Source organism: Thioalkalivibrio sp. ALM2T (assembly GCF_000381505.1).
Classification (GTDB): domain Bacteria; phylum Pseudomonadota; class Gammaproteobacteria; order Ectothiorhodospirales; family Ectothiorhodospiraceae; genus Thioalkalivibrio; species Thioalkalivibrio versutus.
Genome location: NZ_KB906563.1, coordinates 1 through 55,812, shown reverse-complemented (window position 1 = coordinate 55,812; position 55,812 = coordinate 1). Strand labels below are relative to the sequence as shown.

Genomic DNA, 55,812 nt, shown 5'->3' with positions numbered 1-55,812 from the left:
CCCGCAAGCTGGATCAGCGCCGCGCGCGTTGCGGCCCCCGGTATGCAATATCATTGTGTGCTGTTTGTCACAGAGCCCCGGTTCCGCTAGATTCGGGGCGAAATGACCTCAGGGGGAAAAGGTGTCTAACGCGCTTGCCGAAGCGGACTCGGCCACCGAGTTTCAGGGGCTCAAGGTCATGGTGATCGATGATAGCAAGACCATTCGGCGTACCGCCGAATCCTTGCTGCAGAAGCACGGGGCCGAAGTCATCACTGCCGTGGACGGCTTCGAGGCGCTGTCCAAGGTCGCGCAGTCGCGCCCGGACATTATCTTCATCGACGTCATGATGCCGCGCCTGGATGGCTACCAGACCTGCGCACTGATCAAGAACAACAGGGAATTCCGTGCCACGCCGATCATCATGCTGTCGAGCAAGGACAGCGTGTTCGACAAGGCGAAGGGGCGCGTTGTGGGGTCGGAGGACTACCTCACCAAGCCGTTTACCCGGGATGACCTCCTGGGCGCCATGCGCCGATACGCCAGTCCTGCGGCGTGATGCACAGCGTCGCCACTGCACACTAACCAAGGAAAGACGAACCCCATGGCCCGCATTCTGATCGTTGACGATTCGCCGACCGAAATCCATGTCCTGCGCACGATGCTCGAGAAAAACGGGCACTCGGTGACCACCGCCGAAAGTGGCGAGGATGGGGTGGCCGCCGCCAAGTCGCAGGTGCCGGATCTGGTCCTGATGGATGTAGTGATGCCGGGCCTCAATGGCTTCCAGGCCACGCGTCAGCTTTCCCAGGCGGATGAAACCGCGCACGTCCCGGTGGTTGTGGTCAGCACCAAGGATCAGGCCACCGACCGGGTCTGGGCGATGCGTCAGGGGGCTCGCGACTACATCACCAAGCCAGTGGTCGAGAAGGACCTGCTGGCCACCATCGGGAAATATCTGTCGGCATGAAGACCGACCTGTCCTCGCCGTTTGCGCTGATTGCGAGCCTTGATCGTGAAGGGCGTCGCGTCAATCGCGAATTGCGGCGGGACATCGGGACCGGCTGGCGCGGCGTCCTGTTGCGGGTTGGCGATTTCCGCTTCCTGGTCGATATGGACTCGATTGCGGAGGTCGCCGACCCGATGGCGCTGACCCGCGTGCCGCTGGCGGATTCCGCCGTGCTCGGCGTGGGCAATCTGCGGGGTCTGGTGCTGCCGGTCTTCGACATGGGCAGGCTGCTCCTGGACCGGCCATTGCCGGACGACGCGACCGGGCAGCGCATCGTGGTGGCGCCTCAGGGCCAGGGCATGGCCGGGCTTCTAGTCAGCCAGGTCGAGGGGATGCGTCGTTGCATCCCCTCTCAGCGGCGCCTGGAGGTCTCGGTACCCGAGGCCGTCCGACCCTTTATTACTGGCGGATTCGATCTCGGGCACCGGTTGCACCCGGTGCTGGATCTGGACCTGCTACTCAATGACAACAATCGCTTTACCGGCACGGGCTTGGCCGGTGCATCCAATAGCGAACAGTCCGCAGCTCCCGTCTGATGACGGGGTTCGCGGTGCTGCGACAGGGAGTATGAACTGATGGGATCGAGTCGTCGCGCACGTAACTTCGTCCTCGGGGGCTTGCTGGTGCTGGCCCTGATCGCGACAGGCGGGGCCTTTACCTACCACGAGTACGAGCAGAGTCAGTACCGTGACCGGATCGCGCTGGCCAATGACTTGCGTCTGTTGTCGCAGCGTCTCGCCACCAGCTCGCTGGAGGCGGCAGCCGGCTCCGAGCAGGGATTCCGCGATCTGCAGTCCCTGCGCGATGACTTCGAGGCCCGCCTGGATCGAATCCGCCAGGGGGGTGACGGCCTGCAGCCACTTCCGGAACCCTTGCAAGAGGATATCGCCGCGGTGGATCGCGAATGGTCGGCGTACCGGGGCAACATCAACACCGTCATCCTCGGGCGTTCGGATATCCAGTTGATCACGGAATTTTCCGATGCGGTGGCCGCGTTTTCGCCGGAGCTCTCGCGCCTGTCCGACGATGTCGTGCGGCGCATGACCCGGATCGGCGAGCCGCCGGAGCAGGTCTATGTGGCCGCGCGCCAGACCATGCTGATTCAGCGTATTGCCAACAGCCTGGGTCGCGTGCTCCAGGGGGGCGCCGAGGCGGCCCCGGCGATCGAGCGCTTCGAGCGTGATGCAACGTTGTACGGCCGCGTGCTGGACGGCCTGATCGAGGGATTCGCCCCGCTGGGGGTCGAACCGGTCGATGACCCGCAAGCGCGTGCCTTGCTGATGGAGATCGCCACGCTGTTCGTCGCCTTTAGCGAGGCGGTGGAAGGCGTTCTGGATACCTCCACCCAGGTGTTCGAGGTCAATGCGGCGGCCTCCAATGTCGAGGCCAGCAGTGGTGCGATGCTGGAGACCACCGGTGACTTCGAAAACGCCATCACCGTTGAGGCCGAACGCGCGGGCGTGATCGCGCTCATCGGGTTCGGCTTCGGTGGCCTCGCGCTGCTGCTGCTGATCGCGATGGGTCTGTTCCTCTACCGCGATACCAAGCGCGAGCTGGCCGAGACCGAGGCGCAGAACGAACGCAACCAGCAGGCAATCCTGCGTCTGCTCGATGAAATGATGAACCTTGCGGATGGTGACCTCACGGTCAACGCGACGGTGACCGAGGACTTCACCGGGGCCATCGCGGACTCGATGAACTACGCGATCGAGAACCTGCGCACCCTGGTCGCGACGATCAACACGGTAGCGGCCGATATCAGCGAATCCTCGGCTTCCACGCGGTCCCAGGTGCTGGGGCTGGCCGAGAAGTCGGAAGAACAGGCCCGCGAGATCCAGCGCGCGGACGACGCGATCGAGGAGGTGTCGGGCTCGGTCGACAAGGTCGCCCGGGATGCCGAACAGTCGGCCTCCGTGGCACGTAACTCGGTGGAGATTGCAGCCCGCGGGGCGGGCACCGTGCGCCGTTCCATCGAGGGCATGGACAATATCCGCGAACAAATCCAGGAGACGGCGAAACGGATCAAGCGCCTGGGTGAATCGTCGCAGGAGATCGGCGACATCATCGGCCTGATTAACGACATCGCGGAACAGACCAACGTGCTCGCACTGAATGCCGCGATCCAGGCCTCCGCCGCGGGCGAGGCCGGGCGAGGCTTCGCGGTGGTGGCCGACGAGGTCCAGCGCCTTGCGGAGCGTTCCTCCAGTGCAACCCGTCAGGTGGAGGGACTGGTCAAGGCCATCCAGGCGGATACCAGCGAGGCCGTGAGTTCCATGGAGCAGAGTACCTCCAACGTGGTGCAGGGGGCCGAACTGGCCCAGGCCGCGGGCGAGGCGCTGTCCGAGATCGAGCAGGTCTCCAGTGATCTGGCGGATCTGATCGACGGGATCTCCTCGTCGGCGCGCAAGCAGTCCGAGATGGCGCAGGATGTGACCTCCATCATGGCCCAGATCCGCGAGATTACCTCCGAGACCACGCAGGGGACCCAGTCCACCGCGGCGGCGATCGGCGACCTGGCCCAGCTCTCGGCCCAGCTGCAGTCCTCGGTATCGGACTTCAAGCTGCCGGAGCCGGGCGGCACCACCGAACGCGTCGATGCTGCGATCGAGGGGGAGCCGGCTTCCGCCCCCGATCCGACCTCTTCCGACGAACAACGAGCCTGACGGCGGACGCGGCCGATGGCATCCAGCGCACTGAACTGGGTCCGCGACGAGCTCGACAAGCTGTTTGTCGAGGTCCAGGACGCGTTGCGACGGTACTCCGACGATCCGGGCTGTAGCGATTGTCTGGCCGAGGCGCGCAGTCGTGTCGAGCAGATCCGCAACACCCTGGTCATGGTCCAGGTCGACAGTGTGGTCCTGATCTGCGACGAGATGTTGCAGGTCCTGGGGCAGATCGAACGCGCTGACGAGCCGAATGTGGCCGCCACCGAGCCGTTGCTGCGGGCCGCCCTGCAGCTGCCCGACTACCTCGAGAACGAGGGCGATGGCGAATTGCCGTCGCCCATGATCCTTGTCCCTCTGCTGAATGAGTTGCGCACCAGTCGCGGCGCTTCGTTACTGCTGGATGTCGCGGCATTGATGCCGGACCCGCAGACAGTGGACGACGAGCGTGTAGGCTCGGGTGGCGATGTGCTCGACCCGGCATCTCGCGTCCCGCTGCTGCAACAGGCGCGTCGGCGCTTTCAGCGCGATCTGCTGGAATTGGTGCGCGGCGAAGATGCGACCGAACCGGCTGCCCGAATGCAGGCGACCGCCCGCGTGGTGGAGGAGGCCGTTCCGGCGGGCGAGGCCCGGCGCTTGTTCTGGGTCGCCGGTGCGATGCTCGAGGCGGTCGCCGAGGGCGGTGTCGAAGCCGATACCGACGTGCGCCGACTGGTCGGGCGGGTCGATCGCGAACTCGGACGCTATCTGAATGCCTTGTCGGCCCATGTGGAGGCCGGCAATGCCGGATCGGAACCGGAATACGAGGCATCGCCCGACCTGATCAAGACCCTGCTGTTCCACGTTGCCTGTGCGACCTCCGAGGGCGAACAGATCCTCGCCGTGCGCGAGGTATTCGGGCTCGACCGGTTGAGCCTCGTGGAAGGCGGTACCGGGGTGGGCCGTTCGGTCTACGACAACCTGCGCCAGGCCCTGGAAGACGACCTTGCCGAGGTCCGCGAGCGGCTGGATGTCCTGATGCGGTCACAGGTGCGGGGTGTCGACGACCTCGAGAGCCTGCGCGGGCAGGTCGAGCGTATTGGCTCGACACTCAGTCTTCTCGGGCTGGATGCCGGACAGGACCACACCGACGCCCTGATGGCATCGCTCACTCCCGAGCGCGCGGGCGCGGCGGATGAACAGGTCGACATGGTGCTGGCGGAGCACCTGCTGGCGCTGGAGTCCCTGCTGGAATCGGGTCTGCGCCGCAAGAGCGCCAGCCCCACGCCCCAGGCCGAATTCGATCGTGCGCTGGCGGCGGCCGTCTACAAGGAGGCCCTGGTGGATGTGCGCCGGGTCCGCGACATCTTCCTCGGATTCCTTGATGCCGGCGCGGACGCCTCTGGCGATGGACTCGACGAGGCCCGCGAGGGGCTGCGCCGGATCGAGGGCGCGATGTCGATGTCCGGCTTCGAGGCCCTGCACGCCCTGCTGGGCCCGCTGATCCGTCATCTCGATTCCCGCGCCGGCATGGCAGCGGCCGAACTCGACGAAGGCGAGATCGAGGCCCTTGCCGAGGTCCTTAGCAGTATCGAGGTCGCCCTGGAGTCTTCCGGACAGCCCTGGCGTGAACTGGACAGCGTCCACGAACGCGGGATTGCGGCCCTGCAACGCATTGGTGCGGTCTCCGGCGGCGGCGATGTCGCCGCCGTCCGTCTGGCTGCGGCCCCGGATGCGCCGGCGGCAGACACCGGGGCTGAAGTGGACCCCGCCGGCCTCGCCGAACCTCCGGTTTTCGATCTCGGCACATCCGGCGACGAACCTGGCGAAGAGCCATTGGACACGCTCGCCGCCGATGCCGATGCCGATGCCGCCGCCGCCGCCGATGCCGATGCCGATGCCGATGCCGATGCCGATGCCGATGCCGCGCCTGTCGTGCAGCCGGCGAGCCCGCTGCCCGCGGCCGGTCGCGATTCATTGCCTTTCGACGACACCGTGCTGGCGGAGCAGGTCCGCGGTCCCGACGTCGACCTGGAAATCCTGGAAATCTTCCTCGAGGAGGCGGACGAGGAGGTAGCCAGTCTGGGCGAACACTTCCCGCGCTGGCAGGCCAACCCGGCCGATCTCGACAGCCTCGCGGTCATTCGCCGTTCCTTCCACACGCTGAAAGGGTCGGGCCGGTTGGCCGGCGCCTTGCGCCTGGGCGAATTCGCCTGGGCCGTGGAGTCGTTCCTCAACCGCCAGCTGGATTCCGGCCAGGAGGCGGACCACGCCACGTTGCAGGTCATTGAGGACGGCATCGGCGTCCTGCCCGGGCTGGTGGCGGAGGTGCGTGACGATACCGGGCCGGTTACGCCGGTTCTGGACATTGCCCTGCGCCTGCGGGCGCTGGCCGCCGGCGAGCCGGAACCCGACGAGGCCGAGGCGGAAGACGACGAGCCGGCTGTGCGCGCTGCACCGCCGGGTGCGGACGCGGAGTTCGAGGCCCTGGCGCGTACCCTCGACGAACTGGACGCACCGGATTCGCTCGCAGGCGCCGAGACGACGGCCCCCGACCAAGACGAGGCGGCCGACGAGCTCCTGCAGGAGCCGGGCGCCTTTGTGCCCGATCTGCCGCCGGATGCCCTTGCAGCGGCGACCGACGAAACGGAATCTGCCGAGTCCGAGTACGGCGGAACCCTGGATTCGCCGTGGGAGACGGAAGAGCCGCCGGCGGCTGAGCGGTCTGCTGAACCGCTGGATCTCGACGCCCTGGAGCTTCCCGCCGATGCCTTCGAGGTGACCGAAGAGGCGCTGACCGAGGGCGACACGGTGGCCCCGGATGTTGGGGTCGAGGTCGGGGAGGATTCCGGTGCCGTCGAGGATGGTGCCCTCGAAGGCCCTGTCGACGGAGAGGCCGAGGCTGAAGAGCCGGAACTCCCGGCCGAGCCCGTGGCCGCTCGCATGGACACGGATCCCCAGCTGTGGCAAGTGTTTGCCGCCGAGGCGCAGGTCCATCTGCTCGCGCTGCGTGGCTGGCTGGACGAGTCCCAGTGGCGCCCGGATAGGGTCCCGAACCATGACCTGGAGCGGGCGCTGCATACCCTGAACGGCAGCGCCCGGACGGCCGATATCCGTGGCATTTATTCGGTGTGCGGACCGTTCGAACGGCTGATCCGGATCCATCGCGACATGGAATGGGCACTACCGTCGCAGGCCATCGAGTTGTTGCGGCAGCTGGAGACGTATGTCGCCGATGCAGTCGGCGACGAGGCGCCGGACCCGCTCAAGGTCCTGGATCCGCCGCCCTGGGCCCCGGAGGTCTATGCCCTGCTGGATACCGCGACCGCGGAACAGCTGCTGCGGACTGAAGATGATGCCAGCGAGGAAGAGTCGCCCGACTTCGACGACCTCGATGTCGCCGAGTCGGCCGCAGAGTCGGAACCGGAATCGGAGATCGACTGGGAGTTTGCCGAGGTCTTCATCGAGGAGGCGCGCGATATCCTCGAGTCTGCGTTCACGGCCCTGAATGGCTGGCGCGAGACTGGGGGGCGCCCCGGGCCCGATCAGAATGCCTTCCAGCGCGAAGTGCACACCCTGAAGGGCAGCGCCCGCATGGCCGGTTTCACCGTGGTCGGAGCCATTGCGCACGCCCTGGAAAGTGCATTGAGCGTGGAGACCGAGACCGGTCTGGAGCCGCGCGACGGCTTCTTCCAGCTTGCCGAACGGGCCTTGAGCGACGTACAGCGCCTGGTCGAGCGCGGGGTCGGGGCCTGGCAGATGGATGAATCGGCCAGCGAATCGCTGCCCGCGCTGCGCGCCTGGGCCGGGGGTGAAGCGGACGCCGAATCGACCGACGCGGAGCCCGAGGCGGATACGTTTGAGAGCGACGACTCCGAAGCCGAAGCCACCTCCGGGAAGGATCTGGAGGTCGAGGAGGCCCGAGCGGAGACGGACCGGCGCAGCCACGAGACGCCGGAGACCGAGGGTCGGCGGATCCAGGACCAGGTGCGCATGGATGCCGAGGTCCTCGACAGCCTGGTGAACAATGCCGGCGAGCTGGCGACCTTCCATCGCCGCTTCGAACAGACGGTTGGGCGGGTCGAGAGCCAGGTCGACGAACTGGAGCGCACCATCGCCCGTCTGCGCGACCAGCTGCGCAAGCTCGAGATCGAAACCGAGACCCAGATCCTGTTCCGGGTGGAGGAGGAGAGTGGCGAGGACGCCCTCGACTTCGATCCGCTGGAAATGGACCGCTATTCCGGCATCCAGCAGCTGTCCCGCGCGCTCGCCGAGAGTGTCAGTGACCTCGAGGCCTTGAAGCAGGAAGTCGGTGATGAGTTGCAGAATGCCGGGGGCATCCTTCTGCAACAGCGGCGCGTCGGGACCGATCTGCAGGACCAGTTGATGCGTCAGCGCATGGTGCGTTTCGCGCGCATGGCGCCGCGGCTACGGCGGGTGGTGCGCCAGGCGGGCGAGGATCTGGGCAAACAGGTCCGCGTCGAGTTCACCGGCCAGGGGGCCGAGCTGGACCGTGCCCTGCTAGAACGCCTGGTGTCGCCGTTGGAGCACCTGCTGCGCAATGCCATTGCGCACGGCATCGAAGGCGCTGCCGAACGGGAACAGGCACACAAGCCGGCGCAGGGCCAGATCGATGTCAGTCTGGAGCAGTCCGGCAGCGAGATCCGCTTGCAGGTCACGGATGACGGTCGGGGCATCGATGCCGAGGCGATCCGGGCGCGCGCGGCGGAGCGCGGGCTCATCGCGGCGGATGCCGAGGTCACGGATGCCCAGGCCCTGCAGCTCATCCTGCAGTCCGGTTTCTCCACCGCCGCCGAGGTCTCGCAGGTGGCGGGGCGCGGCGTTGGCCTGGACGTGGTGAACAGCGACGTGAAACAGCTGGGCGGCACGCTGGAGATCCAGTCGACGCCAGGCAAGGGCTCGCGTTTCACCATGCGCCTGCCATTTACCCTGGCGATCTCGCAGGCCTTGCTGGTGCAGGTGGGCGAAGAAACCTTTGCGGTCCCGATGGCCTCGGTGGAGGGCGTGGTTCGCGCGCGTTCCGAAGAGATCGATCGCCGGGACGACGAGGCAATCTACAACTACATCGGTCAGGACTACGCAGTGCGCGGGCTCGGTGACTTGATGGGTGTGGAGAGTCAGGCGGGCGTCGAACACTTGCCGGACCATCCGTTCCCGTTGTTGCTCGTGCGCGCCGATGATCAGCGTATCGCGTTGCGCATTGACGGCCTGCTGGGTAGTCAGGAGGTTGTGGTGAAGTCGGTGGGCCCGGTCCTCAGTCGTATCCCGGGTGTGGCCGGTGCCACCCTCCAGGGCGATGGTTCGGTCATGCTGATTCTTGATCTGAGCATGTTGGTGCGGTTTGCCTCCGCGACGGCGTCCCTGGCGGAGGCGCCGCAGGCTGTTGTCGAGACGGCGAGCGCGAAACGGATCATGGTGGTGGATGACTCGATTACCATTCGCAAGGTCACCGCGCGCCTGCTGACGCGCCACGGCTACGACGTGGTCACGGCTCGCGATGGTCTCGATGCGGTGGGCCTGCTGGACGAGCGGCGCCCGCAGCTGATCCTGCTGGACGTGGAGATGCCGCGCATGGACGGCTTCGAGTTCGCCGCCCACGTGCGCGATCATCCGGACTTCGGGCGGGTGCCCATCATCATGATCACCTCGCGCAGCGGGACCAAGCACCGCGAGCGAGCCAACCGTCTCGGGGTCAACGGTTATCTCGGGAAACCGTATCTGGAGAATGACCTGCTGAACGCGATCCGCGAGCAACTCGAAGGGATACCGGCATGAGCGAGGAAGCACAGGGTCAGGCCGTCGAGGCGGTGATCGTTCAGCTGGATAGCGGCTCCATCCTGCTCCCGCGCAGCGCCTTTCTCGAGGTGACCACCCGCGCCGGGGCCGTCCAGCAGGAATCCGAGCATTCGGATGTCCCTTGGCTGCAGCCCAACCTGATCTGGCAGGACGTGCAGGTGCCGGTGATCAACGTGAACCAGTTGCTAGACCCGGGCCGCGACAGCGGCGAGGATCGCCGGCGGTTCACCCGCCTTCTGGTGATGCAGGCGGTGATGCAGCCGGATCACCTGCCGTTTTATGCCCTGGAGGTGCGCGGTACGCCACATCCGGTGCAGATCACTGCGCAGAATATCTACGCGCTGGAGGACGTCGACGCCACTCCGTGGTCCTGGCGGGTGAAGGCCTCGGGCGTGACGACTCACTTGCTTCGGCTGGATACCCTCGAGCAACGTCTGCTCGAGCTTGCGGAGACGCAGCCAGCCTGATCAGTGCGGCGGCGACCCCAGACGACACCACCGGAGCGGTTCCCGCCTGATGTGACTAGCCTCGAAGGTCCCCGAGGCGCGCCTGCACCAGGGTGATCAGGGCGATCGCCGCCGTCTCGGTGCGCAGGGTCCGCGGGCCCATGCCCACGCCCAGAAATCCGCCGGCCCGGGCCTGCTCGCGCTCCGCGGGTGTTAGCCCCCCTTCCGGTCCGATATACAGCGCCACTGCGCCGGGCGGGTGCCCGTGGGCGACCAGGCGCTCATCCAGCCCGGGCGCGCCTTCGTCGGCGAGCAGCCCAAGGCTGTCCGGGCATTCCGCGAGTGCGGCCGCGGGTGGGGCCGGTTGATGTAGCGCTGGCAGTTCATTGCGGCCGCATTGTTCCGCGGCGGCTTGCAGGATGCCCTGCCAGTGCCGCTGGCGCTTCTCCAGTCCCTTGTGGGCGGCGGCCGAACGCGAGCGCTCGCACAGCACCGGGCGGATGGACTGTGCGCCGAGCTCCACGGCCTTCTGAATGGCCAGGTCCATATGGTCGCCACGGGCCACGCCCTGCAACAGGTGGATCGGAAACACGGGATGGGTCGGGGCGGCGGCACGGTCGCCCAGATGGAAGGTGCCGTGGCGTCGGTCGGTGAGTTCGAGGGTCGCGTCGAATTCGTTGCCGAGGCCGTCGAAGACGCGGCAGGGGGCACCGCTTTTCAGACGCAGGACGGTGGTGGCGTAATGCAGCCGGTCCTGTGGGGCGGGGAGCGACTGCCCCGCGGCCAGTGCCTCGGATTCGAGCAGCAGCCGGGGGCAGCGCATGGCGGTCTACTTCCGGTTGTCGAGGTCCAGGGCCTTCCAGATCTGTTCGGTCGGTCCGGCCTGGTTCATCGAGTAGAAGTGGATCCCCGGCGCACCCTGTGCGAGCAGGTCGTCGGTCAGACGCGTGGCGACTTCGATGCCGAATTTGCGGATCGATTCCTTGTCGTCGCCATAGGCCTCCATCCGCTTGCGGATGTAGCGCGGGATCTCGGCGCCGCACATCTCGGAGAAGCGCACGATCTGGGTGTAGTTGGTGATCGGCATGATCCCGGCAATGATCGGGATGGTGATGCCCATCTTTTCCACCCGTTCCATGAAGGCTACGTAGGCATCCGTATTGTAGAAATACTGGGTGATCGCGGCGTCGGCGCCAGCGTCCACCTTGGTCTTGAAGTTCTCCAGGTCCTTCTCGGCGTTCGGGGCCTGCGGATGGAACTCCGGATAGGCCGCGACCTCGATCTTGAACTGGTCGCCGAACTCGGCGCGGACGAACTCCACCAGCTCGGAGGCATAACGGAAATCACCGCCGGAATGCTTGGTGCCGGACGGCAGGTCGCCGCGCAGCGCCACGATCCGCTTGACCCCGGAATCGCGGTAGGTCGACAGCAGGTCACGCAGCTCGTCCTTGGTCGACGAAATGCAGGAGACATGCGGGGCGGCGGGGATGCCGTCGTTGTCGATGATGTCCCGGACCGTCTCCAGGGTGCGATCGCGGGTGGACCCCCCGGCGCCAAAGGTGACGGAATAGAACTCGGGATTGAGTGAGCCCAGGCGCTTGCGAGCCTTGGCCAGGCGTTCGGCTCCGGCCTCGTCCTTGGGCGGGAAGAATTCAACGCTATAGACGCGTTCTTGTGCAGACATGTTTGTCCTCCAGACAAAAAGAAGGCGGGCCGCACGAACATGCGGCCCGCCTCGGCGTTCACATTAACAACGAATTGAAATGTGAGGCTGGCCGATCAGTAGCGGTAGTGTTCCGGCTTGAACGGGCCATCCGCCGACATACCAAGGTACGAGGCCTGCTCGTCGGTCAGACGGGTCAGGTTGGCACCCAGCTTGAACAGGTGCAGCTGCGCGACCTTCTCGTCCAGGTGCTTCGGCAGCACGAAGACGTTCTTGTCGTACTCGTCACCCTTGGTCCACAGCTCAATCTGAGCCAGGGTCTGGTTGGTGAAGGAGTTGGACATCACGAAGCTCGGATGACCGGTACCGCAGCCGAGGTTCACCAGGCGGCCTTCGGCCAGCATGATGATCCGGTTGCCGTTCGGCAGGATGATGTGGTCAACCTGCGGCTTGATGTTCTCCCACTCGTACTTGCGCATCGCGGCCACGGCGATCTCGGAGTCGAAGTGACCGATGTTGCAGACGATGGCCTGGTTCTTCATGCGGGTCATGTGATCTTCGGTGATCACATCCTTGTTACCGGTGGCGGTAACGAAGATCTCGGCCTTGTCGGCCGCGTCTTCCATCGTGACCACGCGGAAACCTTCCATGGCGGCCTGCAGGGCGCAGATCGGGTCGATCTCGGTGATCCACACGGTGGCACCCAGGCCGGCCAGCGACTGAGCGGCACCCTTGCCGACGTCACCGTAGCCGCAGACCACGGCGATCTTGCCGGCGATCATGACGTCGGTGGCGCGCTTGATGGAGTCCACGGTGGACTCGCGGCAGCCGTACAGGTTGTCGAACTTGGACTTGGTGACCGAGTCGTTGACGTTGATCGCCGGGAAGGCCAGTTCGCCGTCTTTCGCCATCTGGTACAGGCGATGGACACCGGTGGTGGTCTCTTCGGTCACGCCCTTGATCTTGGCGAGCTGCTCGGAGTACCAGGTCGGCTGCTTGGCGAGGCGATCCTTGATCGAGGCAAACAGGGCGACTTCTTCTTCGTTCTCCGGGTTGGAGATGACGGACTGGTCCTTCTCGGCCTTGGCGCCGATGTGCAGGAGCAGCGTGGCGTCACCGCCATCGTCCAGGATCATGTTGGCGCCGCCGTCGAATTCGAAGATGCGGTGGCAGTAGTCCCAGTACTCTTCCAGGGTTTCGCCCTTCACGGCGAAGACCGGGGTGCCGGCGTCGGCAATCGCGGCCGCGGCGTGGTCCTGGGTGGAGTAGATGTTGCAAGAGGCCCAGCGCACGTCGGCGCCCAGGGCTTCCAGGGTCTGGATCAGCACAGCCGTCTGGATGGTCATGTGCAGGGAGCCAGCGATCTTGGCGCCCTTCAGCGGCTTGGAGGCCGCGAACTCTTCGCGAGTCTGGACCAGGCCAGGCATTTCGGTTTCGGCAATCGCAATTTCCTTGCGGCCGAATTCGGCAAGGTTAATGTCCTTGACGACGTAATCGGTGGTCTTTTTGTCGTTCATCACAGCATTCATGGATCAACTTCTCCGTTTATCTGGATGAGCGCCGTGTTCATGTTTCAGGGTGCATCCGGCTGAGCCTGACGGTAAAACCGCTGCAGCGCTCCTCAGCCGGATGGGTATTTCTTTCAAGAAATGTCGGAGCTCTTAGAGGCCCGCCATCTTCTTAAGTTCCTCAGCCTTGTCGGTACGCTCCCAGGGGAGGTCGACGTCTTCGCGGCCGAAGTGACCGTAGGCGGCGGTCGCCTTATAGATCGGGCGCAGCAGATCCATCATCTGGACCAGGCCCCACGGACGCAGGTCAAACACTTCGCGGACGAAGCCTTCGATCTTGCGATCGTCGATCTTGCCGGTGCCGAAGGTATCGACAGTGATCGAGGTCGGCTCGGCCACGCCGATGGCGTAGGAGACCTGGATCTCGCACTTGTCGGCCAGGCCGGCGGCGACGATGTTCTTGGCGACATAGCGGCCGGCGTAGGCGGCGGAACGGTCCACCTTGGACGGGTCCTTGCCGGAGAACGCGCCACCACCGTGACGGGCCATGCCGCCGTAGGTGTCGACGATGATCTTGCGGCCGGTCAGGCCAGCGTCGCCCACCGGGCCACCGATCTCGAACTTCCCGGTCGGGTTGATGTGGAGCTTGTCGTCGGAGACCTGGCTCAGCCACTCGGCCGGCAGGACTTTCTTGAAGATCTCTTCGTAGATCGCTTCCTTCAGGTCCTTCTGCGAGATGTCCGGGCTGTGCTGGGTGGACAGCACGACCGCATCCAGACCGGCCGGCTTGCCATTTTCATAGCGCAGGGAGACCTGGCTCTTGGCGTCCGGACGCAGCCACGGCAGCTTGCCGCTCTTCATCAGCTCGGACTGGATGCGCACCATCTTGTGGGCGTAAAAGATCGGGGCGGGCATCAGGGTATCGGTTTCGCGGGCGGCGTAGCCGAACATCAGGCCCTGGTCGCCGGCGCCCTGGGTGGCGCGGTCGGAGACGTCGCGGTCCACGCCCTGGGCGATGTCGGGGGACTGCTCGCCCAGCACGTTCAGCACGGCGCAGGTCTTGCCGTCGAAGCCGACGTCGGAGTCGTTGTAGCCGATCTCGACGACGGTGTCGCGCACCAGGCGCTCGTAGTCGATCTGCGCGCTGGTGGTGATCTCGCCCAGCAGCATGACCATGCCGGTCTTGGTGGCGGTCTCGCAGGCGATACGTGCATGCGGGTCCTGCTCGATGATGGCGTCGACGATGGTGTCGGACACCAGGTCGGCCATCTTGTCGGGGTGACCGGCAGAGACAGATTCCGAAGTAAAGATATAGTCGTTGGACATTAAGCGTTCCTTTTGGGGTCGTTTCGATTTAGTTTTGCGCAAAACGACCTCTAGTGTAACGCGACTCGCAGGATTTTTCTAAGCCCCTCCCCCGCGATAGTCAGGGCAGCGGTGCCCCGGTCGGCGGCGAGGGCGCAGCGTGGCGCGGTTTGGGGCCGACTTGCCCCGCTGCTCGAAAGTGGCCAAAATGCACCGCCTTTGATGGGGAGTGCTGCCCGCCGCGCGTTCGCGTGGCCGAGTAAGGGCCCGCTCCCGCAGGCTGCTCGGGCCACCGCCGTGCGCTGGCGCGCCGGCCGGTACTGGTGAGCCCTCGTTCGGTCGACTCGTCCGGGTCTGCCGCCGCTGGCGCCTCGCGCCGCCGCCCGCCATCAGCCGAACCCAATACTACTTAGAGCAGGAGATCAGCATGCCGACCCGTAGAGAGCTTGCAAACGCCATCCGCGCCCTTTCGATGGACGCAGTTCAGAAGGCCAATTCCGGTCACCCGGGAGCGCCGATGGGGATGGCGGACATCGCCGAGGTGCTGTGGAACGACTACATGCAGCACAGCCCGGCGAACCCGAGCTGGCCGGATCGCGACCGCTTCGTGATGTCCAACGGTCACGGCTCCATGCTGGTCTACTCGCTGCTGCATCTGAGCGGCTACGACCTGCCGATGGACGAGATCAAGCAGTTCCGTCAGCTGCACTCCAAGACCCCGGGCCACCCGGAATACGGCTACACCGCCGGTGTCGAGACCACCACCGGTCCGCTCGGCCAGGGCATCTCCAACGCGGTCGGCATGGCGCTGGCCGAGAAGATGATGGCTGCCCACTTCAACCAGCCCGGTCACGACATCGTCGACCACAACACCTACGCCTTCCTCGGCGACGGCTGCATGATGGAAGGGATCTCCCACGAGACCTGCGCGCTGGCCGGCACCCTGGGCCTGGGCAAGCTGGTCGCGTTCTGGGATGACAATGGCATCTCCATCGACGGCGAGGTCGAGGGCTGGTTCACCGACGATACCCCGGCCCGTTTCGAGGCCTATGGCTGGCACGTCGTGCGCGGCGTGGATGGCCACGACGCCAACGCGGTCAAGGCCGCGATCGAAGAGGCGCGCCAGAACAGCGACAAGCCGAGCCTGATCTGCTGCAAGACCGTGATCGGCTTCGGTTCCCCGAACAAGAGCGGCAAGGAAGAGTGCCACGGCGCCGCCCTGGGCGACGACGAGGTCGCCCTGACCCGCAAGGAACTGGGCTGGGAGCACGGCCCGTTCGAGATCCCGGGCGACATCTACGAGGGCTGGAGCGCGAAGGACAAGGGTGCCAAGGCCGAGACCGAGTGGAAGGAACGCTTCGCCGCCTACAAGGCCGCGCATCCGGAGCTGGCCGCTGAGTTCGAGCGCCGGATTGCCGGTGATCTGCCGGCCGACTGGAGCGAGAAGGCCAACGCCTATATCAAGCAGACCATCGAGAAGGCCGAGAAGGTCGCCTCGCGCAAGGCCTCGCAGAACGCGATCGCCGGCATGGCCCCGGCCGTTCCGGAACTGCTGGGCGGTTCCGCCGACCTGGCCGGCTCCAACCTGACCATGTATGGCGGGTCCAAGGGCGTCACCCGTGACGACGCCGCCGGCAACTACGTGTTCTACGGCGTGCGCGAGTTCGGCATGGCCGCAATCATGAACGGCATCGCCCTGCACGGCGGGTTCATCCCGTACGGCGGTACCTTCCTGATCTTCTCCGACTATGCCCGTAACGGCATCCGCATGTCCGCGCTGATGAAGCAGCGCGTGATGTACGTGCTGACCCACGATTCCATCGGTCTCGGCGAAGACGGCCCGACCCACCAGCCCATCGAGCAGACCCCGAGCCTGCGTCTGATCCCGAACCTGAACGTCTGGCGCCCCTGCGATGCGGTCGAGACCGCCGTCGCCTGGAAGGCCGGCATCGAGCGTACCGACGGCCCGTCCGCGTTCATCCTGTCGCGTCAGGGCCTGCCGCACATGGAACGTGACGGCGAGCAGCTCGCCAACATCGCTCGCGGCGGTTACGTGCTGAAGGATTGCGACGGCACCCCGGACCTGATCTTCATTGCCACCGGTTCCGAGATTGAACTGGCCGTGCAGGCCGCCGACGTGCTGAGCGGCGAGGGCAAGAAGGTCCGCGTGGTCTCCATGCCCTGTGTCGAGCTGTTCGACCAGCAGGATCCGGCCTACCGCGAGGCCGTGCTGCCGAAGGCCGTGCGCGCCCGTGTCGCCATCGAGGCCGGCGCGACCACGACCTGGCACAAGTTCACCGGCCTCGACGGCGCGGTGTTTGGCCTGGATCGCTTCGGCGAATCCGCCCCGGGTGGTGCCCTGCTCGATTACTTCGGTTTCAAGCCGGAGAACGTCGCCCAGGTCGCGCGTGACGTGATGAACGGCTGAGCCCGAATCGATTTCGCTTAAGCAATAAAGAGGAGACTCTCATGTCTATCAAGGTTGGTATCAACGGCTTCGGTCGTATCGGCCGCATGGCTTTCCGTGCCATCGCCAAGGACTTCCCGAACCTCCAGGTGGTCGGCATCAACGACCTGCTGGATCCGGAATATCTGGCCTACATGCTGCGTTATGACTCGGTCCATGGCCGCTTCGAAGGCGACGTCAGCGTCGACGGCAACGACCTGGTGGTCAATGGCAACCGCATCCGCCTGACCGCCGAGAAGGATCCGGCCGCGCTGAAGTGGGGCGATATCGACGCCGACATCGTGATCGAATCCACCGGTCTGTTCCTGACCGCCGAGACCGCCCAGAAGCATCTGGACGCCGGCGCCAAGAAGGTCGTGATGTCCGCGCCGTCCAAGGACGACACCCCGATGTTCGTCTTTGGCGTGAACCATGGTGAGTACGCCGGCCAGAACATGGTCTCGGCCGCGTCCTGCACCACCAACGCCCTGGCCCCGGTGGCCAAGGTGCTGAACGACAAGTTCGGCATCAAGCGTGGTCTGATGACCACCGTGCACGCCGCCACGGCGACCCAGAAGACCGTCGATGGCCCGTCCATGAAGGACTGGCGTGGGGGCCGCGGCATCCTGGAGAACATCATCCCGTCCTCCACCGGTGCCGCGAAGGCTGTGGGCAAGGTGCTGCCGGAACTGAACGGCAAGCTGACCGGCATGGCCTTCCGCGTGCCGACCTCCGACGTGTCGGTGGTCGACCTCACCGTGGAGCTCAACAGCGACGCCAACTATGACGACGTCTGCGCGGCCATGAAGAAGGCCTCCGAGGGCGAGCTGAAGGGCGTGCTGGGCTACACCGAAGACCTTGTGGTCTCCACCGACTTCCGCGGCTACACCGCCCCGTCCGTGTTTGACGCCGGCGCCGGCATCCAGCTGGACCCGACCTTCGTGAAGGTCGTCGCCTGGTACGACAACGAGTACGGCTACACCTGCAACATGCTGCGCATGGTGGAGCACGTCGCCAAGTAAGGCCGGATGGCCGGGCCCCTCGGGGTCCGGCCATTTGCATTGCCTGGGTCCAAGAGGCCTGGGGCCAGTCCCTGCGGGGGCTCGCCCGAAGCCTTTTCTCTTTCCAACCGTATTTCGAGAGGTACTCCCATGTCTGTCATCAAGATGACCGATCTCGACCTGCAGGGTCGCCGTGTGCTGGTGCGTCAGGATCTCAACGTCCCGGTGAAGGGCGGCAAGGTCACCTCCGACGCCCGTATCCGCGCGAGCCTCGAGACCGTGCAGAAGGCCCTGGATGCCGGCGCGGCCGTGATGCTGATGTCGCATCTGGGCCGCCCGACCGAGGGCGAGTTCTCCGAGGAGGACTCTCTGGCCCCGGTCGCCGAGCATATGGGTGGCCTGCTCGGGCGCGAAGTGCGCCTGGTGCGAGACTACCTCGATGGCGTGGATGCCAAGCCGGGCGAGGTGATCCTGCTCGAGAACGTGCGCTTCAACGCCGGCGAGAAGAAGGACGACGAGGCGCTGGCCAAGAAGTACGCTGCGCTGTGCGACGTGTTCGTCATGGACGCCTTCGGTACCGCCCACCGCGCTCAGGCCTCCACCCATGGCGTGGCCAAATTCGCCCCGCAGGCCTGCGCCGGCCCGTTGCTGGCCAAGGAGCTGGAGGCCCTGGGTCAGGCCCTGGAGACCCCGAAGCGCCCGCTGGTGGCGATCGTCGGTGGGTCCAAGGTCTCGACCAAGCTGACCGTGCTGGAGTCGCTGTCCAAGGTTGTCGATCAGCTGATCGTGGGTGGCGGCATCGCCAACACCTTTATCGCGGCCCAGGGCCATGGTGTCGGCAAGTCGCTGTACGAGGCGGATCTGGTCGATGAGTCCAAGCGCCTGATGGAGGCCGCCCGCGCCAAGGGCGGCGAGATCCCGGTCCCGACCGACGTGACCGTGGGCAAGGAGTTCTCCGAGTCGACCCCGGCCGAGACCAAGGCCGTGGACGCCGTCGCGGACGACGACATGATCTTCGATGTGGGCCCCGAGACCGCGGCCACCTACGCCGAGGCCCTGCGCAATGCCGGCACCATCGTCTGGAACGGCCCGGTGGGCGTGTTCGAGTTCGATCAGTTCGCCGGCGGCACCAAGGCCCTGGGCGAGGCGATCGCCGAGAGCAACGCGTTCTCCATCGCCGGGGGTGGCGACACCCTGGCCGCGATCGACAAGTACAACCTGGCGGATCGCATCAGCTACATCTCCACCGGCGGCGGCGCCTTCCTCGAGTTCCTCGAGGGCAAGACCCTGCCGGCCGTCGCCATCCTGGAAGAACGGGCCAAGGGCTGAGGCCCTTGTCCTTTCCCGCTGACGGAGACACGCGCGGATGAGACGTACCAAGATCGTAGCCACGCTGGGACCGGCAACGGACAGCGACGAGGCCATGGAGGCCATCATCCGGGCCGGTGTGGATGTGGTCCGGTTGAATTTCTCGCATGGCGATCCGGATGACCACCGCCAGCGCCTGGCGCGGCTGCGGGCCGCCTCCGAGCGCGCCGGCCGTTGCGTCGGTGTCCTGGGCGACCTGCAGGGCCCCAAGATCCGCATAGACCGCTTCCAGCAGGGTAAGGTGCAGCTGGAAGAGGGCGCACCCTTCGCGCTGGATGCCGAGCTGGATCGCGACGCGGGCGATGCCACCCAGGTCGGCCTGACCTACAAGGACCTCCCGGACGACGTGCGCACGGACGACATCCTGCTGCTGGATGACGGCCGTATCGTGCTCAAGGTCACGGCGGTCAACGGCAGCCGGATCGAGACCACCGTCGAGGTCGGCGGCGAGCTGTCCAATAACAAGGGCATCAACCGCCAGGGCGGCGGCCTGTCTGCGCCCGCGATTACGGACAAGGACCGCGACGATATCCGCCTGGCGGCCGAGCTGCAGGTGGACTACCTGGCCGTCTCGTTCCCGCGTTCCGCCCAGGATCTGCACCTGGCGCGGGGCCTGTTGAAGGATGCCGGCTGGGAGGCCGGGATCTGCGCCAAGATCGAGCGCTCCGAGGCCCTGGAGGTGATCGACGAGATCATCGCCGCCTCCGAGGTCATCATGATCGCCCGCGGCGATCTGGGCGTGGAGATCGGTGATGCCGAGCTCCCGGGGGTGCAGAAGACCCTGATCACGCGCGCGCGCAGCCTCAATCGTCTGGTCATCACGGCGACCCAGATGATGGAGACCATGATCCAGAACCCGATCCCGACCCGCGCCGAGGTGTTCGACGTGGCCAACGCGGTGCTGGACGGCACGGATGCGGTGATGCTCTCCGGCGAGACCGCGACCGGGCGTTATCCTGCGCGCGTGGTCACCAGCATGGACCGGATCTGCGAGGCTGCCGAGCGCCAGCGCGCCGCACGCCAGTCGGACCATCGCATGGATTCGACCTTCGGCCGGGTCGACGAGGCCATCGCGATGGCCACCATGTATACCGCCAACCATCTCGATGTCTCCGCGATCGCCGCGCTGACCGAGTCCGGGTCCACGGCGCTGTGGATGTCGCGCATCAGCTCGGGCATCCCGATCTACGCGCTCACCCAGCACGAATCCACCAGCCGCCGCATGACGCTTTATCGCGGCGTCTACCCGGTGACCCTGAAGCCGATCCCCGAGAGCCACGAAAGCGTGAACCGTGAAGCGGTGAACTTGCTCAAGGCCGAGGGCGTCGTGCAGGATGGCGAGTTGGTCATCATTACCAAGGGCGACCTGCAGGGCGAGCATGGTGGGACTAACGCCATGAAGATCGTGCGCGTCGGCGAACTGGCCTGACCCGCGCACCGCCCGCAGTCGCCAACCAGATAATCGACTTTTTCACTACCTCAGTCCGAATCCCGTAAGGAGGAATCCATGGCACTAATCTCACTTCGCCAGCTTCTGGACCATGCCGCCGAGCATGGCTATGGCATGCCGGCGTACAACGCCAACAACATGGAACAGGTCCATTCGATCATGGAAGCGGCCGCTGCGGTCGACTCCCCGGTGATCATTCAGGCCTCCGCCGGTGCCCGCAAGTACGCCGGCGAGCCCTTCCTGCGCCACAACATCATCGCAGCCATCGAGCAGTACCCGGACATCCCGGTTGTGCTGCACCAGGATCACGGCTCCGAGCCGGCAGTCTGCCTGCGCTCCATCCAGTCCGGCTTCAGCTCGGTGATGATGGACGGCTCCCTGATGCCTGACATGAAGACCCCGGCCTCTTACGACTACAACCGTGACGTGACCGCCAAGGTCTCCGAAATCGCTCACGCCTGTGGCGTGTCCGTGGAAGGCGAGCTGGGTTGCCTGGGCTCCCTGGAAACCGGCATGGCCGGCGAGGAAGACGGTTCCGGTGCCGAGGGCAAGCTGTCCCACGACCAGCTGCTGACCGACCCGGACGAGGCCGCCGACTTCGTGAAGAACACCAAGTGCGACGCCCTGGCGATCGCTATCGGTACCTCCCACGGCGCCTACAAGTTCACCCGTCCGCCGACCGGTGACATCCTGGCCATCCAGCGTGTGAAGGAGATCCACGCCCGCATCCCGGATACCCATCTGGTCATGCACGGCTCCTCCTCCGTTCCGCAGGAGTGGCTGCAGATCATCAACAAGTACGGCGGCGACATGGGCGAGACCTACGGCGTGCCGGTCGAAGAGATCCAGGAAGGCATCAAGCACGGCGTGCGCAAGGTCAACATCGACACCGACCTGCGCATGGCCTCCACCGGTGCGGTGCGCAAGTTCCTGGCCGAGAACCCGAAGGAATTCGACCCGCGCAAGTTCCTGAAGGCCTCGACCGCCGCGATGAAGGACCTCTGCCAGGCCCGTTACGAGGCCTTCGGTTGCGCCGGCATGGCGTCCAAGATCAAGCCGATCTCCCTGGACGACATGGTCAAGCGCTACCTGTCCGGCGAGCTGGATCCCAAGGTCAACTGATCCTGCGGATTGCAGCACGAAAAAGGGGGCTTCGGCCCCCTTTTTTTGTGCCATGATGAATGTATTCGTTAGGGAGACGCCGACGCATTCGCGCGGCCGCGTCTCCCTTGGCCTTTTTGGAGGTTTCCACGATGCAACGACTGGTCCTTTTTTGCCTTACGACGCTGGTGTTTGCCGCCATGGTGGGGAGCGCTCACGCGAACCCGTTCAGCCGCGAGATCGATCCGCAGGACATCATCGATCGCGCCCAGGCGACGGTGGAGAACATGGCGACCCACCCCGAGTACGAGTCCCTTAAAGAGGACCTGCGCGACGCCCGCGGCGTAGTGATCTTCCCGCGCGTGGCTCGCGGGGCCTTCCTGATAGGAGGCTCCGGCGGCATCGGCGTGTTCCTGGCCTGGGACGACGAGCGCGGCGATTACTCGCCAGTGGCGTTCTACTCCCTTGGTTCGGTCAGCTTCGGCATGCAGTTCGGTGGTGATGCCGCCGAGGTGGTGATGGTCGCACGCACCCAGGATGCGGTGGACTCGATGTTCGGGTCCGCCATCCGCCTGGGGGGCGATGCCTCGGTAGCCGCCGGTCCGGTGGGTGCGGGCCGTAGCGCTACCCCGACCGCCGACTTCCTGTCCTACTCGCGGGCGCGGGGTGCCTACTTGGGCATGAGTTTATCCGGCTCGCGCATGACCGTGCGCGACGACTTCAACGAGGCGTACTACGGCGAGTCCCAGCGCCCGGTGCATATCATCGAGAGCCGCCGCGTCGACCGCGAGGGGACCCGTGCCCTGCGCGAGACCCTGGCCGGGTTCCGTGTTGACGAAGAGGAAGCCCCTGCGGCCTCCGAGTCCCGCGGTCAGGAGCGCGAGTCCTCCGGCGGCGTTCGCCCGGACAACTTCGAGGTGGAGAGCTTCTGAACCAGCGCCGCGCGGGTGATGCCTTCGGCTGACTCGATGATCGGGGCGCTCGTGCGTGAACGCAGTGCGGCGGCATTGTCGAGGCGCGGGTCGGCATCCACCCGGCGCCGGTTCAGCACGATCCCGGCCAGTTGCAGGCCGCGTCGTTCCAGGGCCTCCAGGGTCAGAAGGCAGGTGTTCAGTGTGCCCAGGCGGTCCTCCGCCACCAGCAGGACCGGCAGCCCGAGGGCCTCGGCGAGGTCCGCGTTCAGGCCATCCGCGCACAGCGGTGAGTAGAAGCCCCCCGCACCCTCCACCAGCCGCGGGCCCGTGCCGTCGCCCGCGCAGGCCGCGGCCAGCTCCGCGATCGTCAGGCGCACGCCCTGGTTCGCGGCGGCCTGGTCCGGGGCGATGGCATCGGGGAAGCGCCAGGGCGTCACGCGCTCGATCGTGGCGTCCGGCAGTCCCGCTGCGCGGGCCAGGTTGAGGCCGTCCTCCGGTGTCAGCCCGTGGGCGCCCATCGCGCAGCCGGACTCCACCGGTTTGCGCGGCTGTGGGTGCAGGCCGAGTTCCTGCCAAAGCTGCAGCAGGGCACAGCTGACGAAGGTTTTGCCGACGCCGGTGTCGGTGCCGGTGACGAACAGGCCCTGCGGGGGCGCTTCTGTCTGTGCCGGGCTCATGCGTCGCGGGTCAGGCGCTCCAGGGCCTCGCGATAGCGCGCCGCAGTCTGTTCTACCACTTCCGCGGGCAGCTCGGGGCCGGGCGCCCGCTTGTCCCAGTCCAGGGTCTCCAGATAGTCGCGTACGTATTGCTTGTCGAAGGACTCGGGGCTGGTGCCCGGTGCGTAGCGGTCAGCCGGCCAGAAGCGCGAGGAGTCCGGGGTCAGGACCTCGTCGATCAGATGCAGGGTGCCGGCGGCATCGACGCCGAACTCGAACTTGGTGTCGGCGATGATGATGCCGCGCTCGGCCGCGTAGTCGCGCGCCATGGCGTAGATCGAGAGTGCCGCGTCGCGCACCTGTCGTGCGCGTTCTTCGCCGATGGTCGCCACCACGGCATCAAAGTCGATATTGGCGTCGTGGTCGCCGACGTCGGCCTTGGTGCTGGGGGTGAAGATCGCCTCGGGGAGCTGCGAGGCGAGCTCCAGGCCGGCCGGGAGCGGGATGCCGCAGACCGCGCCGCTTGCCTGGTAGTCCTTCCAGCCAGAGCCGATCAGATACCCGCGTACCACCGCCTCCACCGGCAGGGCTTCGAGCCGGCGAATCACCAGGCTGCGTTCTTCCAGCGGGGCGCGAATGGCCGGGTCCGGGATCACCTGTTCCAGCGGGATATCGGTCAGCTGGTTGGGGATGCCCAGCTCGCGCTCCACCTTGTGCATCCAGAACTGCGTGATCTCGGTCAGCACTCGGCCTTTCTCGGGCACGGCCGTGGGCAGGATCACGTCAAAGGCGGACAGGCGGTCGGTGGTGACCATCAGCCAGTGGTCGGCGTCCACCGCATAGAGATCGCGCACCTTGCCGCGATGCACGAGTTCCAGGTCGGGGAGTTGGCTTTCAAGCAGGGTGTCAGTCATGCCGCGATTCTACCGGGCGAGGCCGTTTTGCACCACGAGGCCATCCATGACACGACGAAGGTCAACGGCGGTTGCGCCAAGGAGGGAAAAGAGCGCGCGGAGGAGGCGGTCGATGGTTTAGCGGGCGGTAGGATGTGATGAGCAAAGCGAATCGCATCGTGTCTCTTTAAATTCCGACCGGCATTTCCTCCGTGTCTTCGTGTGCTTCGTGGTGAATACGGCTTGTCGGGTGGGGCCGGGGTCGCTATCGTTCGGGCCATGACTGAGATGGCAGGCAATTCGGCGGCGCCTCGCGTGGGCGTCGTGATGGGGAGCACCTCCGACTGGGCGACCATGGAGCGGGCGGTGGATGTGCTGGACGAACTCGGGGTCCCGTTCGAGGCCCGGGTGGTGTCGGCTCACCGAACACCGGATCTCCTGTTCGAGTACGCCGAGCAGGCGCGCGAGCGTGGTCTGCAGGCGATCATCGCCGGGGCCGGGGGGGCGGCGCACCTGCCGGGGATGCTGGCATCCAAGACGCCGGTACCGGTGCTCGGGGTGCCGGTTGCCTCGCGCCACCTGAAGGGGCAGGACTCGCTGCTGTCCATCGTGCAGATGCCGCGCGGCATCCCTGTGGCGACCTTCGCGATCGGCGAGGCGGGCGCGGCCAACGCCGCCTTGTTCGCCGCCGCGATGCTGGCGAACCACGATCCCGATCTGCGTGAGCGTCTGGATGCCTTTCGCCAGTCCCAGAGTCAGGCCGTGCTGGGGCAGACCCTGCCACCGGACCCGTCATGATCCAGCCCCCTGCGACCCTCGGGCTGCTCGGTGGCGGGCAGCTCGGCCGCTATTTCGTGGAGGCCGCACAAGGCATGGGCTATGCCGTATGGGTCCTGGACCCGGACCCGGCGAGCCCGGCCGGGCGAGTGGCGGCGCGCCACCTGTGTCAGGCCTTCGACGACCCCGATGCGCTGCAGGCCCTGGCCGGGGCCTGCGTGGTCATTACCACCGAGTTCGAGAACATCCCGCGCCCGGCCGTGGAGTGGCTGGATGCCCGCGCCTGTCTGCGCCCGGGGCCGCGCGCCCTGAGCATTGCCCAGGATCGCCTGGAGGAGAAGGCCTTCCTCGGCGAGATCGGTGTGGCGGTAGCCCCCTGGCAGGCGGTCCTGGCCGGCCAGACGCCCGAAGTGCGAACGGACGTGGGAGGGCCGACGTTCCCCGCGATCCTGAAGACCGCGCGCCTGGGCTATGACGGCAAGGGCCAGGTCCGGCTGGCGCAGGCCGGCGAGTTGCCTGCGGCGCATGCCGAGCTGGGGCTGGTGGACTGCGTGCTGGAGGCCCAGGTCGAGCTGGAGCGCGAGCTCTCGGTGCTGGTGGCGCGAACCGCGGAAGGGACGACCGAGGCCTTTCCGGTGGCGGAAAACACCCATCACGAGGGCATCCTGCACCTCACGCGGGTGCCGGCCCGAGTCGGTGACGAGCCGCGCGAACGCGCCACGGCGATCGCCCGGCACATTGCCGAGCAGCTCGACTACCAGGGGGTGCTGGCGGTGGAGTTTTTCCTCACGGTGGAGGGCGAGTTGCTGGTCAACGAGATCGCCCCGCGCCCGCACAACTCCGGGCACTACACTCAGGATGCCTGCACCGTCAGTCAGTTCGAGCAGCAGGTGCGCGCGGTCTGCGGGCTGGGGCTGGCCCCGGCCTTGCTGACCACGCCGGTGGCGATGGTTAACCTGCTGGGTGACCTGTGGCCCGCCGCAGCGGAGCCCGACTGGCAGGGCGTGCTGGCTGCCGGCCGCGCGCGGCTGCATCTGTATGGCAAGACCGAGGCCCGGTCCGGCCGCAAGATGGGGCACGTCAACGTGCTCGGTCTGCCGGGCGAGGACGACGCCGGCGCCGCGGCCTCCACCGCCGAGGCCCTGTGGCAGGGCCTGGCCGAGGCTGTGGAGCGGACTGCGGACGGAGGGGGGGCATGAAGGAGGGCTTTCCCACGATCCAGGCGCGGCGTACCCGTCAGGCGGAGCTGAAGCGCGATCTGGAGTTCGAGGACACGCTGGCCGGAGAACACCTGCGGTTCCGCACGACCTGGGGCCTGTTCTCGCCGCGCCGCATCGACGATGGCACGCGGATGTTGCTGGAGCGCATCGAGGTCGAGCCCACCGATGCCTGCCTGGATCTGGGCTGCGGCTATGGCCCGATCGGCCTGACGCTGGCGCGCAAGGCGCCCCAGGGCCACTGCACGCTGGTGGACACCAACTTCCTGGCGGTGGAGTACAGCCGGCGTAACGCCGAGCTGAACGGCATCACCAATGTGGACTGCGTGACCAGTAACGGCTTCGCGCAGATCCGTGACCGGCGTTTCGATCTGGTCACCTCCAACCTGCCGGCCAAGGTGGGGCGCGAGATGCTCTACACCTACCTGCTGGACGCCCACGAGCAGATGAACCCGGGTGGACGCATCTATGTCGTAACCATTACCGGGTTGCGGCGGTTCATCGAGAAGGGGTTCAAGGAAGTGTTCGGCAACTACGACAAGGTCAAGCAGGGCCGCGAGTACACTGTCGCGGCCGCGGTGCGCGAGCCCGACTGAGCATGGTCGAGGGGGCGGGCGAACTGCCGGTTGCGCTCCAGGTGCTGTCCGCCGTGCTGCTGGGTGGCGGCATGCTGGTGATGCTGCGGCGTATGCCCTGGGAGACCTTCTTCGTGCCCGGCCGCGCCCAGCTGTTCGTGATCGCCACGCTGTGCCTGCTGCTGATCTGGAGCATGCGGGCGCAGACCCTGGATGGGCTGGCCCTGCATTTTCTGGGCATGGCCACGGTGACCCTGATGTTCGGTTGGCAGCTGGCGATCCTGATGGTCTTCCTGGTAGTGGCGATCCTCGGCCTGTTCGGCGTGCTCCCACTGGCCGCCTTCCCGTTGACGGTGTTGCTGGCGGGCATCCTGCCGGTCGCGGTCACCTGGGGCCTGCTGCGGCTGTCCGAGGCGCGTCTGCCCGCACACATGTTCATCTACCTCTATGCGGTCGGTTTCCTCGGCGGGGCGTTGTCGGTGGTCGCCACCGTGCTGGCCTCGGCGGCGATCTACGGGTTGTTCACCGAGCTCGCCTGGGCGGATATCCATCGCGACTACCTGCGCTACCTGGCCCTGCTGGTGCTGCCCGAGGCGGTGATCAACGGGATCGTGATTACCGGCCTGGTCATGGTGCGTCCCGAGTGGCTGGCGACCTGGTCGGACGAGCGCTACATCCACGGACGCTAGGGAAACACTGATCAATGAACGCGTTCGCGTTGGTACCCCAGGTTTTCCGAGACAAGGCGCGTCGTGCAACAGGTAGTGGTTCTACCTGTAAGCGGCGCAACGCAGGATCGGGGAACCTGGGGTGCCAACCCCGCAAGTTATTGAAAGGAGGGGCTCGGCCGCCCGTTGCGGACGAAAACGGGCGCGCGCACAGCGTTGCGGCTCCCTTGTGCAGAATGACTGCACGGCAGTCACCGCGCCTTGTTCGCACGCAAAAGCGACTCGAGCGCGAACGCGTTCATTGATCAGTGTTTCCCTAGGAAGGCTCCGGCCCGCATTCTCCGACCGATCGAATGGCTCCATGGAGCGGCCTGTGGCTATTTCCCTGTTTGGTTCTATGTTAATGCACCATTCAGGAAAGCCCTGCTAACGTTTGCATCAAGACGGGGCGATGACCCCGCCCGGGAACTTGAACGAGGAGACTACAATAATGAAAACCAAGCTGTTCGTGCTGGCCGGTATTGCCGGCAGTGTCCTGATGCTGTCCAGTGCGGCCCAGGCCGCCGATATCCAGGCGGGGCAGTCCAAGTACCAGAACACCTGTGCCAGCTGTCACGGTGCCCAGGGCAAGGGGCAGGCGATCTTCCCGGCCTTGGCCGGCAAGGACGCGGACACCGTGGCCAGTCTGCTGGAGCGCTATCGCGCCGGCGAGGAAGTCGGTGATCATACCGCGCTGATGCGTCCGCAGGCCCAGGGGCTGAGCGACGCCGACATCGCCAACCTGTCCAATTACATCGCGACCGAGTTCAACTGATCCGGGCGCCTTGGTAGAGGCAAGCGAAGGCAACAAACGGGCCGGGGGTTTCCCCGGCCCGTTTGCGTTGGAGTGCCGCCCGCTGCGACCACTGGCTTTTGCCTGGCATCCCGGCATCCGGTAAAGTTCGGCGATTCCGAGAGCACGGTCGACGGTCGGCCCTGCTTCACCAGCGATCCCTGCGAGGCTTTCCATGGCACAACCCGATTTCATCGCCCCGTCCATCCTTTCCGCCGACTTCGCCCGCCTGGGCGAGGAAGTCGACAACGTCCTGGCGGCCGGTGCCGACACCGTGCACTTCGACGTGATGGACAACCACTACGTGCCCAATCTGACGATCGGTCCGCTGGTCTGCGATGCCCTGCGCAAGCACGGCGTGACCGCGCCGATCGACGTGCACCTGATGGTCAAGCCGGTGGATCGCATCATCCCGGACTTCGCCCAGGCCGGTGCCAGCTACATCACCTTCCACCCGGAGGCCTCCGATCACATCGACCGCACCCTGCAGCTGATCCACGCCGAGGGCTGCAAGGCCGGGCTGGTGTTCAATCCGGCAACCCCGCTGTCCTATCTCGAGTACGTGATGGACAAGGTCGACATGATCCTGCTGATGTCGGTGAACCCGGGCTTTGGTGGCCAGAAGTTCATCCCGAATACGCTGGACAAGCTGCGCGCCGCGCGCAAGATGATCGACGACTCCGGGCGTGACATCCGCCTCGAGATCGACGGTGGCGTAAAGGCCGACAACATCCGCGAGATCAAGGCTGCCGGGGCCGATACCTTCGTCGCCGGGTCTGCGATCTTCGGCGCTGGCAGCGACACCGACCCGAACCGCTATGACAGCATCATCCAGCAGATGCGCGACGAGCTGGCCAAGGCCTGAATCGACGGTTACCGGAGACCGGGATGTCCCTGAAACGCCCCCGCATGATCCTGATCGACCTGGACGGTACGCTGATTGACAGCGTGCCGGACCTGGCCTTTAGTGTGGATGCGATGATGCGCGAGCTGGGCCTGCCCGAACGCGGCGAGCCGGCCGTTCGCAACTGGGTCGGCAACGGCGTGGAACGGCTGGTCCAGCGTGCGCTGGTCAACGACCTCGACGGCGAGCCGGACGCGGAGCAGTTCGCACGTGCGCTGCCGGTGTTCATGCGTATCTACCAGGAGAACACCGCCGGGCGTTCGCCGCTTTACCCGGGCGTGCGCGAGGGGCTCGACCAGCTCAAGGCCGCGGGGTATCGCCTGGGCTGCGTGACCAACAAGGCCGAGCGCTTCACCGTGCCGCTGCTGCGCGAAAAGGGCATCCTCGACGACTTCGAGATCGTGGTCGCCGGCGACGCCCTGCCGCAGAAGAAGCCGGATCCGGCCCCGCTGCTGCACGCGGCCGACAAGCTCGGCGTGGACCCGTCCGAGGCTTTGATGGTCGGGGACTCCAAGAGCGACGTGAAGGCCGCCCGCGCCGCTGGCTTCCAGATCGTCTGCATGACCTACGGCTATAACCACGGCAAGGATATCCGCGACGAGCACCCGGACGCGGTGCTCGATCGGCTGGACGAGCTGCCGGACCTGCTGCCCGCCCGGGCGGCGTGATCCGTGATGTCGGCAACAGACCGGACAATGGGGCGATGGCGAGACGGCGAATGAACCGCCACGCCATCCATCCCCCTTGTCAGGAACCGTTGTGATGACCCCCGAACAGTTCGATCAGTTGGCCCGCGAGGGCTATAACCGCATCCCGCTGGTGCGCGAGGTCCTGGCGGATCTCGACACCCCGCTGTCCATCTTCCTCAAGCTGGCCAACCGGCCGTATTCCTACCTGTTCGAGTCCGTGCAGGGCGGGGAGCGCTGGGGGCGGTATTCCTTCATCGGCCTGCCGGCGCGCACCCTGGTGCGCGTGCATGGCCACGACATCACCGTGGAGACTGACGGTGCGGTGGTGGAGCAGACCACCGAGACGGACCCGCTGGCCTGGATCGAGGCCTATCAGGCGCGCTTCAAGGCCGCGGAGTTGCCGGGGCTTCCACGCTTCACTGGTGGCCTGGTCGGCTACTTTGGCTTCGAGACCGTGCGCCTGATCGAGCCGCGCCTGGAGGGGCCGGAGAAGCCGGATGCCCTGGGGTTGCCGGATATCCTGCTGATGGTCTCCGAGGAGGTCGTGGTCTACGACAACCTCTCCGGGCGGCTGTATCTGGTGGTGCACGCGGATACGACCCAGGCCGGTGGTCAGGCTGTGGCCGCCGCCCGCCTGGATGAGCTGGAGAACCGCCTGGGCGAGCCGCTGGTACCGCCGGAGGATCCGCCGCATCCACACGCGGTGCCGGAGTATGTGTCCGGCTGGTCGGCCGAGGGCTATCAGGCCGCCGTCGAGCGGGCGCAGGAATACATCATGGACGGCGACGTGATGCAGGTGGTGCTGGCACAGCGCATGAGCGTGCCGTTCTCCGCGCCGCCGCTGAACCTATACCGTGCCCTGCGGGCGCTGAACCCGTCGCCCTACATGTACTACCTCGACCTGGACGATCACCACGTGGTCGGTGCCTCGCCGGAGATCCTGGTGCGCCTGGAGGACGACCGCGTGACGGTGCGCCCGATCGCCGGCACCCGCCCGCGCGGGCGTACCGAGGCGGAAGATCGCGCGCTGGAGGCCGAACTGCTGGCGGATCCAAAGGAGCGTGCCGAGCATCTGATGCTGATCGATCTGGGGCGCAACGACGTCGGCCGGGTCTGCGAGATCGGCTCGGTGGAGGTGACTGACACCATGAGTATCGAGCGCTACTCGCATGTGATGCACATCGTCTCCAACGTGGAGGGCCGGCTGGCCCCGGGTCACTCGCCGATGGATGTCCTGCGTGCGACCTTCCCGGCCGGGACCGTTTCGGGGGCACCGAAGATCCGCGCGCTGGAGATTATCGACGAGCTGGAACCGGTCAAGCGCGGGCCCTACTCCGGTGCGGTGGGGTACCTCTCGTGGTCGGGCAATATGGACACCGCGATCGCGATCCGCACCGCCGTGCTGCACGACGGCGAGTTGCACATCCAGGCCGGGGCCGGTGTGGTCCACGACTCGGTGCCGGAAAACGAGTGGCAGGAGACCCTGAACAAGGGGCGCGCGGTGGTGCGTGCGGCCGAGACCGCCCTGGGCGGTCTGGGGCCCCGGCGCCACCGCGACTGAGGGCCGGTCATGCGGTGCGGTGGCCTTCGCATCCTGTTGCTGGTGCTCGGGCTCTGGCTGTTGCCGGGGCTGGCGGCGGCGCAGATCGTGGTGCTGGTACCCGGGGGCTGGGATCGCGGCGACGGCTTTCGCCAGGCCGGGTTCACCGCGGCCCTGAACGCCGCCGGCTATGCCGATGGCGGGCGTGCCCGTGCAAACGTGGGCGCTGCGCACTTCGAGCGAGCCCCCGACCCCGCCGCACGCCAGTTCTATACCGTGGATCTGCCGACCGCTGTGGCTCCACCGGAACGGGCGCGGGCGCTCGGCCAGGTGGTCGATGGTCTGACCCGGCGCCATCCCGGCCGCGAGCTGGTGCTGGTCGGGCATTCGACCGGCGGGGTCGTGGCTCGCGAGCTGCTGGTGCGTCAGCCGCACCCGGCCATCTCCACCCTGGTGACCTTCTCCGCGCCGCATGCGGGGGGCGGCTGGTCTGCGCTGGCGCGTTCGGTGACGGACGCGCTGGCCGATTCCCCGCTGGGGCTGTACGCCCCGTTCGCCGGAATGCAGGGGCTGCACCGGCGCGAGGGGCTGTGGGGGCCGGAGGGCGGCTCGCCGGATGCGACGCACCTGGAGTGGCTGAACACGCGGGAGCATCCGCCCATCCGCTATGTATCGGTGGTGCGGCTGGCCGACCCGTGGGTGGATGCCGCCAGTCAGGACATGAACCGTCTCCCGGCCTTGCGCGGAAGGGCTCACACCCTCCCCAGCCCTGGCGGGCACCGGTTGGAGGCCGCCGACGGCACCCTGCTGGTGGCGCTGTTGCTGCCCCGATGAAGGCGCGCGGTTTCGTCAGCGCGATTGCGGTTGCGGCGCAACCACTTGGGACCCGGGGTATGCTTGATCCCTGCCAGGGTGCGCATGACCTCGGTTTTATTCGTCTGCCCGTTTCTTTCGGCCTCCAGGGACGCTCGCCATGATCCTGATGCTCGACAACTACGACTCGTTCACCTTCAACCTGGTCCAGTACCTGGGCGAGCTGGGGGCGGAGGTGGTGGTGCACCGCAATGACCGCATCACCCCGGAACAGATTGTGGAGCTCGACCCCACCGGTATCGTGATCTCTCCCGGCCCCTGTACGCCGAACGAGGCGGGGGTGTCGCTGGAGGTGATTCGACGCTTCGCCGGCGAGATCCCGATCCTCGGGGTCTGCCTCGGCCACCAGGCGATCGGCCAGGTCTTCGGTGGCCGCGTGGTGCGGGCGCGCGAGATCATGCACGGCAAGACCTCGCCGGTGCATCACACCGGGGTCGGGGTGTTCACCGGGCTGGAGAATCCGCTGGAGGCCACGCGCTATCACTCGCTGGTGGTCGAGGCCGCGAGCCTCCCGGAATGCCTGGAGGTCACTGCCTGGACCCAGCGCGAAGACGGCGCGCGCGACGAGATCATGGGCCTGCGTCATCGCGAGCTGGATGTCGAGGGCGTGCAGTTTCACCCGGAATCCATCCTGACCCGCCAGGGGCACGAACTGCTCGGCAACTTCCTGAGTCGCCTGCCCCAGCCGGCGTGAAGCGCAGGTCAATAGACACCTCTCCGCTCGGCGCTCACTGCTTGTTCTGGATGGCAGGCGGGGTTCGCCTGGCCGCGCCTGCTGGCGGTATTGCGGCTCGCACCGCTCGCGCGGCGGCCTATCGCGGGTCGTGCCCGGCCGGTGTCCACTCTCGATTCCGGCGCGCATGCCTCGCTTGAGGGGCGCCGCCACGGAACGCCGCACGCGGCTGCGCTTCGCCCTGCTGGTAGCGCCGCTGTCCATGCTGGCGCCGTTCTCGCTGGATACCTATCTGCCCTCGTTTCCGGCGATGGCCGAGGCCCTGGCCGTCGATGGCGTGGCGATGCAGGCGACGCTGTCCGCCTATCTGGTCGCGTTCGCCGTTGCCACCCTGATTGCCGGCCCGCTGTCGGATGCCTATGGCCGGCGCCCGGTGGTGTTGTGGGCCCTGCTGGCCTACGTGCTGACCTCGGCGCTGCTGGTGTTCGCGATGGAGTACTGGCAGGTGCTGGCGTTGCGCATGGGACAGGGGCTGGCGGCGGCGGCCGGGGTGGTGGTCGGGCGAGCGCTGATCCGCGATCGCTTTGATCCCACCGACGCGCGGCGGGTGTTCGCGCTGGTCACCATGATGTTCGCGATCGGGCCGGCCGCCGCGCCGATCATCGGCGGCTGGTTGCAGGCGGCGTTTGGCTGGCGTTCGGTGTTCGCCTTCCTGACACTCTACGGCGTCTTCCTGCTGTTGGCGGTGCGCGCCTGGATGCCGGAGACCCTGCCGCCGGTCGGCCGTGTATCCAGCCATCCGCGTCCGGTCATCCGTGGCTACCTGGGCACGCTGCGCAACCCGGCCTTCCTGTTCCCGGTCGCGGTCCATGCAGGGATGTTCGGGGCGATGTTCCTGTTCATTGCCGCGTCCCCGACCATCATCTACGAGCACCTGCAGGGCGGGGAACAGGACTTCTGGTGGTTGTTCGGGCCGCTGGTCGCCGGGCTGGTGGTGGGCGGCTTCGTCGCCGGGCGCGTGGCCGGGGTGGTGAGCCCGCAGCGGGCCGTGGCGATCGGGCTCGGGCTGTCCGGCCTGTCGCTGGCGCTGGTGGGCCTGGCGGTGCTGGCCGACGGTCCGGTGGTCGCGATCACTCTGCCATTCGCGCTGTACAGCTTTGCCCTGGCCACCGCGATGCCGTCCCTGACCCTGTTGGCGCTGGACTGCTACCCGGGCGCGCGCGGCATGGCCGCGGCCATGCAGGCCTTCGTGCAACTGGGCTTCAGTGCGTTGCTGGCGCTGTTCCTGGTCGACTGGCTGGACGATGTCATGGGGCGTCTGGTCCTCGCGGCGTTGCTGCTCTGGGCCCTGGCACTGGCCGCCTGGCTGGTCGCGCCGGGCGGTGGTCGTGCGGGCACCGCGCGGACGTTACACTAGCCGCTTCGAATTTCCGCAGGAGCAAGCCCGTGACCGTGCAGCAAGCGATAGCGGCCCTCATCGAGCGCCGCGACCTGGACGAGGCGACCATGACCGCCGTGATGCAGGCGGTGATGACCGGCGAGGCCACGGATGCCCAGATCGGCGCGTTCCTGGTGGCCCTGCGCATGAAGGGCGAGACCATCGAGGAGATCCGCGCGGCTGCCGGCGTGATGCGCTCGCTGGCCACGCGCGTGGAGGTGCCACGTACCGGGCTGGTGGATACCTGCGGAACCGGCGGCGATGCCTCGGGCACCTTCAATATCTCCACCGCAGCGGCGCTGGTGGCGGCGGCGGGCGGCGTGCGGGTCGCCAAGCACGGCAATCGCTCGGTGTCGTCGAAATCCGGCAGTGCCGACGTGCTGGAATCGCTGGGGATCTCGCTGGGCCTGTCGCCGGCGGCGGTGGGGGCCTGCATCGACGAGGTTGGTGTTGGCTTCCTGTTCGCTCCCGCCCACCACGGCGCGATGAAGCACGCGATCGGTCCGCGCAAGGAACTCGGCGTGCGTACGCTGTTCAATGTGCTGGGGCCGCTGACCAACCCCGCCGGGGCGCCGAATCAGGTGCTCGGCGTGTTTTCCCAGGATTGGGTGCGCCCGCTGGCCGAGGCCCTGAAGGGGCTCGGTAGTGAGCACGTCCTGGTGGTGCATGCCGAGGATGGTCTGGACGAGATCAGCATCGCCTCGCCGACCCGGGTGGCGGAGCTGCAGGATGGCGAGATCCGTGAATACACCATCCGTCCGGAGGATTTCGGGCTGACGACCACGGCGCTGGATGCAGTCCGGGTCGACAGCGTGGAGGCCTCGGCCAGCATGCTGCGCGGCGTGCTGGACGGACAGGCGGGTGCGGCGCGCGACATCGTGCTGCTGAATGCCGGGGCGGCGATCTACGCCGGCGGCGGGGCGGACACACTCGCAGCGGGGATCAAGGCCGCGGCCCGGGCGATCGATTCCGGCGCGGCGCGCGAACGGCTGGAGCGCCTGCAAGCGACCAGCGCAAGACTGGCAAACAAGGAAGCACAATGAGTGAAGGCAACGCAGTACCCGACATCCTGCAGCGCATCCTGGAGCGCAAGCGCGAGGAGCTGAAGGAACGCGAGGTGTACTGGCCACTGCGCGAGCTGCGCGGCTGGATGGGGTCCGCCCCGGCACCGCGCGGTTTTCGCGCGGCCCTGCAGCGCGATATCGACGCCGGGCGCCCTGCGGTGATCGCGGAGATCAAGAAGGCCAGCCCGAGCCAGGGCCAGATCAGCCCGAACTTCAACCCCGAGGCGTTTGCGCGCAGCTACGAGGAGCATGGTGCGACCTGTCTGTCGGTGCTGACCGACGTGGACTTCTTCAAGGGGCGCGACGGCGACCTGCGCGATGCGCGCGTGGCCTGCACGATCCCGATCCTGCGCAAGGATTTCGTGATTGATCTCTACCAGGTCTACGAGGCCCGTGTACTCGGTGCGGATTGCGTGCTGCTGATCGCGGCGGCGCTGGATGACACGGCGCTGCACGAGCTCTTCTTCCTGACCCGCGAGCTGGGCATGGATGCCCTGGTGGAGGTACACGACGCCGAAGAGCTGGAGCGGGCCAAGCGCATCGGGGCCGACCTGATTGGCATCAACAACCGCGACCTGCACAGCTTCGAGACGCGGCTGGAGACGACGCTGGAACTGAAGGATCAGGTGCCGGAGGAGGCCCTGCTGGTGACCGAAAGCGGCATCCACACGCGCGAGGATGTCGCCCGCATGCAGGCGGCCGGGGTGAATGCCTTTCTGGTGGGCGAGGCCTTCATGCGCACCGAGGACCCGGGCGCGGCTCTGGGCCAGCTGTTCCGCGGCGAACAGTAGACTCTCCCAAGGGAGGGGCGAAGGCCCGGGCCGAAGGAGGCTGGCCCGGGTTTTGTCTCGATGGAGGCTGCGGGGAATGCAGCGTCAGCGGGTGCCGAACACCACGATGGTCTTGCCGTGGGCGGTGATCAGGCCGCGTTCTTCCAGATCCTTCAGCACGCGTCCGGCCATCTCGCGCGAGCAGCCCACGATACGCGCGATCTCCTGCCGGGTGATGCGTAGCTGCATGCCGTCGGGGTGGGTCATCGCGTCGGGCTGCTGGGCCAGGTCCAGCAGGGTGTGGGCGATGCGTCCGGTGACATCCACGAACGCGAGGTCCATCACCTTGCGCGAGGTCTGACGCAGGCGGGCCGCGATCTGGCTGGTGAGCAGCATCAGGATCTCGGGGTCGCGCTGGGCGATCTCGCGGAACTGGGTGTAGGGAATCTCCGCGGTCTCGGTGTCCTCGCGGGTGGTGACAGTCGCGCTGCGCGGGTCGTCCTCGAACATGCCCAGCTCGCCGAAAAACTCGCCCTTGTTCAGGTAGGCAAGTACCAGCTCATGTCCGTTGTTCTCGCCCAGTACCGAGACCGAACCACTGACCACGTAATACAGTGTGTCAGGTACGGTGCCCGAGTGAATGATCGTGGTGCGCTTGCGGTACTGGCGCCGGTGGCAGTAGCCGAGGAAACGCTCCAGCGCGGGCGACGGCTGCGCCGGGCGGTAAATGAACGGGTTGTTCAAGGCTTCCATGGTCACGTCCGATATCAGCTTCCTGAAGATGAGCGCCAGTGTAATGCAGCATCCGTGCCCTGCACCCCGGGGTAACTGGCACCGTTCACAAAATCCGCCGGCAAGGCCCTGTTTTGTGCAGCAGGTCCGCCCTGAGTAGAGTTCTACCCGAGTATAGGCGTGGATTTCTCCATCCAACAGTGTGAAAGGACAAGCCCGATGCAGGTGAAAGTGAAATGGCTGGATCAGGTGGCCTTTGTCGGCGAGACCGACAGTGGCCACGCGGTGGTGATGGACGGGGCGCCGGATGCCGGCGGGCGCAACCTGGGTGCGCGTCCGATGGAGATGCTGTTGCTGGGGATGGGGGGTTGTACCAGCTTCGACGTGATTGCGATGCTGAAGAAGGCGCGCCAGCAGGTGCTGGACTGCGAGGTGACCGTGGAGGGTACGCGGGCGGAGACCGTGCCCAAGGTCTTTACCGATATCCACGTGCACTTTCGCGTGTACGGCCACGAGCTGTCAGAGAAGCAGGTCGGGCGTGCGGTGGGGCTCTCGGCCGAGAAGTACTGCTCGGCCTCGCTGATGCTGGGGGCCTCGGCGAAGGTGACCCACGACTTCGAGATCATCGAGGGGCCGGCGCCGCGCTGAGGGAAACACATGATTCATGTACACGCTTGCGTTGGCACCCCAGGTTTTCCGAGACAAGGCGCGTCGTACAGCGGGTAGTGGTTCTACCCGCAAGCGGCGCAACGCAGAATCCGGGAACCTGGGGTGCCAACCCCACAAGCTATTGAATGCAGGGGCTCGGCCGCTTTTGCGCGCGCACGGCGTTGCGGTTCCCTTGTGCAGAGTGACTGCACGGCAGTCACCGCGCCTTGTTCGCACGCAAAAGCGACTCGAGCGCAAGCGTGTACATGATTCAGTGTTTCCCTGAGCGGGAACTCGGGTTCTTTCCTTGGACTCGGAGGCCGGGGCGTCTACAATTCGCCGCTCGCTGCGGCCCGGGCCAAGAGGACACGCCATGCCTCGTCACAAGAAGCAGATCAAGCTCCACGGTTTCAATAACCTGACCAAGAGCCTGAGCTTCAATATCTACGATATCTGCTATGCCTCGGGTGACCGGCATCGCGATGAATACATTGCGTACATCGACGAGGCGTACAACGCCCAGCGTCTGACGCAGATCCTGTCCGACGTGGCCCACCTGATCGGGGCCAACATCCTCGATATATCGCGCCAGGACTACGATCCGCAGGGCGCGTCGGTGACCATGTTGATCTCGGAAGAGCCGGTAGCCACCGAAAAGATCGGCTACACCGAAGGTCCCGGTCCGTTGCCGGAGACCGTGGTCGGCCACCTGGACAAGAGCCACATTACGGTGCACACCTACCCGGAGGCGCACCCCGAGGGTGGGATCGCGACCTTCCGCGCGGATATCGACGTGTCCACCTGCGGGCGCATCTCGCCGCTGCGCGCCCTGAACTATCTGATCCACAGCTTCGAGTCCGACATCGTGATCATGGACTACCGTGTGCGCGGCTTCACCCGCGACGTGCGCGGCAAGAAGCACTTCATCGATCACAAGATCAACTCCATCCAGGACTTCCTGTCGCGCGACACCCAGGAGAAGTACCAGATGGTGGACGTGAACGTGTACCAGGAATACCTGTTCCACACCAAGATGGTACTGAAGGACTTCGACCTGGACAGCTACCTGTTCGGGCTGGGCAAGGATGATTACTCGGCCAAGGAGGCCAAGCGCATCTCCAAGCTGCTCAAGCACGAGATGATGGAGATCTTCTACGGCAAGAACATGAGTCGCCCGGGCTGAGTCGGTGCGCGCCGCGCGTTGCACGCGGCGGTGATCACCTGGCTTCCCGCGTCGCGGGTCAGTCAGATCCAGTAGGCGGTGCGCGTCATCACGCTGGACGTCAGCGGCATCAGGAGGTTGCGCACCGGCCACGGGGGCGCCTTGCCGCCCAGTGCCATCGCGTGCGCACCGTGTTCCACCTCGTCCTGCTTCATCTGCGCCAGGATGCGTGCGGAGACCTCGTCCTGTGCCGGCAGGCGCTCCAGATGGCGGTCCAGGTGGCGTTCCACCTGGCGCTCGGTCTCGTCGATAAAGCCCAGGCTGTAGGCATCGCCGGTCAGTCCGGCGAGTGCGCCCATCCCGAACGAGCCCATGTACCAGAACGGCCCCAGCAGGCTGGTACGGCCGCCCAGGTCGTGCACCCGCCGTGCGCACCAGTGCAGGTGGTCGCCCTCTTCGCGCGAGGCCTGGTCCAGATGGCCGCGGATCTCCGGGTTGCGGGCGGTCAGCATCTGGCCCTGGTATAGCCCCTGCGCGGCGACCTCGCCGGCATGATTGACCCGCATCAGGCGGGTGGACAGATCGCGCTCGTGATCCTCCAGGTGCGGCCCGATGTCATCCCCGCCGGGGGATGGCCGGCCGGTGGAGCGGGCCTGTCCGGAGACGACCTTCACGAAGGCATCGGCCTGGTTGATCAGGTGGTCCAGCGGGGAGAGTCGGCGCATGGTTCCGGTCCGGTTGGGGCGTCGTGGTGTACCCCTCAAGGGTACCGCAAGCGCGGGCAGGGATCAGCGCCCGGCGGAGTGGTGAGTGTGGTTTTTCAGACGCCGGGCCAGAAAGCGCGCGGGTGACAGGATTTCCGGTAGCCCCGATTGTTCGCTTGCCAGCGCCCGCAGGTGCACGCTGCAACCGACATTGGGGCTGATGATCGCGTCCGGGGCGTCGGCGGTCAGGGCCTGCAGGGTCTCGGTGCCCAGGTCGTCGGCCATGGCCGGCTGCGTCAGCATCGCGGTGCCGCCGGCGCCGCAACAGTTTGGCGCGTCGGTGACCGGCGCTAGCGTGACCCCGGGCAGGCGTTCCAGGAGCGCGGGCAGCTCGCGGGCCTCGCGGGTGACGTTGCGCAGGGTGCAGGGCCGGTGCAGCGCGATGCGTATCGGTGTGCCGTCCCAGATATCTCCGTTGGTGTTGGCGTCCAGCCACTGTGCCAGAAACCGGGTGAGGCTCTGGCTGCGCGCCGCCAGCGAGCCCTCGGGGTATTCGCGCAGCGTGGCCTCGCAACCGCTGTCCAGCGCGATCACCGGTACCTCGCGGGTGCCAAAGGCCTCGCCATTCCGCGCCCGCAGCGCCTGCGCCGCCGTGCGGTGGCCGGTGTGCTGGTCCAGCGCCCCGCAGCAGACCTGGCCCTGCGGGATGGCCACGCGCACGCCGAGCGCGTCGAGGACCGCCAGAGCGGCTTCGAGATCGGGGCCGGTGAAGAAGCGGTCCATGCAGCCGGTGAACAGCAGGGCATCGGCCGTCTCCGGGCTCGCGGTCGCGTGCAGTCGGGGGGCGGGTGCCAGGGAGTCGCGGGTGTGGGCGAGACTGCGTTCCCAGCCGCCGCGTGGCAGCAGGCGGTCTACACCCAGGCGGGCGCCAGTGCGCGCCGCCAGCCCCCCGAGACTGCGCAGGGTTGGGTGCAGCAGGGCCTGATGTTGTAGCGTCTGGCGCCAGCGGTCCCCGCGCGACGGCGTGGTGGGGTGTTCGGTCAGGATCTCGCGGGCGCGGTCGATCAGCGCCCCGAAGGGCACGCGCGCCGGGCACACCACTTCGCAGGAGCGACAACCCAGGCAGCCTTCCAGATGGCTGCGCAGGCGTTCGGATTCCGGCTCCAGCCGGCCCTGGGCCAGGCCCTGCATCAGGGTCAGCCGCCCGCGCGGGGAGTCGCCCTCGACCCCGTGCCAGCCGTAGGTCGGGCAATGCGGCAGGCACAGGCCGCAGTGCACGCACTGGTCCGCGGCGGAAAGTCCCCTGAATCTCAGGGGCTGGTCCGATACCCCCAGCGGCTTTGCTAGGGTTTCGCCTTTATTCGCTTCCGGGAGGTTTCCCATGCTCGTGCGTTCGTTCCGGCCCGTCGGGTCCGCGTTTGCCTCGCTCATCCTGCTGAGCATACCAGTCTCGCAGGCCCTGGCCTGGGAGGCCGAGGGCTGGCAATCGACGATCGAGCTGGGGGCCTCCAAGACCACCGGGAACACCGAGTCCACCACGGCCACTGGCCGCTTCCGCGCCGAGCACACCGCCATTGACTGGCGCAATCGCATCCGCCTGGACGCGTACTTTCACGAGGAAGACGACGAAACCACCGGCGAGCGCTACATCGCCGGCTATCAGGCGGACCGCAAGCTGGGCGAGCACGACTATTTGTTCGGGGCGCTGCGTTACGAGCGTGACCGCTTTAGCAACTATGACTATCAGGGTTCGGCCACGGCTGGTTATGGTCGTCGCTTGATCGACGGCGAGCGGGTGCAGCTGGACGGCGAGATCGGTGCCGGTATGCGCCAGGTGCGCATCCGCACGACCGGGGAGACCGACAGCGAACCGGTCGGTCGCCTGGCCGGCAACTTCCGCTGGGAGATTAGCGACAACGCCCGCCTCACCGACGAGTTGCTGATCCTGACCGGTAGCGACAACACCGAGATCGAGAACATCCTCGCCCTGACCGCGGACGTCACCAGCCGGATGTCCCTGCGTACCAGCTTTACCGTGAAGCACAACACCGACGTCGAGCCCGGCGTGGAGAATACCGACACCATCACGGACGTGAGCCTGGTCTACCGCTTCCGCTGAATGTACGGACAGCGCACGCTGCCACCCGTCGTTTTGCCGGTGGCAGCGTTATCATGAGTCGCAGGGATCACCGGAGATTTCCATGGGCTACTACCAGCGCCATATCTTTTTCTGCACCAACTGCCGCGAGGACGGCAACTGTTGCGAGGACCACGGGGCGACCGAGATGCGCGCCTATGCCAAGAACCAGGCCAAGGCCATGGGCATCCACGGCAAGGGCCAGGTGCGGGTGAACACCGCCGGCTGCCTGGACCGCTGCAACGAGGGACCGGTCGCGGTCGTCTACCCGGAGGGCGTCTGGTACACCTACCAGGACGAACGCGACATCGACGAGATCCTGGAAGAACACCTCAAGAATGGCCGCGTGGTCGGCCGCCTGCAGATCTGAACCCCGCCGGGTGCCGCGTTGGCTTGACTTTATGCGCCGGCCTCCGGAGAATTCGCAGCCCGCGTGGCTACGTAGCTCAGCTGGTTAGAGCACATCACTCATAATGATGGGGTCCCCTGTTCGAATCAGGGCGTAGCCACCACCGAATTCTCCAAAAGGGCTGCCTTCCGGCAGCCCTTTTTGGTGTTGGGCGCTGCTACCGGTTTTGGCTTTGCGTATCCTGGTAGTGACGAAGGCGTGGGCAAGGGGGCGCTATGCGCAGCAAGCGGACGATTCTGGCGGGGCTTGGGCTGCTGGTCGCAATGGCGGCAAGTGGGGCCACGGTCGCGGATGATGGGCGCCCGGCAGGGTTTGTTGCGGCGGGTGACGTGGTAACGGACCTGGTCGAGGAGATCCGGTACTTTGGCGACGACAACTTCGTGGGCGAGCCGATTGATGGCTACGAGGCCCCCGTTTGCATCCTGACGCACCCGGCCGCCCATGCCCTCGCCCGGGTGCAGGAACGTCTTGCGGCGTTCGGGCTCGGTCTCAAGGTGTTCGACTGTTATCGGCCGGAGCGGGCCGTCGCGCACTTCGTGCGCTGGGCGGAGGATCTTGGCGATACCCGGATGCAGGCGCAGTATTACCCGGGTGTCGCCAAGGACGCGTTGTTCGAGCATGGCTATATCGCGGCCCGGTCGAGTCACTCGCGTGGCTCGACGGTCGATCTGACCTTGATTGATCGCGGTTCCGGCGAGGCACTGGAGATGGGCACCGGCTTTGACCGGTTCAGTCCGCGCTCCTGGCCCGGGGATGACGGTGTTTCTGCGCAGCAGCGGGCCAACCGCATGCTTTTGCAGCGGCTGATGGTAGAGGCGGGCTTCGAGCCCTACGAGCAGGAGTGGTGGCATTTCACCCTGGCGGACGAGCCCTTTCCGGATCACTATTTCGATTTTGTGGTCGGCCGGGGCCAATAGGCGCGCCGGAGGGCTTTATTGCCGCCTGTTCGGGGCTCGGCTAGACTGCGCGCCGGCCGGCCCGGCTCACTGGGACCAACCTCGGATGAACGCCATGAAACGTTACGGAATCCGCATTCGCCTGCCGGAAGGCAGCACCCTTTCCATGCCGCACCTGCTGGGGGCGGACTGGGAATCCTATCGCTGGTATGACAGCGAGCCGGCGCGCGAGAAGGCGCTGGCGGACATGCAGCGCGACCTCCCGAATTACCGCAAGGGCGATCACGTCGCCCAGGTCCTCGAGCGCGTCGAACGCGACGCCTGAGCCGGATTCGAATCCGTCGCGACCCGCGGCGGCATCAGAGCGTCAGCGGCTCCATCAGGTAGCACAGGCAGTCCTGGGCGATCACGCGGGTGTCCAGCGTGAGCATGGACGGCATCGCCTGGCGCTTCAGGCGGATCTCCTGACCGGTCCGTTCCAGGTACTCCCCGGTCACATCCGAACCGTCCTCCGCGATCGCAATCAGCGGGTCCTGGGTATCCGCGTGGGCGTTCACCAGGCGCGAGCCAGCGGGGAGTAGCTGGAAATTCAGGCCATCCAGGTCGGGCTCCAGACGGATATCGTGCTGCGCTTCCAGTCCGACCTGCAATCCGGGGCGTACCCGGACCTGGGCCACGGTGTGGAAGATCTCGATGGCGCCCGTCCGCGGCGGCTCCTGGGCGAAGTGGTCCAGGTGCAGCACTGCATCGATCATCTCGCATGCGTGGTCCACGCCGGCCGCGTCCTCGGGGTGGCCGCACTCCACGGTCACGGCCGGTGCGATACGCGCCAGGGCCATGGAGGCCACGCCGCGCGGCCGGGTGAAGTAGACCACCGTGCGCCCAAACAGCGCGGCCAGATTCAGGAACGGCGCATCCAGGTGATTGATGCAGGCGTAGTGGGGGTTGCGCCCGGTGTTGTTGTGCAGGTCGATTGCGGCGAACAGGCCGCGTCCCTCCAGGCGCTGGCAGAGTTCGGCGAAGACGTCGGCCTCGCGCGAGCCGCCCTGCTCGGTCCCCGGCCAGATGCGGTTGAAGTCCGGCTGGTCGTCCAGGTGGCGCTGATTGAGCGCTGCGGCCTGCGGGTTGCCCACGACCAGGGTCAGCGCACGCGGCAGCGGGCGCCCGGTGTAGTGGCGCAGGAGTTGCTGCACCGCGTGCAGGCCCACCGGCTCGTTTCCGTGCAGCAGCAGGACCACGGCCACCGCGGGTTCGCGCTGGCCCTCCAGGTGGATCAGCGCCGGCCCGGGCACGCACTGGTGCAGGGTGGCGGGCGTGGCCTCGAGGAAGCCGTCGGGTAGTTCGAAGTATTCGTTGATCGAAAGAGTCACGGGTTTCCTCAAAGTCCCCAAGTGTGAACCGGCGCGCCGGTGTTCTGCCAGCCGCGGTAGGCGTGGACCAGGCCCGGCCAGTCGCGGCCGTGGCGCGCGACCCAGTCGCGTTGCCAGTGCGTTCCGGTCTGGCGGTTGGCGACGCGCGCGGCGATGATGCCAAGCAGATTGTCGCGTTCGCTGCGGTCGATGCCCAGGCGCTCCAGACCTTCGGCCGCCCGGGGGAGCAGCTCCCGCGTGATCAGGCGTGGCGCCGGGACGGGGTCGCGATGGCCCCAGCGCAGGCGCGCATCCAGCCCGTAGCGGGCGGCATTGTAGAAGTTGTCGCGGGCCTCGGAAAACGGGGTCTCCAGCGTTCCATTGGGCGATTCGGCCACCAGGTACTCGATCAGGCCCAGGGCGAAAGCGGTGTTGGCCAGCATGTCGATCAGCGACGGGCCGGCCGGCAGGCAGCGAAACTCCAGGCGTAGACTGCGTCGGCCATCCGCGTCGCAGCCCACGATCGGCCGGTTCCAGCGCCAGATGGTGCCGTTGTGGAAGGCGAGGTGGGCCAGTTGAGCGGCCGGCTCGTCGAGGGCCACTGGCAACAGCACCGGAAAGTGCTCGAGGTTCTCGGTGAACAACTCGCCGATGGATGTGTGCAGATAGCCGGTACCGAAGGTCACGCGGCGGATCGGGCCACGCGCCGAGTTGGCGAACCCGCCGACCTCCACCGATTGCTCGAACAATGGGATGCGGCTCTCGGCCCAGAGGTCGTGGCCGAAGATGTAGGGCGTATTGCCGGCGGCGGCCAGCACCGGTGCCGCGGCGACCAGCGAGGCGTTGTAAGCGCGGTGGGCGACCTCGGGGCGGGTCTCGATATGCACCTGGAAGGAGGTCGCCGCCGCCTCCAGCATCACGTCCGCATGGCGGTGCTGGAGGTGCTCGTGACCGACGATGTCCACCTGCAGCGGGCGCTGGGCGCGTTGTTCCAGGATCGCGCTGTTCAGGGCCCGGTAGCGGGCCTGCTGCGACATGTGGTGGATCCCGAGGTCGTCCGGTTCCAGGGTGGGCAGGCTGCCGGCCATCAGCAGTTCCGCGCCGGCGTGGCGGGCCGCCCGGCGCGCCCGGCGCAGGGTCTCGTTCAACTCGTCGAGGATCGCGCTGAAGCAGCCGGGACCGGTGCGGAAGACGCCGCTGTTCAGTTCGACATTGAACTGCGCCAGTTCAAGGGTGGCCAGCGGGCTGTCCATCGCGGCGAGGAAGGCGTCATTGACCGGTAGCGGTCGCCCCTGGGTGTCGCATAGCCAGGCTTCGATCTCGAAGCCCAGCCGCGGGGGTGGGGCGGGGTCCTCGGGCGGTTGCGTGCGCAGCCAGTCCAGCAGCTGGGCGGTCTCGTCCGCGAGGGCCTGGTGGAAGCGGTCAAAGTCTGCCGCGCCGAAGTGTTCCTCGCGGATCTCGCGGCCCAAGGGTTAGTCCTCGTCCCGGTCGTCGTCCGGTGCGTCGTCATAGAGGCTCTCCAGAAGATCGCCCCAGATCTGTTCGTGTTGCTCGATGAAGGCCAGCAGGCTCTTGCGGAAGGCGAGATAGTCAGCCTCGAAGGCTTCGAAGTCGGCCCCGCCGTTGAGCAGCTTGGCGGCCCGGTCGGTCTGCTGCAGGCTGTCACGCAGGTTGAGGCTGGCGGCCATCGCACCCTTGACGCGTTCGCGCTCGTGCGGGATCCAGGCGCGGTCCGACAGCATGGAGCGCAGGTTCTCGCCCAGTTCCAGCAGGCGCTTGCGCAGGCGCGGGACGGCGCCGATGGTGCCGGTCTTGAGCTCGCCCCAGACGGCATCGGTGATCAGGCGCGCCCAGCGTTCGCGCAGATCCCGCACGGTATCGGGGTCAAAGGCGAAAGCGCGCTCCAGTTGTTGCGGATCGAATGGCATTGGGTATCCTGATCGACGAAGCCTGGGATGTGCGGCGTCTGCGGTGGAGGGGCCGGAATAGCCTCGCGCCCCGTAGCGTCCTACAGGGTACAAGAACAAGCAAGGCCGCATGTACGGCCTGCGGATGGAGGAATCGACAACATGGCGACCTGGTTCGCGCAGCGCAGGCTGCGTCAGAAGGTGTGCGACCTGCGGCCACAGATGTACCGCATGGCATTCGCGTGGTGTCACGACGCCGCGCTGGCGGATGACCTGGTGCAGGAGGCAATGATGAAGGCCCTGACCCGGCTGAAGTCGTTGCAGGACGAGAATGCCCTGAAGGCCTGGGTGTTCCGCATCATGACCAACTGTTACCGCGACTGGGGCCGGCGGCAGAAGGACACGGTGGATGTGGACAGCATGGAGCTGTCCTGCGAGGACTGCCCGGAGCAACAGACCGAGCGCAATCGCATGGTCGCGGATGTCCACCGGGCGATGGCCGAACTGAGTACCGATCACCGTCAGGTGGTCGCGCTGGTGGACCTGGAGGGTTTTGCCTACTCCGAGGTCTCGGAGGTGCTGGACGTACCGATCGGCACTGTGATGAGTCGCCTGAGCCGGGCTCGGGCGCAATTAAAGAAGGTGCTGCTGGAGCAGCAGGCCGACACGGGGACAGCGGCCGATACACCCTTTCTCAAGGTAGTGAGGAATCGGCATGTCGAATGAACGACTGAGTGCAAAGAATCGACCCAGCGAGGAGATTCTCAATGCCTTCGTGGACGGCGAGTTCTCTCCGGAGGATCGTCTGTTTACGCTGAAGACGATCGCCTCCAGTGAGCATCTGAGTCGCGAAGTCTGCGACATGCACCAGCTCAAGGAGCTGGTGAACATGGCCTACGAAGACGTCCCGGCCGGGCGCGCGGCCGGCACCACCGGTGGCCGTTGCCGGTTATCCCGCGGTGGACGTTCGGCCTGGTTCCCGTCGGTGGCGGCCGGGGTGCTCGCGCTGGTCGTGGGCTCGCTGGGTGGATACGAGATCACTCGCGATGCCGGTTTCTTCGGGGGCGACCATGCTGCTGCGGCCGGCCAGGAGTCCGGGGCCCTGGCGCAAATGGCTGCCAGCGATAACGCGCCCGGCGGGGCCGCGGCCCCGCAGCAGGTGTTTTCGGCTACCGAAACCGATCAGATTCTGCTGCACATCAACGAGGCGGATACCCGCGCGGTGGACGAGTTGCTGGACGATATCGAGAGCATGTACCGCGAGGCCGCCACGGTCGGGCGCGACCTGAACGTGCAGGTGGTGGTGCACAACAACGCCATGGGCATGCTGCGAACCGACAGCGCACCCTATCCGGAACGCGTCGCGAGTATGGCGGAGGCGTACCCCACGCTGCGCTTTACCGCCTGCGCCCAGACCCTCAACCGCCTGGCGCGCGAGGAAGGCCAGAAGGTGGATATCCTGCCACAGGCTGAACTGATTGATTCCGGCGTCGCCGAGGCGGCCCGCCGTCAGGCGGAAGGCTGGATCTACATCAAGGTCTGATTCGGCGCGGCCGGAGTCTCGATGCAAGTCGACCCACAAGTGCTGCGCCCCGGCTGGTTTCTGGCCGGGGCGCTCTTGTTGATGCTGGCGGCGGGCGGCGCGACTGCTGTATTGATGGCTGCCGTCGCCAAGGCGCCGGCGGCCGAAGAGCCGCTGCGGGTGGTCTATCACATCAACACCGATGACCCGGGGCTCCACCTGAACGCCCTGCGCAACCTGCAGAATCACATCGACGGTAGCCCCGATGATGTTTCGCTCAGGATCAAGGTGTTGACTCATGGCAGCGGCATCAGTCTGCTGCAGCACGCCCGTACCGATCCGGACCTGCGCAGTACCGTGAACACCCTTAAGCTGCAGGATGTGCGCTTTTTGGTGTGTGGCAACTCGCTGGAATCGCGCGGGCTCGAACGCAGCGATCTGCATGAGGTGTCGGACAGGGACGTGGTTCCCAGTGGCATCGTGGAACTGACCCGCCTGCAACGCTCCGGTTACACCTACATCAAGCCCTGACCGGGCCGGCCGCACCCACCCTGCGTTGGGTGATTAGCGCCCCTCAAGCTCGGTGTCCAGCGCCGCCAGGCGCTCCGGTGTGCCGATGTCGCGCCAGGCACCGGAGTAGTGTTCGCCGGTCACCCGGCCGGCCTCGATGGCTTGACGCAGCAAGGGGCCGAGGGCCCGGCGCCCCGGTGGCAGATCACGAAACAGCGCCGGGTCGTACCAGCCGATGCCGCTGAAGGTCAGCAACTCGTTCCCCGCCAGGGCCACCCGCTCCCCGTCCAGGGCGAAATCGCCCTGCGTGTGATGGTCGGGGTTGGCGACCAGTACGAGGTGCGCGAGCGGTCGGTCGGTGGCTGTGTTCATCGTCGTCGGGGGTGTCAGCGGGTGGTCGCACCAGACATCGCCATTGACCACCAGAAACGGCTCCTCCCCCAGGAGGGGAAGGGCCTGGCGGATCCCGCCGGCGGTCTCCAGGGCACCCTCGGGCTCCGGTGAGTAGCGAATGGCGAGGCCCGACTGGCGTTCACCCAGGGTGGTGCGGATCTGTTCGCCCAGGTGCGCGAGGTTGATGACCACCTCGCGATACCCGGCGGTCGCCAGATGATCCAGTGTGTAGCCGATCAACGGCCGGCCACCGACCGGCAGCAGCGGCTTGGGGCAGTGGTCGGTCAACGGGCGCATGCGTTCGCCGCGCCCGGCGGCCAGGATCATTGCGCGCATGGCTTAATCCTCCCGCATCCGTTCGGGCATGTGGGTGTGGAACCAGTCGGCGACCGGCGCCAGCGCCGGCTGTGACAGCCCCTGCGCCAGGAGTCGATGCAGGCGCGGCAGGTGTTCCAGATAGCGCGGTTTGGTGTCCCGGCGCGCCAGGCGCACGAAGATCCCGAGGATTTTGGTGGTGCGCTGGACACCGAGCACGCGGTAGTGCTGCATGAAGACCTCGGGGTCCCAGGCCGTTCCCGCGGCATAACGCTCCAATGCTCGCTCCACGGTAGCGGGCGACACCTCGCGCCGGGCGTCTTCCAGCAGCGAGACGACATCGTAGGCGGGGCTGCCGAGCACGGCATCCTGGAAATCCAGGACGGCACAATCGCTATCCTCGCCGGGTGGCAGCATCAGGTTGTCCACGTGGAAGTCGCGTAGCACCAGTGTCCCGGGCAGGATGGGCAGGCCTTCCAGCGCCTCCCGCCAGGCTGCGAGAAATCCGTTGCGCAGGGACGCGCTCATCGGGGTGCCGTGTTGTTCCGGCCAGTACCAGTCGGCAAACAGCGCGGCCTCGTCCAGCAGGCGCTGGGAATCGTAGGCGGGGAGGTCCGGGGTCTTCGCGGCCTGCGCTGGCCAGGCGCGATGCAGCTGGATCAGGGTGTCGATGGCGCGGTCGTACAACGGGCCTTCCGCGGCCCCCTCGGCGAGGGCCCGGGTGAAGGTTCGGTCGCCGAGGTCCTCGAGCAGCACGAAACCGGTGGCTGGATCGTGCGCAAGGATGCGCGGCGGGCGCAGCCCCAGCGATTCCAGCAGTCGCGCGATCTCCACGAACGGTTCGGTGGCCTCGCGCTCGGGTGGCGCATCCATCAGCACCACCGGTTGGTCGTCGCGGCACAGGCGAAAATAGCGCCGAAAACTGGCATCTGCGCGCAGGAGTGCCAGGTCGGTAAACCTGCCCGGCTGGTCCTTCAGCCAGGCCTGGAGCTGCTTGCTGCGGCGATCGTCCGGGATCATGCGCGGGCCTCGGGAAATTCGCCGGATAGACGCTCGACGCGGGTGTCGATGCGGCCATCGGCATGCAGTGCCAGAATGCGGTAGCCGGCGTGTTTGGTATCCAGCGCGAACTGTTCGGAGCCGGGGGCGAACTGGACGCAGGTGGAGGGGCAGCCCAGCAGTTCGACGCCCTGGCGCTCGGCGCGGAAATCCTGATGGATGTGGCCGAAAAGGCAGGCGCGTACGCGCGGGTGGCGATCCAGGACCGCGAACAGGTCATCGGCGTTGGTCAGGCCGATCCGGTCCATCCATGCGCTGCCGACGGGCACGACCGGGTGGTGAACGGCGACCATGCCCCAGTGATCGGGGTGTGCGGTCAGTACTTGATCCAGGCGCGACAACTCGGCCGGCTCGATGCGCCCGGACGCCTGCCCCGCAACCGCAGAATTGATCCCGACCAGCAGCCAGTCGCCGAGCAGTCGGTGGCCGTCCAGGGCATGTCCGGCGCCCGTGAAGGCGCGGTGCAGCAGGGACCAGTCATCGTGGTTGCCCGCCAGGCCGGCGAGCGGCCAGCCTTTCACGTGTTCGTCGAGCATTGCGAGGAGTCGCGTGTAGGCCGCCGGATCCGGGTCTTCGGCCAGGTCGCCCGTGAGCCATAGCAGGTCCGGCCGGGCCTCGTTTCGGCGCAGGGCCTCGAGCACGCGGGCGAGCTGGCGGTCGCTGTCGGGATAACCCGGTCGAATGGGGCCCGGCTCCCGGCCGAGGTGGGTGTCGCTGATCTGAACGATGTGCTGCATGGGGCCGGTATCGTTTTCCGTATGGTGCCGGTTGTGTGCGTTCGGGCGCGCTTTCGTGTTTGCCGCCCGGCAGGGTTATTGCCCTATACTCGATCGGGTGTACCGTGCAATGCGCCGGGGCCTTCCCGCATGGGGCGAGAAGGGGCCTGGCGAGGGGTCCAAGATGAGCCAAGAAGCCAAGACCCGCCCGGATTCCGGGTACCGTCCGTCCGAGGACGAACCCTACATGAATCCGCGTCAACTGGACTACTTTCGCGCCAAGCTCGAGGCCTGGCGTGCCGAGCTGATCGAGGAATCGGAACAGACTCTGGAGCACCTGCGCATCGAGAGCTGGCAGGAGCCGGACCCGAATGACCGCGCCAGCCACGAGACCGATGCCGGCCTGGAGCTGCGTACCCGGGATCGGTACCGCAAGCTCCTGAACAAGATTGACGCGGCGCTGGCGCGCATCGAGCAGGGCGAATACGGCTATTGCGAGGAGACCGGCGAGCCAATCGGCATCGCCCGGCTGGAGGCGCGCCCGATTGCTACCCTAAGCGTGGTTGCCCAGGAGGCCCACGAGCGCGACGAGGCCCGCTACGAATAGTGTCTTCCTGGTCGCGGGTTTACTCGCCGGTCAGGGTGCGGGTGAATACCCGCGAGTTGCGTGCCTGGTTGTAACGGGTCTGCCGGCTGACCGGCAGATCGTCCACCTTGCCTGGCGTGTAACCGCGTTCCTGGAACCACTGGGCGGTGCGCGTGGTGAGCACGAATACCCGCCGGATTCCCTGTTCCTGCGCCAGGTGTTCCATCGCCTGCAGCAAACGGTCGCCGCGGCCGCTCCCGCGGTAATCCGCGTGCAGGGCCAGGCAGGCGATCTCCGCGGCATCCGCCTCGAACGGGTAGAGCGCGGCGGTCCCGATGATCAGGCCGTCGGCCTCCAGCACCTGGAAGCGGTCGATCTCCAGTTCCAGGTGCTCCCGCGCACGATGCACCAGGATGCCCTCGGCCTCCAGCGGTTCCAGTAGTGCATGGATGCCGCCCACATCGTCGAGCGTGGCCGGGCGCAGCCGTTCCAGTGGCTCGCGCGAGACCAGTGTGCCGATTCCCAGACGGGTGAACAGCTCGGTCAGGAGCCCGCCGTCGTTGTGCCGGTCGATCAGGTGCACCCGGATCTCGCGCTGGCGACAGGCGTCGATCGCGCTCTTCAGGTGGTTGGCCAGTTCCTGCGGCAGGTCGGTGGCGGTCTCCAGCAGCTCCTGCGCAGCCGGCACGGTGAGTTGGTCCAGCACGCCGTGTTCGGGGTCGCGCAACACCCCGGCTTCGGTGAGAAAGATCAGCTTGTCGGCGTTCAGCGCGATCGCCACCTGGGTGGCGACGTCCTCGCCGGAGAGGTTGAACACCTCGCCGGTGGGCGAGTACCCGAGTGGGGAGACCAGGGCCACCTGCTCGCGGTCCAGCAGGGCCGCGAGGGCGGTGGTGTCCACCCCGCGCACCTCGCCGGTGTAGTGGAAGTCCACGCCGTCGCGCACGCCCAATGGCCGTGCGGTGACGAAGTTGCCACTGGCCACGCGCAGGCGTGCGTTGCCGGTACCCGGCTGGCCGAGACTGCGCGAGAGCAGGCCCTCGATCTGCAGGCGCAGCCGACCGACCGCATCCAGCACGGCTTCCAGCGCTGCGCCATCCGTTACGCGCAACCCGTTGGCGTAGGCCGGGGTCAGTCCGCGCTCGCTCATCCGTGCCTCGATTTGCGGGCGCGCCCCGTAGACTAGAACGACCCGGATACCCAGGGCATTGAGCTTGGCGATATCGCGCATCAGTGCCGGAAATTCCGGCGCCTGGGCGGCCTCGCCTGCGAGCGCGATCACCATGGTGCGCCCGCGGTGGGCGGCGATGTACGGCACCGCATCCCGGAACCAGGCGAGCTCCCCGGGCTGTGGGGCGCGGCGCGAGGGCGCGTGATTGCGGGCGGCTGGGTTGGATGTGGCGGTCACGGGCGTGTCCGTTTCCTGATGATGTCCTTGGGCAGACAGTCTAGGGAATCACGGATCAATGTACACGTGGGATCAGTGTTTCCCTAGTCGGTCTCGCCACGAGGCGCTCGAGGTCCGGGACGGAGGCGCCGGGCGCGATGCCGTGCTCCTTGAACCACCCGGCATTGACCTCCAGGGCGTAGCGCACCGGCCGTTTCGCCTCGTGTATGCGGGTGGAGTGGGGCGTCATGCTGGCGATGTTGGTAATGGTGAAGTCTGCATCGATGAAGGCCACGTCCAGCGGGATGCGGGTGTTTTGCATCCACATGCCGTAGTGCGCCGGTCGTGGCCAGATGAACAGCATGCCGTGGTCGGCAGGCAGGTGGTCGCGGTGCATCAGCCCGATCCGGCGGCTACGGTCGGTCGCGGCGACCTCGATCGTCAGGGCTTGTTCGCCGAGTTGCAGTTCGGCGGTGGGCAGCCCGCTTTCGGCCTGCGCCAGCCCCGTGCCCAGGACGAACAGCAGCACCAGCCCGACGAGGCCGGGCTGCGCGCGCCCCCGCGACGTATTTATCAAGCTTATTCGCCGCTCATGCGCCCCACGGCGCAGCTGGCGAACGACTTGGCCTTGGCGCTGGCGGAGCGCAGGCCAGAGACCGAACCGACCTCGGGGTAACCCATGCTGGCGAGCTTGGCGGCGACCGCCTCGCGGGCGCTGTCGGGCGCCTCGATATCAACCGCACCGCCTTCCACGTCCACCTCGGCGTCGGTGACACCCTCGACCTGCAGCAGGCCCTTGCGGATGGAGCTGGCGCAGCCGCCACACTTGATGTTCTCGACTTCGATTTTCATTGCAGGTGCTCCGGGGTACTGGGGTTTGTACGACTCATTATGTACGATCTACGTTCACCGTAATCGTTCACGAGAATATACATGCCCGCCTATCGTTCCCGCACCACCACCCACGGCCGCAATATGGCGGGTGCCCGCGCCCTGTGGCGCGCCACCGGCATGAAGGATGGCGACTTCGGCAAGCCGATCATCGCCATTGCCAACTCCTTCACCCAGTTCGTGCCCGGGCACGTGCATCTGAAGGACCTGGGCCAGCTGGTGGCCGGCGAGGTGGAAAAGGCCGGTGGCGTGGCCAAGGAGTTCAACACCATCGCGGTGGACGACGGGATCGCGATGGGTCACGGCGGGATGCTCTATTCGCTGCCCTCGCGCGAGATCATCGCCGACTCGGTCGAGTACATGGTCAACGCACACTGCGCCGATGCCCTGGTCTGCATCTCCAACTGCGACAAGATCACCCCCGGCATGCTGATGGCCGCGATGCGTCTGAACATCCCGGTGGTGTTCGTCTCCGGCGGGCCGATGGAGGCCGGCAAGGTGCAGGCCCCGGGCAGCGACAAGGTCATCCACCTGGACCTGGTGGACGCGATGGTCAAGGCGGCCGACTCCAGTGCCAGTGATGAAGAAGTGGAGGCCATCGAGCGCTCCGCCTGCCCCACCTGCGGCTCCTGCTCCGGCATGTTCACCGCCAATTCGATGAACTGCCTGACCGAGGCGCTGGGCCTGTCGCTGCCGGGCAACGGCTCGTTGCTGGCCACCCACGCCGGGCGCAAGAGCCTGTTCGAGCAGGCCGGCCGGCGCGTGGTCGAACTGGCCAAGCGCTACTACGAGCAGGACGATGCATCCGCGCTGCCGCGTTCCATCGCCACCTTCGAGGCGTTCGAGAACGCGATGAGCCTGGATATCGCGATGGGCGGCTCCACCAACACCGTGCTGCACTTGCTGGCGGCCGCGCGCGAGGGCGAGGTCGACTTCACCATGGCTGACATCGATCGTCTGTCGCGCAAGGTGCCGAACCTGTGCAAGGTCGCCCCGGCCACCCAGCTCTACCACATGGAAGATGTCCACCGCGCCGGTGGCGTGGTCGGGATCCTCGCCGAGCTGGACCGCGGCGGGCTTATTCACCGCGACATTCCCACCGTGCACGCCGACACCATGGGCCAGGCCCTGGAACAGTGGGACGTGATGCGCCACGCCGCCGAGGCCGAGACGCTTTACCAGGCCGCCCCGGGCGGCGTGCCTACTCAGGTCGCGTTCAGCCAGGACAAGGCCTGGGACAGCCTGGACATCGACCGCGAGAACGGCTGCATCCGCGACATCGAGCATGCCTATTCGCAGGACGGTGGCCTGGCCGTGCTCTACGGCAACATGGCCCCGGACGGCTGCATTGTGAAGACTGCCGGGGTGGACGACAGCATCCTGAAATTCTCGGGCCCGGCCCGTGTCTTCGAGAGCCAGGACGCGACGGTGGAGGCCATTCTTGGTGACCAGATCCAGGCGGGCGACGTGGTGATCATCCGCTACGAGGGTCCCAAAGGCGGCCCGGGCATGCAGGAGATGCTCTATCCGACGTCGTATCTCAAGTCCAAGGGCCTGGGCAAGGAATGCGCGCTGGTCACCGACGGGCGCTTCTCCGGCGGCACCTCCGGGCTGTCGATCGGTCACGTCTCGCCGGAGGCGGCGCAGGGTGGTGCGATCGGCCTGATCGAGGAAGGCGACACCATCGTGATCGACATCCCCGGTCGCGAGGTCCGCATCGACGTCGACGACGCCACGCTGGCGGCGCGGCGCGAGGCTATGGAGGCCCGTGGCGCGAAGGCCTGGAAGCCCGAGTCGCGCGAGCGCCAGGTGTCCCAGGCCCTGCGTGCCTATGCCCTGATGACCACCTCGGCCGCCTACGGCGCCGTGCGCGATATCTCGCGCTTCGAGGACTAGCCTAGGGCCCGGGGGGGCTGTATTTCATCCCGCTTCGGTGCGGCGTCTAATGCTGAAATGATGCGTTTCGCTGCGCTCAACGCATCCTTGTGTCTTGCGGTTCACGGATCGCTACCATGAACCGTACCGGGCTCGGGGTAACCCGAACGCATCCTGAGGTCACGAACCTGTTTCGTAGATGGGCCCCCGAGTCCTTTTTCATCTCGAAGTTTGAACGGTATCCAATGCCCCCCGTGAGGGACGGGTGAGGCTGTACGGACAAGGCGAGAGGACGAGATGGCGCATATTGGCATTGATGTGAGCAAGAACAAGCTCGACTGCATGTGGGTCCGGGATCTGGAGGCGGGCAAGGTCAAGCCCAAAGTGTTCCCGAAC

General features: G+C 66.6%; 54 protein-coding genes, 1 tRNA gene, 1 pseudogene and 1 riboswitch. Of the genes and pseudogenes, 38 read left to right on the top strand and 18 right to left on the bottom strand.

The genetic code is table 11. The annotated features are described in order from the left end of the window. Positions 1-121: 121 nt before the first annotated feature. From pilG to F816_RS0109180, 6 genes are read left to right on the top strand one after another with little or no spacing between them, the layout of a single operon-like run. Positions 122-538, top strand: coding sequence for a twitching motility response regulator PilG (pilG, locus tag F816_RS0109205; RefSeq protein WP_018175663.1), 417 nt, complete (start codon positions 122-124; stop codon positions 536-538). Positions 539-583: 45 nt separating this feature from the next. Further along, positions 584-949, top strand: coding sequence for a PleD family two-component system response regulator (locus tag F816_RS0109200; RefSeq protein ID WP_018145129.1), 366 nt, complete (start codon positions 584-586; stop codon positions 947-949). Further along, entirely contained in the window at positions 946-1,524 is a 579-nt protein-coding gene (locus F816_RS0109195) for a chemotaxis protein CheW (protein ID WP_019594488.1), read from the top strand. The genes F816_RS0109200 and F816_RS0109195 overlap by 4 nt, the downstream gene beginning before the upstream one ends. 39 nt (positions 1,525-1,563) lie before the next feature. Beyond that, positions 1,564-3,651: a methyl-accepting chemotaxis protein gene (locus tag F816_RS0109190; protein WP_026333216.1), complete on the top strand. Its 2,088-nt coding sequence runs from the start codon at positions 1,564-1,566 to the stop codon at positions 3,649-3,651. A 15-nt stretch (positions 3,652-3,666) separates the two neighbouring features. Then, positions 3,667-9,426: an Hpt domain-containing protein gene (locus F816_RS0109185; RefSeq protein WP_019594486.1), complete on the top strand. Its 5,760-nt coding sequence runs from the start codon at positions 3,667-3,669 to the stop codon at positions 9,424-9,426. Then, positions 9,423-9,914: a hypothetical protein gene (locus tag F816_RS0109180; RefSeq protein WP_019594485.1), complete on the top strand. Its 492-nt coding sequence runs from the start codon at positions 9,423-9,425 to the stop codon at positions 9,912-9,914. Before F816_RS0109185 ends, F816_RS0109180 begins: the two co-directional genes overlap by 4 nt. A gap of 55 nt (positions 9,915-9,969) precedes the next feature. Here F816_RS0109180 and F816_RS0109175 read toward each other — a convergent pair whose 3' ends face one another. The 4 genes from F816_RS0109175 to metK form a co-directional block, all read right to left on the bottom strand. Beyond that, entirely contained in the window at positions 9,970-10,716 is a 747-nt protein-coding gene (locus tag F816_RS0109175; protein ID WP_019594484.1) for a 16S rRNA (uracil(1498)-N(3))-methyltransferase, read from the bottom strand. A 6-nt stretch (positions 10,717-10,722) separates the two neighbouring features. Further along, positions 10,723-11,577 (bottom strand): methylenetetrahydrofolate reductase [NAD(P)H], encoded by an 855-nt coding sequence (gene metF / locus F816_RS0109170; protein WP_019594483.1) that lies wholly within the window; start codon positions 11,575-11,577, stop codon positions 10,723-10,725. A gap of 95 nt (positions 11,578-11,672) precedes the next feature. Further along, positions 11,673-13,085 (bottom strand): adenosylhomocysteinase, encoded by a 1,413-nt coding sequence (ahcY, locus tag F816_RS0109165; protein WP_019594482.1) that lies wholly within the window; start codon positions 13,083-13,085, stop codon positions 11,673-11,675. A 19-nt stretch (positions 13,086-13,104) separates the two neighbouring features. After that, positions 13,105-13,185, bottom strand: a riboswitch (S-adenosyl-L-homocysteine riboswitch). 32 nt (positions 13,186-13,217) lie between these two features. Beyond that, the gene (gene metK, locus F816_RS0109160) at positions 13,218-14,390 is read right to left on the bottom strand and encodes a methionine adenosyltransferase (RefSeq protein ID WP_019594481.1); all 1,173 of its coding nucleotides are present in this window, start codon (positions 14,388-14,390) and stop codon (positions 13,218-13,220) included. Between the two features lie 406 nt (positions 14,391-14,796). On the opposite strand from metK, the gene tkt reads away from it, so the two are divergent. The 6 genes from tkt (at position 14,797) to F816_RS0109130 (ending at position 22,667) form a co-directional block, all read left to right on the top strand. Continuing rightward, the gene (gene tkt, locus F816_RS0109155) at positions 14,797-16,797 is read left to right on the top strand and encodes a transketolase (protein ID WP_026333215.1); all 2,001 of its coding nucleotides are present in this window, start codon (positions 14,797-14,799) and stop codon (positions 16,795-16,797) included. Positions 16,798-16,838: 41 nt separating this feature from the next. Further along, the gene (gap, locus tag F816_RS0109150) at positions 16,839-17,837 is read left to right on the top strand and encodes a type I glyceraldehyde-3-phosphate dehydrogenase (RefSeq protein WP_018937381.1); all 999 of its coding nucleotides are present in this window, start codon (positions 16,839-16,841) and stop codon (positions 17,835-17,837) included. A gap of 129 nt (positions 17,838-17,966) precedes the next feature. Further along, on the top strand, positions 17,967-19,145 hold the full coding sequence (locus F816_RS0109145; protein ID WP_018145140.1) for a phosphoglycerate kinase: 1,179 nt from the start codon (positions 17,967-17,969) through the stop codon (positions 19,143-19,145). Between the two features lie 37 nt (positions 19,146-19,182). After that, entirely contained in the window at positions 19,183-20,613 is a 1,431-nt protein-coding gene (gene pyk, locus F816_RS0109140) for a pyruvate kinase (RefSeq protein WP_018145141.1), read from the top strand. A 78-nt stretch (positions 20,614-20,691) separates the two neighbouring features. Continuing rightward, entirely contained in the window at positions 20,692-21,756 is a 1,065-nt protein-coding gene (gene fba, locus F816_RS0109135; RefSeq protein ID WP_019594479.1) for a class II fructose-bisphosphate aldolase, read from the top strand. 131 nt (positions 21,757-21,887) lie between these two features. Next, complete coding sequence (locus F816_RS0109130) at positions 21,888-22,667, top strand: lipid-binding SYLF domain-containing protein (protein ID WP_019594478.1); 780 nt, start codon at positions 21,888-21,890, stop codon at positions 22,665-22,667. On the opposite strand, the gene bioD is transcribed toward F816_RS0109130, so the two are convergent. Then, positions 22,607-23,326, bottom strand: coding sequence for a dethiobiotin synthase (gene bioD / locus F816_RS0109125; protein ID WP_019594477.1), 720 nt, complete (start codon positions 23,324-23,326; stop codon positions 22,607-22,609). The genes F816_RS0109130 and bioD overlap by 61 nt on opposite strands. Continuing rightward, positions 23,323-24,219: a phosphoribosylaminoimidazolesuccinocarboxamide synthase gene (locus tag F816_RS0109120; RefSeq protein ID WP_026333214.1), complete on the bottom strand. Its 897-nt coding sequence runs from the start codon at positions 24,217-24,219 to the stop codon at positions 23,323-23,325. Before F816_RS0109120 ends, bioD begins: the two co-directional genes overlap by 4 nt. A gap of 267 nt (positions 24,220-24,486) precedes the next feature. Here F816_RS0109120 and purE point away from each other — a divergent pair, with 267 nt between their 5' ends. The 13 genes from purE to trpC all read left to right on the top strand — a co-directional run bounded on the left by purE (position 24,487) and on the right by trpC (position 36,239). Beyond that, a complete protein-coding gene (purE, locus tag F816_RS0109115) occupies positions 24,487-24,996 on the top strand; it encodes a 5-(carboxyamino)imidazole ribonucleotide mutase (RefSeq protein ID WP_018145146.1) in 510 nt (169 codons plus the stop codon). Beyond that, on the top strand, positions 24,993-26,174 hold the full coding sequence (locus F816_RS0109110) for a 5-(carboxyamino)imidazole ribonucleotide synthase (RefSeq protein ID WP_019594474.1): 1,182 nt from the start codon (positions 24,993-24,995) through the stop codon (positions 26,172-26,174). The genes purE and F816_RS0109110 overlap by 4 nt, the downstream gene beginning before the upstream one ends. Beyond that, positions 26,171-26,788, top strand: a complete 618-nt coding sequence (locus F816_RS0109105; protein WP_018168954.1) for a class I SAM-dependent methyltransferase — start codon at positions 26,171-26,173, stop codon at positions 26,786-26,788. Before F816_RS0109110 ends, F816_RS0109105 begins: the two co-directional genes overlap by 4 nt. Positions 26,789-26,790: 2 nt before the next feature. Next, positions 26,791-27,456 (top strand): energy-coupling factor ABC transporter permease, encoded by a 666-nt coding sequence (locus F816_RS0109100; protein WP_019594473.1) that lies wholly within the window; start codon positions 26,791-26,793, stop codon positions 27,454-27,456. Positions 27,457-27,925: 469 nt separating this feature from the next. Then, positions 27,926-28,249: a c-type cytochrome gene (locus F816_RS0109095; protein WP_019594472.1), complete on the top strand. Its 324-nt coding sequence runs from the start codon at positions 27,926-27,928 to the stop codon at positions 28,247-28,249. A gap of 193 nt (positions 28,250-28,442) precedes the next feature. Then, complete coding sequence (rpe, locus tag F816_RS0109090; protein ID WP_018145151.1) at positions 28,443-29,132, top strand: ribulose-phosphate 3-epimerase; 690 nt, start codon at positions 28,443-28,445, stop codon at positions 29,130-29,132. A gap of 23 nt (positions 29,133-29,155) precedes the next feature. Further along, positions 29,156-29,839 (top strand): phosphoglycolate phosphatase, encoded by a 684-nt coding sequence (locus F816_RS0109085; protein WP_018145152.1) that lies wholly within the window; start codon positions 29,156-29,158, stop codon positions 29,837-29,839. A 94-nt stretch (positions 29,840-29,933) separates the two neighbouring features. Then, positions 29,934-31,421 carry an anthranilate synthase component I gene (gene trpE, locus F816_RS0109080; RefSeq protein WP_019594471.1) on the top strand — a complete coding sequence of 496 codons (1,488 nt, stop codon included), beginning with the start codon at positions 29,934-29,936 and terminating at the stop codon, positions 31,419-31,421. Between the two features lie 9 nt (positions 31,422-31,430). Next, entirely contained in the window at positions 31,431-32,234 is an 804-nt protein-coding gene (locus F816_RS0109075) for a triacylglycerol lipase (RefSeq protein WP_018145154.1), read from the top strand. A 139-nt stretch (positions 32,235-32,373) separates the two neighbouring features. Further along, positions 32,374-32,967 (top strand): aminodeoxychorismate/anthranilate synthase component II, encoded by a 594-nt coding sequence (locus F816_RS0109070; RefSeq protein ID WP_019594470.1) that lies wholly within the window; start codon positions 32,374-32,376, stop codon positions 32,965-32,967. A 166-nt stretch (positions 32,968-33,133) separates the two neighbouring features. After that, on the top strand, positions 33,134-34,363 hold the full coding sequence (locus tag F816_RS0109065) for a multidrug effflux MFS transporter (RefSeq protein ID WP_019594469.1): 1,230 nt from the start codon (positions 33,134-33,136) through the stop codon (positions 34,361-34,363). 29 nt (positions 34,364-34,392) lie between these two features. Further along, positions 34,393-35,427 (top strand): anthranilate phosphoribosyltransferase, encoded by a 1,035-nt coding sequence (gene trpD / locus F816_RS0109060; RefSeq protein WP_019594468.1) that lies wholly within the window; start codon positions 34,393-34,395, stop codon positions 35,425-35,427. Next, on the top strand, positions 35,424-36,239 hold the full coding sequence (gene trpC, locus F816_RS0109055) for an indole-3-glycerol phosphate synthase TrpC (protein ID WP_018937369.1): 816 nt from the start codon (positions 35,424-35,426) through the stop codon (positions 36,237-36,239). Before trpD ends, trpC begins: the two co-directional genes overlap by 4 nt. Positions 36,240-36,323: 84 nt before the next feature. Here trpC and crp read toward each other — a convergent pair whose 3' ends face one another. Then, complete coding sequence (gene crp, locus F816_RS0109050) at positions 36,324-36,971, bottom strand: cAMP-activated global transcriptional regulator CRP (protein WP_018145159.1); 648 nt, start codon at positions 36,969-36,971, stop codon at positions 36,324-36,326. 198 nt (positions 36,972-37,169) lie between these two features. Between crp and F816_RS0109045 the strand changes: the two genes are divergently transcribed. Together F816_RS0109045 and speD are read left to right on the top strand one after the other, a co-directional pair. After that, complete coding sequence (locus F816_RS0109045) at positions 37,170-37,598, top strand: OsmC family protein (RefSeq protein WP_018145174.1); 429 nt, start codon at positions 37,170-37,172, stop codon at positions 37,596-37,598. 373 nt (positions 37,599-37,971) lie between these two features. Continuing rightward, positions 37,972-38,781, top strand: coding sequence for an adenosylmethionine decarboxylase (gene speD, locus F816_RS0109040; protein WP_018145175.1), 810 nt, complete (start codon positions 37,972-37,974; stop codon positions 38,779-38,781). Positions 38,782-38,843: 62 nt separating this feature from the next. On the opposite strand, the gene coq7 is transcribed toward speD, so the two are convergent. Together coq7 and F816_RS0109030 are read right to left on the bottom strand one after the other, a co-directional pair. Continuing rightward, on the bottom strand, positions 38,844-39,485 hold the full coding sequence (coq7, locus tag F816_RS0109035; RefSeq protein WP_019594467.1) for a 2-polyprenyl-3-methyl-6-methoxy-1,4-benzoquinone monooxygenase: 642 nt from the start codon (positions 39,483-39,485) through the stop codon (positions 38,844-38,846). Positions 39,486-39,548: 63 nt separating this feature from the next. Beyond that, positions 39,549-40,742, bottom strand: a complete 1,194-nt coding sequence (locus F816_RS0109030; RefSeq protein WP_019594466.1) for a (Fe-S)-binding protein — start codon at positions 40,740-40,742, stop codon at positions 39,549-39,551. Between the two features lie 103 nt (positions 40,743-40,845). Between F816_RS0109030 and F816_RS0109025 the strand changes: the two genes are divergently transcribed. The 5 genes from F816_RS0109025 (at position 40,846) to F816_RS0109005 (ending at position 43,231) form a co-directional block, all read left to right on the top strand. After that, positions 40,846-41,583 (top strand): YdiY family protein, encoded by a 738-nt coding sequence (locus F816_RS0109025; RefSeq protein ID WP_019594465.1) that lies wholly within the window; start codon positions 40,846-40,848, stop codon positions 41,581-41,583. Positions 41,584-41,665: 82 nt separating this feature from the next. Then, on the top strand, positions 41,666-41,971 hold the full coding sequence (locus tag F816_RS0109020) for a ferredoxin (protein WP_019594464.1): 306 nt from the start codon (positions 41,666-41,668) through the stop codon (positions 41,969-41,971). Between the two features lie 65 nt (positions 41,972-42,036). After that, positions 42,037-42,113: transfer RNA gene (locus tag F816_RS0109015), tRNA-Met, on the top strand. 112 nt (positions 42,114-42,225) lie between these two features. Beyond that, a complete protein-coding gene (locus tag F816_RS0109010) occupies positions 42,226-42,927 on the top strand; it encodes a M15 family metallopeptidase (RefSeq protein WP_019594463.1) in 702 nt (233 codons plus the stop codon). Between the two features lie 94 nt (positions 42,928-43,021). Continuing rightward, positions 43,022-43,231 carry a hypothetical protein gene (locus F816_RS0109005; RefSeq protein WP_019594462.1) on the top strand — a complete coding sequence of 70 codons (210 nt, stop codon included), beginning with the start codon at positions 43,022-43,024 and terminating at the stop codon, positions 43,229-43,231. Positions 43,232-43,265: 34 nt separating this feature from the next. Here F816_RS0109005 and F816_RS0109000 read toward each other — a convergent pair whose 3' ends face one another. Genes F816_RS0109000 through F816_RS0108990 form a run of 3 tightly spaced genes read right to left on the bottom strand, consistent with a single transcriptional unit; the run spans position 43,266 to position 46,183 of the window. After that, on the bottom strand, positions 43,266-44,276 hold the full coding sequence (locus F816_RS0109000; protein WP_019594461.1) for a M14 family metallopeptidase: 1,011 nt from the start codon (positions 44,274-44,276) through the stop codon (positions 43,266-43,268). Between the two features lie 8 nt (positions 44,277-44,284). After that, positions 44,285-45,724, bottom strand: a complete 1,440-nt coding sequence (locus F816_RS0108995; RefSeq protein WP_019594460.1) for a glutamate-cysteine ligase family protein — start codon at positions 45,722-45,724, stop codon at positions 44,285-44,287. 3 nt (positions 45,725-45,727) lie between these two features. Continuing rightward, on the bottom strand, positions 45,728-46,183 hold the full coding sequence (locus F816_RS0108990) for a hypothetical protein (protein WP_019594459.1): 456 nt from the start codon (positions 46,181-46,183) through the stop codon (positions 45,728-45,730). Positions 46,184-46,324: 141 nt separating this feature from the next. On the opposite strand from F816_RS0108990, the gene F816_RS0108985 reads away from it, so the two are divergent. Genes F816_RS0108985 through F816_RS0108975 form a run of 3 tightly spaced genes read left to right on the top strand, consistent with a single transcriptional unit; the run spans position 46,325 to position 48,215 of the window. Continuing rightward, entirely contained in the window at positions 46,325-46,888 is a 564-nt protein-coding gene (locus F816_RS0108985; RefSeq protein ID WP_019594458.1) for an RNA polymerase sigma factor, read from the top strand. Beyond that, positions 46,878-47,705 carry a hypothetical protein gene (locus tag F816_RS0108980; RefSeq protein ID WP_019594457.1) on the top strand — a complete coding sequence of 276 codons (828 nt, stop codon included), beginning with the start codon at positions 46,878-46,880 and terminating at the stop codon, positions 47,703-47,705. Before F816_RS0108985 ends, F816_RS0108980 begins: the two co-directional genes overlap by 11 nt. Before the next feature lie 21 nt (positions 47,706-47,726). Continuing rightward, positions 47,727-48,215, top strand: a complete 489-nt coding sequence (locus tag F816_RS0108975) for a DsrE family protein (RefSeq protein WP_019594456.1) — start codon at positions 47,727-47,729, stop codon at positions 48,213-48,215. A 33-nt stretch (positions 48,216-48,248) separates the two neighbouring features. Here the strand turns inward: F816_RS0108975 and murU are convergent, their stop codons facing one another. Genes murU through F816_RS0108960 form a run of 3 tightly spaced genes read right to left on the bottom strand, consistent with a single transcriptional unit; the run spans position 48,249 to position 50,698 of the window. Continuing rightward, a complete protein-coding gene (gene murU, locus F816_RS0108970; RefSeq protein ID WP_019594455.1) occupies positions 48,249-48,923 on the bottom strand; it encodes an N-acetylmuramate alpha-1-phosphate uridylyltransferase MurU in 675 nt (224 codons plus the stop codon). 3 nt (positions 48,924-48,926) lie between these two features. Continuing rightward, a complete protein-coding gene (locus tag F816_RS0108965) occupies positions 48,927-49,922 on the bottom strand; it encodes an aminoglycoside phosphotransferase family protein (protein WP_019594454.1) in 996 nt (331 codons plus the stop codon). Beyond that, entirely contained in the window at positions 49,919-50,698 is a 780-nt protein-coding gene (locus F816_RS0108960; RefSeq protein ID WP_019594453.1) for a metallophosphoesterase, read from the bottom strand. The genes F816_RS0108965 and F816_RS0108960 overlap by 4 nt, the downstream gene beginning before the upstream one ends. Positions 50,699-50,861: 163 nt before the next feature. On the opposite strand from F816_RS0108960, the gene dksA reads away from it, so the two are divergent. Next, a complete protein-coding gene (gene dksA, locus F816_RS0108955) occupies positions 50,862-51,284 on the top strand; it encodes an RNA polymerase-binding protein DksA (protein WP_019594452.1) in 423 nt (140 codons plus the stop codon). Positions 51,285-51,303: 19 nt separating this feature from the next. On the opposite strand, the gene argA is transcribed toward dksA, so the two are convergent. From argA to F816_RS0108940, 3 genes are read right to left on the bottom strand one after another with little or no spacing between them, the layout of a single operon-like run. Then, positions 51,304-52,671 (bottom strand): amino-acid N-acetyltransferase, encoded by a 1,368-nt coding sequence (gene argA / locus F816_RS0108950; protein WP_019594451.1) that lies wholly within the window; start codon positions 52,669-52,671, stop codon positions 51,304-51,306. A gap of 55 nt (positions 52,672-52,726) precedes the next feature. Beyond that, on the bottom strand, positions 52,727-53,227 hold the full coding sequence (locus tag F816_RS14120; protein ID WP_019594450.1) for a DUF192 domain-containing protein: 501 nt from the start codon (positions 53,225-53,227) through the stop codon (positions 52,727-52,729). 2 nt (positions 53,228-53,229) lie between these two features. After that, positions 53,230-53,502, bottom strand: coding sequence for a heavy-metal-associated domain-containing protein (locus tag F816_RS0108940; RefSeq protein WP_018145194.1), 273 nt, complete (start codon positions 53,500-53,502; stop codon positions 53,230-53,232). Between the two features lie 81 nt (positions 53,503-53,583). Here F816_RS0108940 and ilvD point away from each other — a divergent pair, with 81 nt between their 5' ends. Continuing rightward, on the top strand, positions 53,584-55,437 hold the full coding sequence (ilvD, locus tag F816_RS0108935; protein WP_019594449.1) for a dihydroxy-acid dehydratase: 1,854 nt from the start codon (positions 53,584-53,586) through the stop codon (positions 55,435-55,437). A 276-nt stretch (positions 55,438-55,713) separates the two neighbouring features. Next, positions 55,714-55,812 (top strand): annotated as a pseudogene (locus F816_RS15070) (IS110 family transposase); the annotation flags it as partial.

Bases quoted from the DNA above. Each gene is read 5' to 3' on its own strand.
- ahcY (WP_019594482.1), bottom strand. From the start codon at position 13,085: ATGAATGCTGTGATGAACGACAAAAAGACCACCGATTACGTCGTCAAG.
- tkt (WP_026333215.1), top strand. From the start codon at position 14,797: ATGCCGACCCGTAGAGAGCTTGCAAACGCCATCCGCGCCCTTTCGATG.
- F816_RS0109110 (WP_019594474.1), top strand. From the start codon at position 24,993: ATGATCCAGCCCCCTGCGACCCTCGGGCTGCTCGGTGGCGGGCAGCTC.
- F816_RS0108985 (WP_019594458.1), top strand. From the start codon at position 46,325: ATGGCGACCTGGTTCGCGCAGCGCAGGCTGCGTCAGAAGGTGTGCGAC.
- metK (WP_019594481.1), bottom strand. From the start codon at position 14,390: ATGTCCAACGACTATATCTTTACTTCGGAATCTGTCTCTGCCGGTCAC.
- F816_RS0108980 (WP_019594457.1), top strand. From the start codon at position 46,878: ATGTCGAATGAACGACTGAGTGCAAAGAATCGACCCAGCGAGGAGATT.
- F816_RS0109095 (WP_019594472.1), top strand. From the start codon at position 27,926: ATGAAAACCAAGCTGTTCGTGCTGGCCGGTATTGCCGGCAGTGTCCTG.
- F816_RS0109045 (WP_018145174.1), top strand. From the start codon at position 37,170: ATGCAGGTGAAAGTGAAATGGCTGGATCAGGTGGCCTTTGTCGGCGAG.
- F816_RS0109070 (WP_019594470.1), top strand. From the start codon at position 32,374: ATGATCCTGATGCTCGACAACTACGACTCGTTCACCTTCAACCTGGTC.
- F816_RS0108990 (WP_019594459.1), bottom strand. From the start codon at position 46,183: ATGCCATTCGATCCGCAACAACTGGAGCGCGCTTTCGCCTTTGACCCC.
- purE (WP_018145146.1), top strand. From the start codon at position 24,487: ATGGCAGGCAATTCGGCGGCGCCTCGCGTGGGCGTCGTGATGGGGAGC.
- dksA (WP_019594452.1), top strand. From the start codon at position 50,862: ATGAGCCAAGAAGCCAAGACCCGCCCGGATTCCGGGTACCGTCCGTCC.
- ilvD (WP_019594449.1), top strand. From the start codon at position 53,584: ATGCCCGCCTATCGTTCCCGCACCACCACCCACGGCCGCAATATGGCG.
- F816_RS0109175 (WP_019594484.1), bottom strand. From the start codon at position 10,716: ATGCGCTGCCCCCGGCTGCTGCTCGAATCCGAGGCACTGGCCGCGGGG.
- F816_RS0109130 (WP_019594478.1), top strand. From the start codon at position 21,888: ATGCAACGACTGGTCCTTTTTTGCCTTACGACGCTGGTGTTTGCCGCC.
- F816_RS0109105 (WP_018168954.1), top strand. From the start codon at position 26,171: ATGAAGGAGGGCTTTCCCACGATCCAGGCGCGGCGTACCCGTCAGGCG.
- F816_RS0109185 (WP_019594486.1), top strand. From the start codon at position 3,667: ATGGCATCCAGCGCACTGAACTGGGTCCGCGACGAGCTCGACAAGCTG.
- gap (WP_018937381.1), top strand. From the start codon at position 16,839: ATGTCTATCAAGGTTGGTATCAACGGCTTCGGTCGTATCGGCCGCATG.
- F816_RS0109010 (WP_019594463.1), top strand. From the start codon at position 42,226: ATGCGCAGCAAGCGGACGATTCTGGCGGGGCTTGGGCTGCTGGTCGCA.
- F816_RS0109005 (WP_019594462.1), top strand. From the start codon at position 43,022: ATGAAACGTTACGGAATCCGCATTCGCCTGCCGGAAGGCAGCACCCTT.
- F816_RS0109190 (WP_026333216.1), top strand. From the start codon at position 1,564: ATGGGATCGAGTCGTCGCGCACGTAACTTCGTCCTCGGGGGCTTGCTG.
- F816_RS0109100 (WP_019594473.1), top strand. From the start codon at position 26,791: ATGGTCGAGGGGGCGGGCGAACTGCCGGTTGCGCTCCAGGTGCTGTCC.
- F816_RS0109065 (WP_019594469.1), top strand. From the start codon at position 33,134: ATGCCTCGCTTGAGGGGCGCCGCCACGGAACGCCGCACGCGGCTGCGC.
- F816_RS0109200 (WP_018145129.1), top strand. From the start codon at position 584: ATGGCCCGCATTCTGATCGTTGACGATTCGCCGACCGAAATCCATGTC.
- coq7 (WP_019594467.1), bottom strand. From the start codon at position 39,485: ATGCGCCGACTCTCCCCGCTGGACCACCTGATCAACCAGGCCGATGCC.
- F816_RS0109020 (WP_019594464.1), top strand. From the start codon at position 41,666: ATGGGCTACTACCAGCGCCATATCTTTTTCTGCACCAACTGCCGCGAG.
- F816_RS0108965 (WP_019594454.1), bottom strand. From the start codon at position 49,922: ATGATCCCGGACGATCGCCGCAGCAAGCAGCTCCAGGCCTGGCTGAAG.
- metF (WP_019594483.1), bottom strand. From the start codon at position 11,577: ATGTCTGCACAAGAACGCGTCTATAGCGTTGAATTCTTCCCGCCCAAG.
- crp (WP_018145159.1), bottom strand. From the start codon at position 36,971: ATGGAAGCCTTGAACAACCCGTTCATTTACCGCCCGGCGCAGCCGTCG.
- F816_RS0109180 (WP_019594485.1), top strand. From the start codon at position 9,423: ATGAGCGAGGAAGCACAGGGTCAGGCCGTCGAGGCGGTGATCGTTCAG.
- F816_RS0109075 (WP_018145154.1), top strand. From the start codon at position 31,431: ATGCGGTGCGGTGGCCTTCGCATCCTGTTGCTGGTGCTCGGGCTCTGG.
- fba (WP_019594479.1), top strand. From the start codon at position 20,692: ATGGCACTAATCTCACTTCGCCAGCTTCTGGACCATGCCGCCGAGCAT.
- F816_RS0109195 (WP_019594488.1), top strand. From the start codon at position 946: ATGAAGACCGACCTGTCCTCGCCGTTTGCGCTGATTGCGAGCCTTGAT.
- F816_RS0109085 (WP_018145152.1), top strand. From the start codon at position 29,156: ATGTCCCTGAAACGCCCCCGCATGATCCTGATCGACCTGGACGGTACG.
- speD (WP_018145175.1), top strand. From the start codon at position 37,972: ATGCCTCGTCACAAGAAGCAGATCAAGCTCCACGGTTTCAATAACCTG.
- F816_RS0109120 (WP_026333214.1), bottom strand. From the start codon at position 24,219: ATGACTGACACCCTGCTTGAAAGCCAACTCCCCGACCTGGAACTCGTG.
- pyk (WP_018145141.1), top strand. From the start codon at position 19,183: ATGAGACGTACCAAGATCGTAGCCACGCTGGGACCGGCAACGGACAGC.
- F816_RS0109025 (WP_019594465.1), top strand. From the start codon at position 40,846: ATGCTCGTGCGTTCGTTCCGGCCCGTCGGGTCCGCGTTTGCCTCGCTC.
- F816_RS0108940 (WP_018145194.1), bottom strand. From the start codon at position 53,502: ATGAAAATCGAAGTCGAGAACATCAAGTGTGGCGGCTGCGCCAGCTCC.
- F816_RS0109145 (WP_018145140.1), top strand. From the start codon at position 17,967: ATGTCTGTCATCAAGATGACCGATCTCGACCTGCAGGGTCGCCGTGTG.
- murU (WP_019594455.1), bottom strand. From the start codon at position 48,923: ATGCGCGCAATGATCCTGGCCGCCGGGCGCGGCGAACGCATGCGCCCG.
- trpE (WP_019594471.1), top strand. From the start codon at position 29,934: ATGACCCCCGAACAGTTCGATCAGTTGGCCCGCGAGGGCTATAACCGC.
- F816_RS0108960 (WP_019594453.1), bottom strand. From the start codon at position 50,698: ATGCAGCACATCGTTCAGATCAGCGACACCCACCTCGGCCGGGAGCCG.
- rpe (WP_018145151.1), top strand. From the start codon at position 28,443: ATGGCACAACCCGATTTCATCGCCCCGTCCATCCTTTCCGCCGACTTC.
- trpC (WP_018937369.1), top strand. From the start codon at position 35,424: ATGAGTGAAGGCAACGCAGTACCCGACATCCTGCAGCGCATCCTGGAG.
- F816_RS0108975 (WP_019594456.1), top strand. From the start codon at position 47,727: ATGCAAGTCGACCCACAAGTGCTGCGCCCCGGCTGGTTTCTGGCCGGG.
- bioD (WP_019594477.1), bottom strand. From the start codon at position 23,326: ATGAGCCCGGCACAGACAGAAGCGCCCCCGCAGGGCCTGTTCGTCACC.